Here is a 55,714-nt window from a genome sequence, read left to right on the forward strand (position 1 = left end):
TAACCGATACTAATTGCCCGTGAGGCTTGACCATATAACACCCAAACAATCTGACCGCGGTCAGAGCGTGAGGAAGACGACGCCGAAAACGGCGCGTGGGTTCGCAAGACCCAAGACGAGTTGTCTACTTCGATCACCGACCCAATTGGGCCAGCCAGGTAAGCTTCAACGCCTGGCCAGCCAACCGAATTGCTTGACGAACATAGAGCATTGGAACCACCTGATCCCTTCCCGAACTCAGAAGTGAAACGATGCATCGCCGATGGTAGTGTGGGGTTTCCCCATGTGAGAGTAGGTCATCGTCAAGCGCCTAACACCCAGCACCCCCGCTCAGTTCACTCTGGCGGGGGTGTTGTCTTTGGGGCGGGAAAAGTTTGGCCAGACGCCAAGGCGTTTGGGCCGATAGCCCTGCCAGCGGAAGCCGGGCAGTCATGCGGCTGAGGTTGCCCTCACCCTAGCCCTCTCCCGGGGGGAGAGGGGACGGGGGCGGTGCGGCTGAGGCTTGAGCTGTGCTTGCTGCATCAGGTGCGGCTTGAGGTCTGCAAGAGCACCGACAGCCCGGCTGCGCCGGGCTGTCGTGTTTGAAGTGGCAAGGGACCGGCGTAGGTTGGTGCTGAGCGCAGCGAAGCTCAACGATCAGGTCTGCTGCAGGTATCAAGCGAGCTGCGACAGGGCGTTGAGGGGGCGAGGTTGGCTTCCAGGTGTTGGGCTTCGCTGCGCTTAGCCCAACCTACAAAGACAGAGCAAGAAAAAGCCCGGCATGTGCCGGGCTTTTTGCGTTCAGGGTTTGCGGGCGATCAGGGTGGCGCGCAAGGGGGCGGGAAGCCCCTCGACGGTGCGGCTGGGGTCCTCGGGGTGGAGGAAGTCCGGTAGCGACTGGAAGCCCATCCACTCGGTGGAGCGCTGTTCGTCCACCGTCGTGGGGGTGAGGTCCACCAGGCGGATATCGCGGTAGCCGGCGCGCTGCAGCCAAAGTTGCAGGGCGGCGGCGGAGGGCAGGAACCAGACGTTGCGCATCTGGGCATAACGGTCTTCGGGGACCAGGACGGTGGTGGCATCGCCCTCAACGACCAGGGTTTCCAGGACCAGCTCGCCGCCGCTGTCGAGGCAGTTCTTCAGGTCCAGCAGGTGATCGATGGGTGAGCGGCGATGGTAGAGCACGCCCATGGAAAAGACGGTGTCGAAGCCGCCGTCCAAGGCAGGCAGTTCTTCCAGGGTCAGCGGCAGGTGCCAGGTGGGCAGGTCGGGGAGATAGCGCCGCAGGGCCTGGAACTGGCAGTGGAACAGCCAATTGGGATCGACGCCCAGGACCAGGCTGGCCCCCGCGCCGAGCATGCGCCACTGGTAGTAGCCGTTGCCGCTGCCGACATCCAGAACGCGCTTGCCCTGCAGATCCAGATGGGGTGCGACCCGATCCCATTTCCAATCGGAGCGCCATTCGGTGTCCAGATGAAGATCGAACAGCTGGAAGGGGCCTTTGCGCCAAGGTCGCAGTTGCAGCAGCGCTTCGCGCAGGGCCTGGTGCTGCTCCGCGGAAGGAAAACCGGCGAGGCGCACGGCCTCACGCAGCTCGATACCTTCCACCGCGATCTCGGGCAGGGCGTCGACGCCAGCTTGCCAGCGTTGCAGGTCACCATGGCCGCGGGCGTACTTGGCGGCCAGAACGCTTTCGAGCCCCTGGGACCAGCCGGCCAGCGAGGTGTCCGCCAGCTTTTGTTGCAGGGTTGCGAGGTAGGCAGGTGGGGTCATGGCAGGGCGATCAGGGAGGTGAAGTTGAGGCATTGGAACCAGGGCACGACGGTGGTGAAACCGGCACCCTGCAGGCGCGCTCGGTGTTCGTCCAGGGTGTCGGTCAGCATGACGTTTTCCAGCGCGGTACGTTTCTGAGCGATTTCCAATTCGCTGTAGCCGTTGGCTCTCTTGAAGTCCAGGTGCAGGCCGTTGAGCAATTCCTGAGTCTGGGCCTGCGGGAAACGGATCTTTTCCGACAGCAGCAGGGCGCCACCGGGTAGCAGGTTGGCGCGCAGCCGACTGAGCAAGTCCAGGCGCTGTTCCGGGGCGATGAATTGCAGGGTGAAGTTGAGGGCGATCACCGAGGCCGATTCGAGCGGGACGTCGAGGATATCGGCTTCCACCACTTCAACCGGCAGCAACTCCTCGTGCATGGAGTCCTGAGCGCTGAGGTATTCGCGGCAGCGGGTGACCATGGCGGTGGAGTTGTCGATAGCCACCACCCGGGTACCCTCGGCGCGGACATGACGGCGCAGGGCTTGGGTCACGGCGCCCAGGGAACAGCCGAGGTCATAGAGACGGCTATGGGGCTGGGCGAACCGTGCGGCGATGACGCCGAGATTCTCGACGATGGTGGGATAGCCCGGCACGGATCTCTTGATCATGTCGGGAAAGACGCGCACCACGTCTTCGTTGAAGGTGAAGTCGGCAGGAGGCTGCGGCGACGCGAACAGACGGTCGGCTTCGCTCATGGGCGGTACCTGGAAAATCCAAAGGGGGCATTGTACCCCCGGCAGGCGTTGCAGGACGTGGCGTCAGCGGATTTCGATGCGGCAGTCGAAGCGGGCCTGGGGTTCGGCTTCGGCATCCCAGGGCTGGCGCGCCTGGAGTTCGAGCTGGGCGCTGCCGGCGCTCTGGGCGCGGAAGCGCCAGAGGGACTGACCGGCGCTGCCGATGCCACCCTGATCCTGGCGCCTTTCGCGGAAGACTTCCGGGCCGAGTTGCTTGAGGTTGTCGCTGCGCTGGAGGATGGTCCAGCGGTAGCCACTGGTGGGATCGCTGGGCAGGGTCAGGGTCAGTTCCTGGCCGGTGTGCATGACCAGCGGGGTGCAGTCGCTGTCGTCACCCAGGATGAGGTTGCCGCTCGGCTGGGTGCTGCTGCAACCGGCCAGGAGCAGACAGCTGCAGAACAGAAGACGGGGGGACATGGAAACCTCCGGGGTATGACGGCAAAACGCAGAGCATACCCCAAGAGGTCGAGCGGTCAGACTAGAAGAGCACCTTGGCCACGTCGGCGAAGCGCTTGGCGAAGTGAACGGTCAGGCCTTCCTTGAGATAGGCCGGCAGCTCTTCGAAGTCACCGCGATTGGCTTCCGGCAGGATCAGTTCGCCGATCTTCTGGCGGCGTGCCGCGATGACCTTTTCCCGGACCCCGCCGATGGGCAGCACTTGACCGGTAAGGGTCAGCTCGCCGGTCATGGCCACGTTCTTCTTCGGCGCCTGGTTGCGCGCCAGCGACAGCAGGGCGGAGGCCATGGTGACGCCGGCGCTGGGGCCGTCCTTGGGCGTGGCGCCTTCGGGCACGTGCAGGTGGACGAAGGCCTGATCGAAGAAATTCGGATCGCCCTTGAAGTCCTTGAGGTGCGCGGTGACGTAGCTGTAGGCGATCTCGGCGGATTCCTTCATGACGTCACCCAGCTTGCCGGTGAGCTTGAAGCCCCGGTTCAGGGTATGGATGCGCGTCGCCTCAATGGGCAGGGTGGCACCGCCCATGCTGGTCCAGGCCAGGCCGGTGATGATGCCCACCCCGGACAGCACCTGCTCCTTGCGGAAGGGCGGCATGCCCAGATAGTCCTCGAGATCCGAGGCACCGATCTTGACCTTGAGCTTGGGCTCCTCGATGAGCTTGACCACCGCCTTGCGCACCAGCTTGCCCAGTTGCTTCTCCAGCTGGCGCACGCCGGCTTCGCGGGCATAGCCTTCCACCAGGGCCTTGAGGGCGCTGTCGGTGAGCGTCAGGCGATCCTTGGGCACCCCGGCCTTGTCCAGCTGCTTGGGCCAGAGGTGGCGCTTGGCGATGGCCTGCTTCTCTTCGGCGATGTAGCCGGAAAGGCGGATGACCTCCATGCGGTCCAGCAGGGGGCCGGGGATGGAGTCCAGGGTGTTGGCGGTACAGACGAACAGCACCTTGGACAGGTCCAGGCGCAGATCCAGGTAGTGGTCGAGGAAGTCGACGTTCTGTTCCGGGTCCAGGGTCTCCAGCAGCGCCGAGGCGGGATCGCCCTGGTAGCTCTGGCCCATCTTGTCGATCTCGTCGAGCATGATGACCGGATTCATCACCTTGACGTCGCGCAGCGCCTGGACGAGCTTGCCGGGCATGGCACCGATATAGGTGCGGCGATGGCCCTTGATCTCGGCTTCATCCCTCATGCCGCCGACGCTGAAGCGATAGAAGGGCCGGCCGAGGGATTCGGCGATGGATTTGCCGATGCTGGTCTTGCCCACCCCGGGCGGACCCACCAGCAGCACGATGGAGCCGGTCACTTCGCCCTTGAAGGCGCCCACGGCAAGAAATTCGAGGATGCGATTCTTGATGTCGTCGAGCCCGGCGTGGTGGCGGTCGAGCACCTTGCGCGCGTGCTTGAGGTCGAGCTTGTCCTGCCCATGAACGCCCCAGGGCAGGTCGGTGGCCCAGTCCAGGTAGTTGCGGGTGACGCCGTATTCCGGCGAGCCGGTCTCGAGGATGGACAGCTTGTTCAGCTCGTCGTCGATGCGCTTCTGCGCCGCCTCGGGCAGGATCTTGCCCTCCAGGCGCTGGCGGAAGCTTTCGATATCGCTGCTGCGATCGTCCTTGGTGATGCCCAGCTCCTGCTGGATCAGCTTGAGCTGTTCCTTGAGGAAGAATTCGCGCTGGCGTTCGTTGATCTTGCGATTGACCTCGGCGGACAGCTCCTTCTGCAGGCGCGCGACCTCGACCTCCTTACGCAGCAGCGGCAAGACCTTTTCCATGCGTTGCAGCATAGGCACGGTATCGAGCACCTGCTGCAATTCGTCGCCCGGCGCCGTAGTGAGGGCGGCGGCGAAGTCGGTCAGCGGCGAGGGATCGTTGGGGCTGAAGCGATTGAGATAGTTCTTCAGCTCTTCGCTGTAGAGCGGATTGAGCGGCAAGAGCTCCTTGATGGCGTTGATCAGCGCCATGCCGTAGGCCTTCACCTCGTCGCTGGGATCGGGGCTGGGACGCAGGTGTTCGACTTCCACCAGATAGGGTGGGCGCTGGCGGCGGAGCCAGCCGCGGATGCGTACCCGGGACAGCCCCTGGGCGACGAACTGCAGCTTGCCGTCCTGACGGGTGGCATGGTGGATGCGCACCAGGGTGCCGTGCTGCGGCAGCTGGTCGGGATCGAAGCCCTCGGCATCGCCGGGCTGCTGCTCCATGTAGAACAGCGCCAGGCAGTGGTGGTCGGTCTTGGCCACCAGCTCCAGCGTTTCCGCCCAGGGCTCTTCGTTGACGATGACGGGCAGGACCTGCGCCGGAAAGAAGGGGCGGTTGTGGATGGGAATGACGTAGAGCTTGTCGGGAAGATTCTGGCCGGGCAGCACCAGACCGGTCTGGCCGGCTTCTTCGCTGAGAATGTCCGCTTGGTTATCCTGATCGCTCATTGGCGTACCTTGGGCTTGGATGTAGGGCCAACATGGGGCGAGGGCGCTGGTTTTTCAACGCAGGCAAAGATCTGTCCTTCTTGACCGCCGGGTACCGCTCGAAGTGCGACGGTCGGCGCAACGAGTGGTCGCTGCCACGATAAAGATTCCCCCGGCACTGCCGCTAAAGCTGAGGTCACGCCGCAAAGCCGGCGAGAGATCCGAAAGGCGCGCGGTGGAGAGCAGCGGGTGAACAAGCATTGGGTGGTAGCGGGATGGCTGGCCTTGGGCCTGGGGACGGCACAGGCGGCTGAGGTCGCGGTACAGGTGGTCGACAGCCAGGGCGCTCCCCTGGCCGATGCCGTGGTGATGCTGTCGGGCCAGGGGCTGGTGCCCGAGCGGCAGCCGGCGGCCATCGACCAGCAGAATCGGCGGTTCGTCCCCCATGTCCTGGCAGTCGCCACCGGGACGGCGGTGAGCTTTCCCAATACCGATGATATCCGCCACCAGGTCTATTCCTTTTCCAGCCCGAAGCGCTTCGAGTTGCCGCTCTATCACGGGATTCCCAGCACCCCGGTAGTGTTCGACCAGCCGGGCGTGGTGGTGGTGGGCTGCAACATCCACGACTGGATGGTGGGCTACGTCTATGTGACCGCTGCCGGGCGCTCCGCCGTGACCGACAGCCAGGGCCGCGCCCGCCTGGAGGCGCCGGACGGTCATTATCAGCTGGCGCTCTGGCATCCCGACCTCAGCGACAAGCAGGAAGTCGCCCAGCCCGCACTGGACGTGGCGGGCAAGCCGGTGACCCTGAAACTCCAGCTGGCGATTCAGCCGAAGCCGCAGCCGGCGGAACCGGCGAGCTCGGCTTTCGAGGATGCCTTCCACAAGGCCACGCACGATGAAGCTCATCCATAGTTTCCAGACCCGCATCGCCGGCAGTCTCTTCCTGCTGATGCTGGTGGTCATCACCCTGGTCTATCTGACGGTCAAGGCCGCCACCGAGGCCAGTGCCGTACGCCAGTCCTATGACCAGCTCGATACCGGGGCGCGGGTGTTCCGCCAGGTACTGGACGGCCGCTGCCGGCGGCTGAACGACGCCGTGCGCGTGCTCGCCGCCGATTTCGGCTTTCGCGACGCCGTGGCCAGTGGCGATGTACCGACGCTGCGCTCGGTGCTGGCCAATCATGGCGCCCGGGTCGGCGCGGGCGATACCTATCTGTTGGATATGGACGGTCGGTTGATCGCCAGCACCGTGGCCGCGCACAGCGAAGGCGAGCGCCTCCCCGGCGCGGTGGGGGCGGTCAATGATGGCAGCTGTGTGCTGGCGGGCACCGGCCTGCCACAGTTGCGGGTCACCGTTCCGGTCCGCGCGCCCTTGCCCATCGCCCAGGTGGTGATGAGCTTTGCCATGGATCAGGCCATGGCCCAGGAGTTTCGCTCGCTGATCAACCTGGACGTGGTCTTCCTTGGCGAAGCCGCGCTCATGGCCAGTACCCTGCCGGACGAGCAGGGGCGGCAGCTGGTGCAGGAACTCGCGCGGGCACCAGGGACCGGCGATAGTTGGCAGCTGACCCTGGGTGGCCGGCTCTATCAGGTCAAGCGATTGACCCTGGGGACCCAGGACCATCCGGTGTACGTCTATCTGCTGCGCGCGCTCGACGTCGCCCTGGCGGAGTTCGAGCCCTTGCTCAGGCAGCTGGCGCTGATCGCCGGAGGGGCGCTGCTGGCGGCGCTGCTGGGGGCGTTATGGCTGGCGCGCAACCTGGCCCAGCCGCTGCGGCAGCTGTCGGTCATGTCCTGGCGGATCGGCCAGGGCGATTACGCGGTCAAGGTGGAAGTGCCGCGGCAGGACGAATTCGGTCGGCTGGCGCAGGTGCTCGAGGAGATGCGCCAGGGAATCGCCGAGCGTGAGCAGCGCCTCAATCACAATGCCCTGCACGATGCCCTGACCGGTCTGCCCAATCGCTTGCTGGCCGAGGAGCGGCTGCGGGTCTTTATCGCCACCCAATCCCAGGTGTCGCTGCTGTACCTGGGGCTGGATGGTTTCCAGGCGATCAATGAAAGCGCCGGGGTCGCCGGGGGCGATCGCATCCTCAGGATGGTGGCCGAGCGCGCCCAGGTGCTGCTGGCCGGCCGGGGCTGCGTTTCGCGCCCGGTAGGTGACGAATTTCTCGTCCAGGCCTGTCGCATGGGCCTGGAGGGCGCGGTGGGACTCGCCGAGCAGCTGCGCCTGTCGCTGGCCGAGCCGATCGAGTGGGAAGGGCAGTTGTTCCGCCTCAGTTGCCGGATCGGCGTCGTCGAGTATCCGCGCCACGGCGACGACCCTAACCAGCTGATCGAGCGGGCGCGCAGTGCCATGCTCGACGCCGGGCAGTTGCCGGATCGCCTGCGGGTCTATGATGAAGGGCGGGATGCGGCCCAGCAGCGGCGTCTGCAACTGGTCCAGGATCTGCCGCTGGCGGGCGGGCGGGGTGAATTGATGCTGGTGTTCCAACCCAAGGTGGCCCTGCAGGGCAGCGGACCGCACCAGGCCGAGGTCTTGCTGCGCTGGCGCCATGCCGAGCTGGGCATGGTCTCGCCGGGCGAATTCATTCCCCTGGCCGAACGCAGCGGCAGCATGGCCGGACTCACCCGTTGGGTGATCCAGGCGACGATCCGGCAGCTGGCGCTCTGGCAGACCCAGGGCCGCGAGGTAAAGGTGTCGCTGAACGTCTCGGCGGTGGATCTTGCCGATACCCAGCTGCCCGAGCGGGTGATGGGTTGGCTCGATGACGCCGGCGTCTCGGCGCGGCAGCTCACCTTCGAGATCACCGAGAGCGCCATCATGGCCGATCCCGAAGCCGCCATCGCGCTGCTGACGCGGCTGTCCATCCTCGGCATCCGGCTATCGGTGGACGACTACGGCACCGGCCAGGCGTCGCTGGCGCACCTCAAGCGGCTGCCGGTGGACGAATTGAAGATCGACCAGTCCTTCGTGAAGGAGCTGGCGCCGGGCAACGATGACGCCGTCATCGTGCGTTCGACCATCGAGATGGGCCACAACCTGGGCCTGGAGGTGGTCGCCGAGGGCGTCGAGGAGGCCCGGGCGCTGGCCCTGCTGCGCAGTTGGGGGTGCGATGTGATCCAGGGGTACTACATCAGCCGTCCCGTGCCGGCCGCTGAATTCGAAGCCTGGATGGAACGGCAGAGCATGCCGGTGCTGGAAGCGCTGTCATGAGCCGCGGCTGGCTACTGGCCGGGCTGCTGCTGGCGACCGGCGTCCAGGCAGATGGCGGCAAGCTGTTGGCCACTGGGGGAGCCAGCAGTCTGGAAGGCGCCGCGGGCGGTGGCATCACGCCCTGGGCGGTGATCGGTGGCTATGGCGAAAGCGGTCAGCCCGGCGCGACCGCCTTCGCCAGCCGGGTGTGGACCGGTGACTACCGGCTCGATGCGGCCGGCCTGGCGGTGGCCTACGACAATCGGGTGGAGGTTTCCTATGCGCGGCAGCGGCTGGATATGCCGACCCTGCGGCGGTTGATGAAGCTCGAAGAAGACAGCCTCAGCCAGGATATCGTTGGCGCCAAGGTGCGCCTGGCGGGCGACCTGGTCTACGACCGGCTGCCGCAGATCGCCCTGGGCGTGCAGTACAAGCATCAACGGGATTTCGGCATTCCTGCTGCCGTGGGCGCACGGCGCGACAGCGATGTCGAGGGCTACCTGGGCGCCAGTCGGCTGTTGCTGGGTGGCGCCTTCGGCTACAACCTCTTGATCAACGTCGGTCTCAGGTACAGCCGCGCCAACGAGATGGGGCTGCTGGGCTTCGGCGGCGATCGCAACGACAGCCGTCAATGGCTCAAGGAAGGCTCGGCCGCGGTGTTCTTCAATCCTCGCTGGGCGGTGGGCATGGAGTATCGCGAGAAGCCGCGGAATCTGTCTTTCACCCGTGAGAGTGATTGGGTGGATACCTTCGTCGGTTACTTCCCTAACAAGCACCTGTCGCTGGTGCTGGCCTATGCCTGGCTGGGCGAGATCGCCACCCTGGACGATCAGCAGGGTCTCTATCTGTCGCTGCAGGGGAGCTACTGATGCAGGGGAAAACGCTGGTACTGGCGGCGCTGCTGCTGATGCTGGGGTGCACGCCCCAGCCGCCGGCGAGTGATCGGCTCTATCAGGAGCTGGGTGGCCAGCCCGGCCTCACCCGGATCGTCGAGGGCATGCTGCTCAATGTGGCGCGTGACGGGCGGATCCGGCACTACTTCGCCAATGTCGATATCGCGCGCCTGCGCAGTCTGCTCATCCAGAAATTCTGCGCTGATGCGGGCGGTCCCTGTCGCTATGAAGGGGCGAGCATGGCCGAAAGTCATCGCGGTCTGAACCTGCAACCCGCCGACTTCAATGCGCTGGTAGAAGACCTGCAACTGGCCATGCAGCGTGAGGGCATCCCGGAGCGGACACAGAATGCCCTGCTGGCGCGCCTCGCGCCGCAACGCGGCCAGGTGATTCGCCAGTAGCCTGCCGGCTGTCGCTGTTTTCGAACCTCAGCCGTGCGAGATCCTCCCTAGGCAAGACGCCTACGCGAGGGATACGGCTTGAGCAAGACGACTTCAGCGGCCGATCTCGGCCTGACGCTGGCGGTGGACGACGAACCGGCGCTGTTTGGCTGGTTCCTGGCGAGCTACCTGTTCGGCAAACGCATCTCCCAGGGTATCGCCGCCCAGGCCTGGACGGTGCTCTATCGCAAGTACGGTCGCGACACGCCGCGCAAGCTGCTCGGTCTGAGCCGGCAGCAACTGGTCGGCTATCTCGGCGAAGGGCATTACCGGCGTTATGACGAGAGCACGGCCACGCGCTTGCTGGACGTCTGTCACCATCTGCAGGAGGCGTATGGCGGCAGCTTCGTGAGATTGCGTGACGCCAGTACGGACCGTGTGGATTTTGAGTCACGTCTGCAGCGGCTGAAGGGGGTAGGGCCCAAGACCTGTGAGATCTTCATGCGCGAAGCAGGGCCGCTATTATTTCCTGACTGAATGCACACCGCCGGCACGGGGCCGGCGGTGGTCAGGACGAGCGAGCTGCGATTATTTGCCCAGGTCGGCCTTGAGGCGGCTGCCGGCATAGGCCTGGGCGTCCTTGGCTTTTTGCACCACGGCAGCGGTGCCGAAGAACTCATGGGTGACGCCTGGATAGACCTTGCGCTCCACCTGGACGCCAGCCTGGCGCAGGGCGGTCTCCAGGAAGCCACCGTCGTCACGCAGGGGATCGATCTCGGCATTGACGATGGTCACCGGCGGCAGGCCGGCGAGATCGGCCTTGGTCAGATCCAGGCGTGGATCCTTGAGGTCCGCGGGCGAACGGGTCACCTGCTCGACGAACCACAGCATCATGGGGCGATTGAGCGGCTTGGCGTCGTCGTACTGCTCATAGGATGGGGTGTGGGTGTTGGTCTGGGCCACCGGATAGACCGACAGCACGTGCTTGGGTGCGGTGAGACCGGCCTTGTGCACGGCGACCGCGGTCGCTACCGCCAGGTTGCCACCCGCGCTTTCACCGGCCAGGGCCAGACGCTGTGGATCGCCATTGAGCGAGCCGGCGTGGGTGGTCACCCAACGGTAGGCGGCCAGAGCGTCGTCGTGGGCAGCGGGAAATTTGTATTCGGGCGCTTGACGATAATCCACCGAGACCACGATGGCATTGGCCTGCTTGGCCAGGCCCCGGGCACCACCGTCGTAGACATTGCGATCGGCGAACACCCAGCCGCCGCCGTGGAAGTAGAGGATGACTGGGAAAGGACCCTGGCCTTCGGGGGTGTAGATGCGCGCCGGCAGCACGCCGGCGGCACCGTCCACGGCGCGGTCGACGCTGGTCACGCCAGGCACCAGCGCCTCGGGTTGGGTGGGACGACCCTCGTCCTGCAGCACACCCTTGACCGCATCGGCGATGGTAGGCTGTTTGCGGGCCTTCTGGGCAGTGAGTTTCTCCACGGCTTTAGGATCGAAGCTGGCGTACTTGTTCAGCACCTTCTGCATGTCGGCATCGGTGCGCGCCATGCTCTTGGCATTGCTGACGGCCTCGGTGCCCAGTGAACGTTTTTCCGGATCACGGGCACAGCCGGTCAGGGCAAGGCCGGCACCCACCAGAGCCAGGGCGAGGAGGGTAGGTTTGCTACGCAAGAGGGACAGCGACATGGCAGAGATCCTGTGCGAATTCGGGAGGCTTACCCTGAAATCGACACGGTTATCGCGCGAGAGGTTCCGATGGGCCGCTGGCAGGCGTCTGGCGATCATTGTGCTGGGTCTGCTGGGCACCGAGGCCTTCGCCGAGCCAGCGGCCTATTGGCGCTGGCGGAGCAACGCGGACGGTCAGGAATTCTGTACTCAGACGCCGCCGGGGCCGGGCTGGGTCCGAGTCGCCGGCCCCTTTCGCGATCTGCAGTGCCGTGAGCCGGGTAGCCTGCCCCTGCGCCGCTGGGCCGAGCCGCCTCAGCAACGGTTCTAGTTCGAGTTCTCGGCGGCCTTGAGCAGGGAGGCGCCGAGTTCGCCTTCGTAGCGCTGCCACACCGGACGCATGGCCTCACGCCAGCGCGTGCGTTGCTCGGGGGTGAGGGTGATGATCTCGCTACCGCCCGCAGCGGCGATACGCGCGCGATCACGCTGGTTTTCCGCCTCGGATTGCTTCTTCACCTCGAAGGTCACCTGGTCGATGATCTCCTCTAGGGTGCTGCGCACGGCGAAGGGTAGGGTACGCCAACGGTCGGCCTTGACGATCAGCAGGTAGTCCAAGGCGCCATGATTGCTTTCGGTGAAATAGCGTTGCTGCTGGTCGAGGCGCTGGCTCCAGTAGTTGGACCAGGTGTTCTCGGTGGCATTGACGGTGCCGCTGGTGAGCGCCTGCAGGGCTTCTCTGAAGGGCAGCTTGACCGCCGTGGCGCCGAGGGCCTCGAACTGGCGTTGCAGGACCTCGGAATTCTGGATGCGGAACACCAGCCCCTTGGCATCGCCGGGTTCGCGCAAGGGCTTGCGCGCCGACAGTTGCTTGAGACCGTTGGGCCAGTAGGCCAGGCCGATGATGCCGGCCGGTTCCAGGCTCTGCAGCAGCTGGCGACCACTGGGGCGGGCCTGGAAGTGATCGAGGGCCGCGCGACTCTCGAAGAGGAAGGGCAGGTCGAACAGCTTGAGCTTGGGGCTGAGGTCGGTGAGCTTGCTGATCGCCGGTGCCAGGATATCGACCTTGCCGTCCTGCAGGGCTTGCAATTCGCTGGCGTCGTCGAAGACCGTGCCGCTGGGCATCACCTCCAGCTGGACCTGACCGGCGAGGCGTTGCGCCACCAGTTGCTGGAACAGCTGAGCTCCCTTGCCCTTGGGGGTCTCCGGCGCCACCACATGGGAAAACCTCAGAGTAATGACGTCAGCGTAGCTGGACGTCATGGGCAGGGCAGCGGAGAGCAGGGCGCAGAGGCCCAGGATCGACGGTTTCATGGCAGGTCCTGGTGGTTATTCTTGGAATCCTTATAGGCGTACTTTACCAGTGCGACGTCAGGTCACAGGGCCTGTGGGAAGGCGTTGGCTGCCGTTTGGCGGATGACCGGGAGAATCGGCGTCGCGCTGGCGTTCTAACGGCAACACCCATGAGAAGGATGCGTCCATGAATACCGCTCAAACCGTTCGCTTGCCCGATGGCACTACCGTTCCGGCGCTGGGACAGGGTACCTGGCGCATGGGCGAAAACGCCGACCTGCACCGCCAGGAGGTCAGTGCCCTGCGCCAGGGGCTGGACCTGGGACTCACCCTGATCGACACCGCCGAGATGTATGGCGAAGGCCGCGCCGAGGAGCTGGTGGGTGAGGCTATCGCCGGACGGCGTGACGAGGTCTTCCTGGTGAGCAAGTTCTATCCGAAGAACGCCACCGAAGCGGGCGTACCCCTGGCCTGCGAACGTAGCCTGAAGCGCCTGGGCACCGAGGTCATCGACCTCTATCTGCTGCACTGGCGCGGCCAGGTGCCGCTGATCGAGACGGTCATGGCGCTGGAGAAGCTGCGCGACGAAGGCAAGATCCGTCACTGGGGCGTGTCCAACCTCGACACCAGTGACATGCTGGAGCTGAATGACGACCGCTGCAGCGCCAATCAGGTGCTCTACAACCTGGAGCAGCGCGGCATCGAGCACGACCTGCTGCCCTGGTGCCAGCGTCAGCAGATGCCGCTGATGGCCTATTGTCCGCTGGGGCAGGGTGGCGATCTGTTGCGACACCCGACCCTGGCTACCCTGGCCGAACGGCATCAGGCTACCCCGGCGCAGATCGCCCTGGCCTGGGTACTGCGTCAGCCGGGCGTGATCGCCATTCCCAAGGCCGGCGACGCCGGACATCTGGAAGAGAATGCGCGGGCCCTGGATCTGCGTCTGGGCGATGAAGACTTCGCCCTGCTCGATGGCGCCTTCCCGCCGCCGCAAGCCAAGAGTCCGCTGGCGATCATCTAGCCGCCGCGAATCAGCCGGCGCAGGGGAAAGCGACTGGGATGGCAGGCTTCGGCCACCCGTCGTGCCACTGGCAGGGGTTCGTCTTCCAGCCAGGCCGCCAGCAGTTCGGCGGCTAATGGGGTGGTGACCAGCCCGCGTGAGCCGTGGGCCAGATTCACATAGAGCCCGGTACGCCAGGGCGCCGCCTGCTCGGGCACCTGGCGGGCATCATAGGCCAGCGCCTGGTAATGCTGGGCGAAGCGGTCCTGATCCACGACCGGGCCGACCAGGGGCAGGTAGTCGGGCGAGGTGCAGCGAAAGGCCACCCTGCCGTCCAGGGCCTCGGCCTGGTAGCCGGCGGCCAGCTCGGGTGACAGCTCGGCGAGCAGCTGCAGATTGCTCTGGTGTTCCGCCTGACTGGGCTCGGTATCGTCCCGGTCGAACACGAAGCTGGCGCCCAGGCAATGCTGACCGTTACGGGCCGGCGCGAGATAGCCTTCGCCGCAGACCACGGTTGCCAAGGCCTGACTAACCGGGGTTTCTGGCAGTGCGGACAATTGCCCACGAATGGCCTTGAGCGGCAGGTCGGGCAGCAACGTCCTGGCCTGGGCGGCGCTGGCCACCACGACCACCGTCGCTTCCAGCGTTGCCCCTCGGGTGCTGACCTGCCAGCCGTGTTCGGTTTGCTGCAGCGCCGTCACCTCGGTATGGGTGACCAGCTCGATATTTGGATGGGCCAGCCAGTGCTGGCACAGAGCGGGCGGATGCACCCAGCCCCCTTCCGGAAAGAACAGGCCGCCCGCCGTCAGATCGATTCCCGCCCTATTGCTGGCGGCTTCCCTATCCAGCGGCTGCAGCAGACCGGTGGGGAAGTGCGCCGCCAGTTGCGCCTGGCGTTGGGCATCCTTGGCCGTCAGCGCCAGTTGCAGCACTCCGCAGGGGGACCAGGCAGCGCCCGGAGGCAGGGCCTGGAGCTCGCGCAGGGTCAGGCCGAAGCCGTCGAGGATCAGTCGGCTCAGCGGGGTATCGTGAGCGGACAGCTTGAGGTAGAGCACGCCCTGGGGATTGCCCGAGGCTTCCTGGGCTGGGGCGCCATGGCGTTCGACGACCCTGACCTGCCAGCCGCGGCGGGCAAGACTGGCGGCGGTGGCGCATCCGGCGAGACCAGCGCCTATGACCAGTGCCGTGCGCGGTCCCTGGGGGCGCGGTGGCCGGGCATACCAGGGCACCTGGGATAGGGTATTGGGACGTTCCAGCACGCCGGCCAGCATCTCACGCTTGTGACCGAAACCAGGCACCTTGGCCATGGCGAAGCCGGCCTCGTTCAGCCCGCGACGGACGAAGCCGGCGCAGGTGAAGGTGGCCAGGGTGGTATCGGCATGGGACAGGCGCGCCAGCTCGGCGAACAGCGCGGGCGTCCACATCTCGGGATTCTTGGCCGGGGCGAAGCCATCCAGAAACCAGGCGTCGCAACGGGCATCCAGCTCAGGCAGGCGCTCCAGCACATCGCCGATCAGCAGGGTGAGGGTGATGCGCCCGTCGCCCAGGACCAGCCGCTGAAAGCCCGGATGGATGGCCTGGTACTGCCGTTGCAGCGCCACGCTGTAGGCGGCCAGTTCGGGCCAGAGGTTCAGTGCTTGGGCGAGATCGGCGGTGGTCAGCGGAAAGCGCTCGACGCTGACGAAATGCAGGCGCGCATCCTTGGGCGCCACGGCATCGAACAGTTGCCAGGCGCAGAGGAAGTTGAGGCCGGTGCCAAAGCCCGTTTCGCCGATGGTGAAGACCTCTCCTGCCGTCAACGCGGCGAAGCGTTCGCCCAGGCGATTCTGCTGCAGGAAGACGTAGCGCGTTTCTTCCAGGCCGCTGGCACGGGAAAAGTAGACATCGCCATAGGCGCGGGAGAGAGGTTGCCCGGAGGCGTCCCAGTCGAGCTGGGCGTGCTGGAAGTCGGTCATGAGCGGCGCGGCCTGGAGTTCAGGGCGCGCAGTCTAAAGGATCGAGGGCAGGCGGTCAGACGTTGCTGACGGATTGGCGCATCAGGCCCTGGGCGGTCTGCAGCCGCTCGACATAGCGATCGATCTGGTTGAGGGCTTCTTCGCGGCTGAAGAAGGGGCCTTCCAGGGTGCCCTCGCGGGTGGTGAAGAAGAATTGGCCGTTGACCACGCTGACGCGCTCGCTACGGAAATGGGTGCTGGCACCGGGGTCGTCATTGCGTTTGCCGAACATGAGAATCTCCTCCTCGTCTTGCCAACAGACCATGCCGAGCGCTGCGGGTTGCCCCGTTCGGCCGAATTGCGGTCCGTCGATCTTCCTTAGGTGTAGCACCCTAGCGGCCGCTGCGCTTGGGTGGAAAAAGCGCGACGAAATTGTGAGGATGATCACGCGGCACAGGGTGTGGCCGCTAGTGGATGGCCCTAGATGGGCCATCTTTCGCGTTATAACCACAGCGTGATCCGATCTTTCCCGCCCATGCTGATGGGCGGCATAGTGCCGCTATCCCTACCTGCATCAGGAGAACTGCCAATGACCATCCGTCTGGGCGATATCGCCCCCGATTTCGAACAGGATTCCAGCCTGGGTCGCATCCGCTACCACGAGTGGCTGGGCGACAGCTGGGGCGTGCTTTTCTCCCACCCGGCCGACTTCACCCCGGTCTGCACCACCGAACTGGGCCTCACCGCCAAGCTCAAGGACGAATTCGCCAAGCGCGACGTCAAGGTGATCGCCCTCTCGGTGGACGGTCTGGAATCGCACCAGGGCTGGATCAAGGACATCGAGGAAACCCAGGCCACTGCCGTGGGCTTTCCAATCCTGGCCGACGCCGATCGCAGCGTGTCGACCCTTTACGACATGATCCATCCCAATGCCAACGATACCCTCACGGTGCGCTCGCTGTTCATCATCGATCCGCAAAAGAAGGTGCGGCTGTCGATCACCTATCCGGCCAGTACCGGACGCAACTTCGACGAGATCCTGCGGGTGATCGATTCCCTGCAACTTACCGACAATCACAAGGTGGCGACCCCGGGCAACTGGAAGGATGGCGATGACGTGGTCATCGTGCCGTCGCTCAAGGACGAAGAAGAGCTCAAGCGGCGTTTCCCCAAGGGCTACACCGCGGTGAAGCCCTATCTGCGCCTGACCCCGCAGCCCAATCGCTGACACCTCTGGTGACAAGAAAACCCCGGCCCTGGCCGGGGTTTTTATTTTCTGGTTATAACCAAGTGCTTAAAGAGTATTTTTAGGGAATAAGCGCCCCTTGCTAAGGTCCGCTCAATCCTTTTCGAGCGGCGCGACACCGCTCCTTTTTATCCTGGAGGCGGCGATGCAGGTGGTGACTTTGGCGGGCAGTCCGGGAGCGCGTTCGCGCTCTACCGGTGTGCTGGATCTGGCAGCGAACTGGCTGCAGACGCGTGGCGTGGAGTTGTCGCGCTGGCGTATCCAGGACTTTCCCGCCGCCGACCTCATCGGCGCCCGTTTCGACAGCCCGCCGGTGGTGGAGCTGATCGCCCAGCTGCAGGCCGCCGATGGCCTGGTGATCGCCACCCCGGTGTACAAGGCCTCCCTGGCCGGCGCCCTCAAGACCCTGCTGGATCTGCTGCCCGAGCGGGCCCTGACCCACAAGGTGGTGCTGCCGCTGGCCACCGCCGGCTCCAGTGGTCATCTGCTGGCCATCGACTATGCGCTGAAGCCGGTGCTCTCGGCACTCAAGGCCCAGGAAATCCTCAATGGCGTCTTCGCCGACGACAGCCAGGTCAGCTACACCGAGACCGGCGTCGCCCTGACCCCGGCGCTGGAGCAGCGCCTCCACGAATCCCTCGAACAATTCCACGCGGCCCTGGTGCGGCGTCCCCAACCCCTGACTCCCGAGCTGCTGGCCGATCGTATCGGCCAGGCGCGCTGGGGTATCTGACCCGGAGCCTCAGTCATGCAGTTCTCCTTCACCCGTTCACTGCTCGCCGTTTCCCTGCTGACCCTGGCCGCCGGCCTGGCGCAGGCGGAAGAGACGGTGCGCATCGGCTACCAGAAGTACGGCACCCTGATCACCCTCAAGGCTCGCGGCACCCTGGAGCAGCGTCTGGCCAAGGACGGCGTCAAGGTGCAGTGGACCGAATTCCCCGGCGGCCCCCAGCTGCTGGAAGGCCTCAATGTCGGCAGCATCGACTTCGGCGTGACGGGGGAGACACCGCCGGTGTTCGCCCAGGCTGCCGGCGCCGATCTGGTCTATGTGGCCCATGAGCCACCGGCGCCCACCAGTGAGGCCATCCTGGTGCCCAAGGATTCGCCGATCCGCACGCTGGCCGATCTCAAGGGCAAGAAGATCGCCCTGAACAAGGGCTCCAACGTCCACTACCTGCTGGTACAGGCACTGGCCAAGGCCGGCATTCCCTACCGCGACATCCAGCCGGTGTACCTGCCGCCGGCCGATGCCCGCGCCGCCTTCGAACGCGGCGCGGTGGACGCCTGGGTGATCTGGGATCCCTACCAGGCCGCCGCCGAGACCCAGTTGCAGGCACGCACCCTGACGGATGCCACCGGGCTGGCCGACAACCACCAGTTCTATCTGGCCACCCGCAGCTTCGCCAAGGCCCATCCCGAGCAAGTCGGTGCCATCGTCGACGAGGTGCGTTCGGTGGGCGAATGGGCCAAGGCGCACCCGGACCAGGTCGCCGCCCAGGTGGCGCCCCTGCTGAACCTACCGCTGGACACCGCCGAGCGGGTGGTCAAGCGGCAGGGCTATGGCGCCCGGTTCATCAGTCCCGAGGTCGCTGCGCAACAGCAGAAGATCGCCGACGCCTTCACCGCCCTCAAGCTGATTCCCAAGCCGCTGGTCATCCGCGACGTGGTGTGGACTCCGCCCGCCAGTCTGCAGACCGCCGCCGCCCAACCCTGATTTCGCCTGCTGGAGAACGCCCCATGAGTCTCGATATCTTCTGGTTCCTGCCGACCCACGGCGATGGCCACTACCTGGGTACCGCCGAAGGCGCCCGCGCGGTCGATCACGGCTACCTGACCCAGGTCGCCCAGGCCGCCGATCGCCTGGGCTTCGGCGGGGTGCTGATCCCCACCGGCCGCAGTTGCGAGGATTCCTGGCTGGTGGCCGCCTCGCTGATTCCGGTCACCCAGAAACTTAAGTTCCTGGTGGCCCTGCGCCCCGGGATCATCTCGCCCACGGTGGCGGCGCGGCAGGCGGCCACCCTGGATCGCCTGTCCGGCGGCCGGGCGCTGTTCAACCTGGTCACCGGCGGCGATCCGGACGAACTGGCCGGTGACGGCCTGCACCTGTCCCACAGCGAAAGATACGAAGCCTCGGTGGAGTTCACCCGCATCTGGCGTCGCGTGCTGGAAGGCGAGACGGTGGACTATGAAGGCAAGCACATCCAGGTGAAGGGCGCCAAGCTGCTCTATCCGCCGCTGCAGCAACCGCGCCCACCGCTGTATTTCGGCGGCTCCTCCGATGCCGCCCAGGACCTGGCCGCCGAGCAGGTGGAGCTGTACCTGACCTGGGGCGAGCCGCTGGACGCGGTGCGCGAGAAGATCGAGGCGGTCAAGGCCAAGGCGGCCGCCCAGGGCCGCACGGTGCGCTTCGGCATCCGCCTGCACGTGATCGTCCGCGAGACCAATGAAGAGGCCTGGAAGGCCGCCGACCGGCTGATCGCTAACCTGGACGATGCCACCATCGAAAAGGCCCAGGCGGCCTTCGCCCGCTTCGACTCGGTCGGCCAGCAGCGCATGGCCGCCCTGCACGGGGGCCGTCGCGACAACCTGGAGATCGCGCCCAATCTCTGGGCCGGTGTCGGCCTGGTGCGTGGCGGTGCCGGGACGGCCCTGGTCGGCGACGGTCCCACCGTGGCCGCGCGGGTCAAGGAATACGCCGCCCTGGGCATCGATACCTTCATCTTCTCCGGCTATCCGCATCTGGAGGAATCCTACCGGGTGGCCGAGCTGCTGTTCCCGCACCTGCCGGTCAAGCGCCCGACCCAGGTGGAAGGCGCCAACTACGTGAGTCCCTTCGGCGAGATGGTGGCCAACGACATCCTGCCGCAAAAAGCGGCGCAGAGTTGAGGAAGGCGGCATGAGCAGCACGACCGAACGTCAATTGCAGCGCCTGGCGCCCTGGCTGGTGCCCGTGGCCCTGCTCGCCGCCTGGCAGCTGTCGGTGAGCAGCGGCCTGCTGTCCAGTCGCATCCTGCCGTCGCCAGCGGCGGTACTGGAGGCGGGCTGGAGCCTGGTCAAGAGCGGCGAGCTCTGGCAACACCTGGCCATCAGCGGCTGGCGCGCCGGCATCGGCTTCGCTATCGGCGGCAGCATCGGCCTGGCGCTGGGCTTCATCACCGGGCTGTCGAAGTGGGGCGAGCGCCTGCTCGACAGCACCTTGCAGATGGTGCGCAACGTGCCGCACCTGGCGCTGATCCCGCTGGTGATCCTCTGGTTCGGCATCGACGAGTCGGCCAAGTTGTTCCTGGTGGCCCTGGGGGTGTTCTTCCCCATCTACCTCAACACCTACCACGGCATCCGCAACGTCGATCCGGCGCTGGTGGAGATGGCCCGCAGCTACGGCCTCTCCGGGGCGCGGCTGTTCTGGCACGTGGTGCTGCCGGGCGCCTTGCCGGCCATCCTGGTGGGGGTGCGCTTCGCCCTCGGCCTGATGTGGCTGACGCTGATCGTCGCCGAGACCATTTCCGCCAGCTCCGGCATTGGCTACCTGGCGATGAACGCCCGGGAATTCCTGCAAACCGACATCGTGGTGCTGGCCATCCTGCTCTATGCCGTACTGGGCAAGCTGGCGGATCTGGCCGCCCGCGGCCTGGAACGTGCCTGGCTGCGCTGGCACCCGGCCTATCAGAAAGGAGCCCACGCATGACCAGTCTGCAAGCCGTTCCGCCGCTGGCGCGGGGCATCGCCCTGAAGCTGCAACAGGTGGTGAAGACCTTTGGCGAGCGCACCGTGCTCCATGGGATCGATCTGGAAATCCCGGCCGGCCAGTTCGTTGCCGTGGTGGGTCGCAGTGGCTGCGGTAAGAGCACCCTGCTGCGCCTGGTGGCGGGACTCGACCGCGCCAGTGGCGGCACCCTGTTGGGGCAGGACGAACCCCTGGCGGAGCATCGCGAAGACACCCGGCTGATGTTCCAGGACGCACGCCTGCTGCCGTGGAAACGCATCATCGACAACGTTGGCCTGGGCCTCAAGGGCGACTGGAAGCCGCGCGCCCTGGAAGCCCTGGCGGCGGTCGGCCTGGCCGATCGTGCCCAGGAGTGGCCCTCGGCGCTGTCCGGCGGCCAGAAGCAGCGCGTGGCCCTGGCCCGCGCCCTGATCCACCAGCCGCGCCTGCTCCTCCTGGACGAGCCGCTCGGCGCCCTGGATGCCCTGACCCGCATCGAGATGCAGCAGCTCATCGAAGGTCTCTGGCAACGCCACGGCTTCACCGTGTTGCTGGTGACCCACGACGTGGGCGAGGCGGTAGCCCTGGCCGACCGCGTGGTGCTCATCGAAGACGGCCATGTCGGCCTGGATCTCGACGTCACCCTGGCGCGCCCCCGGGCCGCCGGCGATGCCCAGCTGGCCCGCCTGGAAGCCGAGGTGCTGGCCCGGGTGCTGCAGCAACCGCTCAATCCCGATCTACCGGAAATCGTGCAACCCCTGCCCACGCAACTGCGCTGGGCCTACTGATCGCTCATCCGAGGAGTTTTGCCATGACCATCAAGGCCATCAACGTTCGCAACCAGTTCAAGGGCACCATCAAGGAAATCATCGAAGGCTCGGTGCTCTCCGAGATCGACGTCCAGACCGCCGCCGGCATCGTCACCTCCGTCATCACCACCCGCTCGGTCAAGGAGCTGGAACTGGTGGTGGGCAGCGAGGTGATCGCCTTCGTCAAATCCACCGAGGTGTCCATCGCCAAGCTGTGATGAGGCCTTAGTGGTGAGGAACCCGCCCTGGTGGCGGGTTTTTTGTTGTGTACCTTTTGCCTTCGCCAAGCGATAAGGGATGAGCGAGGATAGGAGTTGACGGGTAAGTACCTTCCCACCCGGAATGGATCCGCAAGACCGGCTTTAGGCATTGCCAATGGAATGGATACTGAATTTTCTCTGGAGTTATCTATGCGCCAGCCTCGGCCTATGGTTGCTCCGTAAATTGACTCGCGGCCGTTTTCCAGAGAAGAACGCCTGGCTATCGGATGTACCCGAGGGGGTGGGATGCCTGGCGATACTCCTGGTGTTTGCGCTTCTGATTGGCGTCCTGCTGCTTTGGGTAACCACACGCGCCTCCACATGACGGCAGCATTTATAGGTTGAGTTGAGCGTAGCGAAGCCCAACGGGGAAGCTGATCCACGCATTGCCACGATTCTGCAACCTGCGTCGGTTCCAATGCCGCTTTTGCCTGGAGGAACAGGGGTGCGGCGACAAAGGGGCGTGGCCCTGCTGATGGCGCTCTGGGCGCTGGCGCTGGTGGCGGCCTTGTTGCCGGTGCTGCTGGCCGAGGGGCGGGCCGAGCTGCAGCGGGCGAGGTTGCTGGAGCACGAGACCCTGGCGCGGGCGCTGGCGACTGGCGCCGAGCAGGTGGTCACGCAGGGGCTGGTGCAAGCTGGCGCGCGGCAGCGCCCCGAGTTCTGGCGGAGCCTGAGCGGCGAGGTGCTGGTCTATGAGGTGGAAGGCGCCCAGGTCCGTGCCCAGCTGCGCGATCTGCATGGCTGCTTCAACGTCAACGCCCTGGTCGGTCCGGAGCGGGACCTGGCCTTGCGCCAGCTGAAGCGGCTGCTGGCGCAGCGTCCTGGTGGGCTGGGTGAGCCGGGACTGACGGCCGAGGGCTTCGCCGAACGCCTCGCCGACTGGGTCGATGCCGATGGCGAGACCCGTGAATTCGGTCTGGAGACTCCCGATGCCCTGCGCCTGACGCCACCGGTGCTGGTGCCCAATCTGCCCTTGGCCGAGATAGGTGAGCTGGATCTGATCGTGCCGGCGCGACCCGGTCGGCATCTGCACTTGCGCGAACTCTGCGCGCTGCCGGAAACCTCAGGCTGGCGCCTCAATGCCAATGCCCTGGGGATGAGCCACCTGCCGCTGCTGGAGGCACTGTTTCTCGGTGAGGTGCCGCGGGAGACGCTGCAACTGCTGATCACCGCGCGGCCGGCCCAGGGCTACGCCACTGTCGAGGCCCTGCGCCAGGCCTTGCCCGGGGTAGGGGAGGAGACCTTCAGCCTGTTGACTCAAAGACTGATCCTCAACAGCGGCGACTTCCTGCTCGGGGTCGAGGTGCGTCGCGATGGCCAGGTCTTTCGCCAGGTGCGGCAGCTGGCGGCCCAGGGCGTGAGTCGCTGGCACGCGGCGGTGCCGGCGCAACGGGTGCGCTGGCTGGCGACGCGGGACACCACCCTGTGGGTGCCGGGGCCCGGAGGGGCTGAGGTGTTGCAGTAGCTGATCGCGGCCAGCGCGCGCCGAAGCGGCCGTTGTCACCGCTCGTCGTAGGTTGGGTTGAGCGTAGCGAAGCCCAACGTAGCGGGGCTTGGGTGCCGGCAATGTTGGGCTTCGACGATGGAGCAGTCTCAGCCCTACCTACGGTCAATCTTGGTGCCAGGAGGTGAAAACGTCACAGGACGAATATCGAGTCCGCCGCAAAACAAAAGGCTCCCGCGGTCGTCGCCGACCGGGGAGCCTGGCTATCGCCGAGGCGATCAGACGCCGATGGGGCCGCCGTCGAGCTTCTGGATCACCACGGTGGAGGCGCGGGGGCGTACCTTGGTGCCGGCCGGGGTGGCCTCAGTGGCGACTTCGCTGAAGGGCCAGTTGTCCGGATGCTGGACGTTGATGAACATGGTCGTGAGATCCGGCGTCCAGGTGATGCCGGTGATCTCGCAGCCGTTGGGCCCGACCAGGAAGCGGCGCAGCGCGGTCTGGTTGGTGGCCGAAATGGCGACCTGCTTGCCGCTGCCGTCCACCACCTGGGCCGGGATGACCGCCAGCAGCTGGTCATTGGTGTACTCGGCCACGGCGTTGTCGCTGTTGTCGGTCTCGATCCAGAGGATGCCGCGGCTGTCGAAGGCCAGGCCGTCGGGGCTGGCGAACTGGTTGAGTTCGGTCAGGCCCGAGCGGTTGATGTCGGGCGCCGCACCGGCGTCCGAGCCGAAGACGAAGATGTCCCAGGTGAAGTCGGTCTGGTTGCTGTTGTCCTTCCAGCGCACGATGTGACCGTTGACGTTAGGCACCCGCGGGTTGGCGGCGTTGGCGGCGGTGCGCGCCGAGTTGTTGGTGAGGGTGACGTAGACCTCGCCGGTGAAGGGGTTGACGGTGGTCCACTCCGGGCGGTCCATGGGGGTCGCGCCCACCGCATCAGCGGCGCCGCGGGTGTTGAGGATGATGCCGGCCAGGTCGCCATAGAGGGCGCCCAGGGTACGGCCGTCCTTGGTCGGCGCATTGACCGTCAGCGGCAGCCACTTGCCGTTGCCGCCGTCGTCGAAGCGGGCGACGTAGAGGGTGCCGTTGTCCAGGTACTTGGCGCCGATGGCCAGGCGGTTGGCCGAGTTGGCGTCGGCCGGATCCCAGGCGGCGGCGGAGACGAACTTGTAGATGTATTCGTTGCGCGAGTCGTCGCCCATGTAGAAGGCCAGCGGCTGGCCGGCGACCGGAATGCCGTAGGCCGAGCCCTCGTGGCGGAAGCGGCCCATGGCGGTGCGCTTGGTGGCGGGCGCGGCGCTGTTGTAGGGATCGATCTCGACGATGTAGCCGTAGCCGCTGGCTTCGTTGCGGAAGTCCTGGGTCGCGCTGGCGCCGGTGGGGGTCAGGTCGAAGCGGCGGAATTCGTTGTCCACCTCGCTGGCGTCACCCGCCGGCGTCTCCCAGCCGTAGTTGCTCTTGTTGGTGATGCCGATGCGCTTCTGGTCTACCGGCAGGGTGCCCTTGTTGACGAAGATGCCCGGCCAGTTCTCCTCGCAGGTGAGGTAGGTGCCCCAGGGGGTGAAGCCGTTGCCGCAGTTGTTGTTGGTACCGCGGGTACGGGTGCCATCGGGCGAGTAGGGGGTGATCAGGTTGGCGTTGCCGCGCAGCGGACCGGCGATTTCCATCGGCGTGGCACTGGTGAAGCGACGGTTCAGGGCGTCGTTGGTGACCACCTGCCAGATGCCGTCGACCTTGCGGATGCGGATCACCGCCGCGCCATGAGCGTTGATTTCCTTGCGCACTTCCTCGGCGGGGCGCTTGCCGTTGGTGGTGGTCGGGCCGTTGGGGTGCAGCACCTTCTGGTCGATGTATTCGTAGTTGATGGCCAGCAGGCCGTCGCTGCTGGAGTTGTTCAGCGGGAAGAAGTGCATGCCGTCGTGGTGCATGCCGGCCGCGTTGGCCTGGTCGGTGGAGGTATTGCTGCCATCGCTGCGCCAGGCGTTGGCCAGGTTGTTCAGCGGGGTACCCCAGGGCGCCAGGGTGCGGGCGCTGTAGCCGGCGGCCAGGACGATGGCGTCGAGGCGCGCGCCGCGGATGGATTCGAAGCCAAGCTTGAGCTGCGGCGCCGGGGTCGGCTGGCTGGGAGCCGGATCGTCGTTCGAGCCGCCACCGCCGTCGAAGCAGGCGGTCAGCCCGCCGCCGGCGATCATGGCGACCGCAGCGCCCAGGCCGCCCTTCATGACGCTGCGGCGCGACAGGTAACGGTCGACGACGGCGTCCAGCGGTTCGTTGCCGCTTTCATTACGGTTACGGTCGTCGCTCGTGAAAGTGCTCATGCGCAAAGCTTCCTTGATTAATCACGGGAGCGGCGACTGTAGGAAGCCTCTGTGATGGTCTGGTGACTGAAAGGTTACAGCCGGCATTTCCCGGCAGGCCATCTGTAACAGTTTGTAACTTGCTGTTTTGTCATGAATTTGTAGCTTTTCGCCGCCTAGGATGCCGCCCTCTCTAGCGCGCAGGGCAGACATCGGATGAGCAACTGGGCACGACGCCAGGTCTTGGGTTGGCTCGCGGCGGGCGCCACGGTGCCGCTGCTGGGCGGCTGTGCCCAGGGCCTCTCGACTCGCTCGGGGGATGCCGATCTGCAACTGCTCTATGTGGCCGACACCCTGGACGCCCGCGAACCCGGCTGGCCGGTGGTGCCGCGGGTACGCCTCGGCCCGGCCGGGCGCATCGGCGCCGCGCCCTGGCGCACCGGTGCCGATGCCGCGCGCCTGGCCCCGACGCTGGCGCCTCTGCTGGATGCCGGGCGTGGCGATGGCCAGCGCTACGGTGGCTATGCCGCCCTGGCCTGTCAGCTCTCCCAGCTGCGCACCCGTCAGGGCGCGACCCGCAGCCTGACCCTGGAAAATGGCCAGTGCTGGAACGGCAGCGGCCTGACCCAGCTCACCCGCGGCGAAGCCGGGGTGGATGGCAGCCAGTTGCTGGGCAGCGAGATCCGGGTCAGCAGTGACGAACGCCTGCTCTGGCCCGAGCGCAGCGCCGCCCTCTATCGCCGTTATGGTCGTCCAGTACTGGGCGCCACCCTCACCGAGGAACAGCGCAGCGCCCTGGGCGTCGCCCCCTTCACCCTGATCGAGCGCGACGGGGTGCGCATCGCCCTGGTCGGCGTGACCGATCCCTATGCCAGCGATCAGCAGGCGCCCCTGGCCGACTGGTATGCCCGGCTGCGCCCGGTGCTGGCCGAGGCACGGGGCAAGGCCGATCTGCTGGTGGTGCTGGCCGATGTCGGCAGCGGACCGGGCCTGTGGCTGGCCGAGCGGTTGGAGGAAGCGGACCTGCTGCTCTGCGCTCGCGGGCAGGATCTCTGGCCGGAGCTGATCCCGGTGATGCGCGGTAGCGGTCGGCCGCTGCCGGTGTGCCTGCCGGGTTGCCGCGGCGTCGGTATCTTCGAGATCCGCTGCCGGGGTGGTCGCGACGGCTGGCGCCTGGACGCCGTCTTCCATCCGGTGCAGGCCGAGCGGGTGCTCGACCGGGCCCTGCTGGAAAGCCACCAGCGTCAGTTGGCCGTCGCCCGCGCGCCCCATGCCGGATGGCTCGACCAGCGTCTGGCACGGGCGCCGGTGGACCTCTGGCGCCGTGACCTGCTCGGCGGCAGCTGGGACGCCCTGATCGCCGCGGCCCTGGGCGGTGGCGATGCGCAGCCGGTGCTCCTGCCCGGCCTGAGATACGACCAGCCGCTGCGCCGGGGCGACTGGATCACCCGCGAGCACCTGATCGCCCTCTGTGGCGGCCACGAGGCCACGGTGCTGGACCTGCCCACCTCGGCCGACGGCCTGCGCACGCTGCTGGAGGAAGCCGCGGACAATCGCTTCGGCGAACCGCTGCTGCTGGACAACAGCCAGGATCTGCCGCGGCTGACGGGCGTCCAGTGGACCTGCCGCTACGGCGCGCCGCGTGGCCAGCGCATCGGACCGGTGCAGGCGCCCCTGGGCACCTCCTTTACCTGTCGCACCTTCGCCCTAGGGCGCGAGCTCGGCGCCGGTGAGGCGCTGTGGCAACGCCTCGAAGCCTTTCTGCGCGCCCGGCCCGCCGACTGGGGCCTGGCGCCGCTACCCGTGCCACGCCTGGAGTTCGTCGAAGGCCATCCGGGCTGGCATCCGCTGGCCGCCTTACGCCGCCGTCTGGAGTCTCTGGCCTGATGGCGCGCCTGCTCATCCATCCCCTGGCGTTGCGGCTGCTGACCCTGCTGTGGCTGGGCATCGCCGCCTGGCTGGCGGCGCGGGTGGTCTGCGATCTGCGCCTGCTGTGGCTGCCGACGCCCGTACCCAGTGTCCAGGTCGAGGCGTCTCCCGCCACCGATCTGCTCGCCGGCCATTGGCGCGCCGCCAGCCAGGCGGCGCCCAGCACCCTGCCGATCCAGTGGGTCGGGGCGATCAAGGCAGTGCCCATCGACGGCTCCGTGGTGGTCCTGCGCCACGGCGATCGCCAGCGGTCGCTGGTCCTGGGCGACAGCCTGGCGCCTGGGCTGGTGCTGACCGCCATCGACGCCCAGGGCCTGGTCTTCAGCCGCGCCGGCCGCGAAGAGCGGCTGCCCTGGCCGGCGCCGCGAGCGCTGGTGGGCCTGGCCGCCAGCGATACGGCCAAGCCGGCCACAGTCAAGGCGCCGTCTACGCCAGCGGCGGAGGAGGGTGACCTCGCCAATCTGCTCAGACGCATTCGCGCCACCCCCGTGCGCGAACACGGCGAGTTGACCGGCTACCGCCTGCAACCCGGCGCCGAGCCGGCCTTTTTCAGTGGCCTCGGACTTGAGCCCGGCGACGTGCTGCGCCGGGTGGACGCCGTCCCCGTGGCCGATACCCGGACGCTGCTGCAACGCCTGCCGCATTGGCGCGCCACCGGCGCCCTGACCCTGGAACTGGAACGTCGGGGCCGCGCCCTGGCCCTACCCGTGAGACTGTCCCTGTGAAGAAACGCAGCTATTGCGGCCTGCTCCTCGCCTTCTGGCTGCTCGGCGCCCAGGCCGAACAACGCTTCGAGGTCAATTTCGAGAACACCGAGATCGATCTGTTCATCGAAAGCGTAGGGCGCATCACCGGCACCAACTTCGTCATCGATCCCCGGGTGCGCGGCACCCTGACGGTACGCAGCGCCCAGCCCCTGGCCGCCGATGACGTCTATGCCCTGGCCCTGGCCCAGCTGCGCGCCAATGGCTACGCCGCGGTGGAGCTGGACGACGGCAGCGTGAAGATCCTGCCGGACCAGGCTGCGCGCACCGAGCCGCTGCCGGTGGAGGTGGACGACGGCGCCCCGGCCAAGCCCGGCGCCGGGGATACCGTGGCGACCCGGGTATTCGCCGTGCGCGGCGGCAATCTCGAACAGCTGCTGGGCATCGTCCGCCCGCTGATGGACGCCCGGGTCGGAGTGGCCACGCCCTATCCGGCCAGCAACCTGCTGGTGGTGACCGACTGGCGCAGCAACCTTAGCCGCATCGGCCAGCTGCTGACGCGGCTGGATCGCGGGCGCGACGAACCGGTGGAGATGATCAGCCTGCGCCATGCCCAGGCGCGTGACACCGCGCCCCTGGTGGAGCGCCTGCTGGCCAGCCGCGGCCAAGCCGGTGGCGGCGTCCAGGTGCTGGCCGACGCCCGCAGCAATGCTCTCATGGTGCGTGGCGACGAAAGCGTGCGGCGTCAGGTACGCCGGCTGGTGGCCGAACTGGACGTCTCTCGCGATGCCGCCAGCGACACCGAGGTGGTCTATCTGCACCATGCCAAGGCCGGCGAGGTGGTCAAGGTACTGCGCGGCCTGAGCGGCGAGGTCACCCAGGAGGCGCGGGTGGAGATCCCTGTGGCCGCCCCTGTCGGTAATACCACCCCTGTTGAAAGAGGTGGAGAGGGGGAAGCTCCTCTGCCCAAGGGCAGCAGCGGGGCGTTGGCGCCGGGAGCGCCCGGTATTCGCCTGGAAGCGGACATGGGCACCAATTCCATCGTGCTGATCGGCCCGCCGCGGGAGCTGGCCGGCTACAAACGCATCATCAGCCAGCTGGATATCCGCCGCGCCCAGGTGGTGGTGGAAGCCATCATCGCCGAGATCACCGACACCAAGGCCAACCAGCTGGGCGTCCAGTGGCTGTTCCTCGACCGCAACGGCAACCTGCCGGCGGGCGGCGTCAACTTCACCAACGGCACGCCCATCAATGGCATCGCCGCCGCCGCGGCCAACCAGGACACCAGTGCCCTGGGCAGTCTGCTGTCGGGCATGCAAGGCATCTCCGCCGGGGTCGGGCGCATCGGCGGCAGCGGATTGAATTTCGTCACCTTGTTGCAGGCCATGCGCAGCGAGAGCGGTTTCAACCTGCTGTCGACACCGACCCTGCTGACCCTGGACAACGCCGAGGCCTCCATCATGGTCGGCCAGGAGGTGCCCTTCGTCACCGGTTCGGTCACCAGCAACAACGCCAATCCCTACCAGACCATCGAGCGTCGCGAAGTGGGGGTGAAGCTCCGTCTCAAGCCGCAGATCAACGAGGGCGACACGGTGCGCATGGAGATCGTCCAGGAGGTCTCGTCGCTGGCCGACAACGTGCGTGCCAGCGACGTGGTCACCAACAAGCGCGAGATCAAGACCACGGTGATGGTGGAGGACAATGGCCTCATCGTCCTGGGCGGCCTGATCAGCAACGAGGGTAACGACAGCGACCAGCGGGTGCCGCTGCTGGGCGACGTGCCGGTGCTGGGCAATCTCTTCAAGTCGCGTACCCGCTCCAGCACCAAGCAGAATCTGGTGGTGTTCATCCGCCCGCGCATCCTACGCGATCCGGCGCTGGTGCAGCAGATCAGCGAGGACAAGTACCGCGGCATGCGCGCCGCCGCCCCGGCCGCGGCCTTGCCGGCCACGCCACCGGGCACGCGCGGTGCGCCCACCCTGCAGAGTCTCTATCCCTCGGCGCGGGCGCGCCTGGACGGCCTCTGATGACGCCGACGCTGCCCTATCGTCTGGCGCGCCAGGCCGGCATCGCCCTGGCCGCCGCACCCGAGGGCTATCGGCTGCTGTGCCGTACGGATGCGGACCTGGCGCTGCTGCAGGAGGTGCAGCGCCGCCACGGACCGCCGCAGGGCTGTGAATGGCTCGCCCGCGAGGTCTTCGAACAGCGCCTGGGGCCGCTCTACGAAGCCGGGCAGGCCAGCACCGAGGCCTTGGTGGAAGGCCTTGGCGAGACCGTCGATCTGGCCGGGCTAATGGAGGAGCTGCCACGAGTGGAGGACCTGCTCGACAGCGCTGGCGAGGCGCCGGTGATCCGCCTGATCAACGCCCTGTTCGCCGAGGCGCTGCGCCTGGACGCTTCCGACCTGCACGTGGAAACCTTCGAGCAGGCGCTGGTGGTGCGGGTACGGGTGGACGGGGTGCTGCGCGAGCTGCTGCGCCCGCCGCGGGCCTTGTCGGCCATGCTGGTGTCGCGGATCAAGGTCATGGCGCGGCTGGACATCGCCGAGAAGCGCCAGCCCCAGGACGGCCGCATCACCCTGAGGGCCAGCGGGCGCGACGTCGACATCCGCGTCTCGACCCTGCCCGGCGTCCATGGCGAGCGGGTGGTCATGCGCATCCTCGACAAGCAGGCCAGCCTGCTGGAGCTCTCACGCCTCGGCCTGCCGCCGGCCATCGATGCCGGCCTGCGCGGCGCCCTGGCGCAGCCCAACGGTATCCTGCTGGTCACCGGCCCCACCGGGTCGGGCAAGACCACCACACTCTATGCCAGCCTGGGGTTGCTCAACGAAGGCAGCCGCAGCATCCTCACTGTGGAAGACCCGGTGGAGTACGCCTTGCCGGGCATCGGCCAGACGCCGGTCAACCCCCGTGCCGGCCTGACCTTCGCCAGCGGCCTGAGGGCCATCCTGCGCCAGGATCCGGACGTCATCATGATCGGCGAGATCCGCGACGTGGAGACCGCCGGCATCGCCGTGCAGGCCAGTCTCACCGGCCACCTGGTGCTCTCCACCCTGCATACCAACAGCGCCCTGGGCGCTATCACCCGGCTGCGCGACATGGGCGTGGAGCCCTTCTTGCTGGCGTCGAGCCTCAAGGGCGTGCTGGCCCAACGGCTGGTACGACGGTTGTGCAGCTGCGCGGCCTGGCGTCCACTGCGGGCGGCCGAACAGACGCTGCTGCCAGGGCTGGCCGGACTCGAACGGCTGCGTGAGCCCCAGGGTTGCCCAAGCTGCAATGGCAGTGGCTATCGCGGTCGCCTGGGTCTCTACGAATTCGTCGCTCTGGACGCCGAACTGGCCGAGCTCATCTATCGCGGTGCCGGGGAGGGCGAGATGACGCGGCTGCTGGAGGGCCGCCGCGCCAGCCTGGCCGAGAGCGCCCTGGAGCGCCTGGCGGCAGGCGAGACCAGCCTGGCGGAGGTGCTGCGTGCGGTGCACCAGTAACGCCCTCAGCGGAGCGCTACGCTGATGCCGGCCTACCGCTACCTGGCGCTGGACGGCGATGGGCGTCGCCAGCGCGATGTCATCCAGGCCGAGAGCGAGCGCCATGCCCGCCAGTTGCTGCGCGAGCGCGGCCTCTTTCCCCGCGAGGTGCAGGCGACCGGTCCGGCACGGGGGACCCGCAACCGTGCCGGGCGGCTGGATGCCAACAGCCGCACCGATTTCACCCGTCAGCTGGCGACCCTGGTGGGCGCCGCCATTCCCCTGGCCGACGCCCTGCAGATGCTGGAGCGTCAGAGTCGCCAGGCGGCGCTCAAGGCGCTGCTGCTGGATCTGCTGGGCCAGGTGCGCGAGGGCTATACCCTGGCCGACAGCCTGGGGCACCATCCGGGCACCTTCGATCCGCTGTACCTGACCCTGGTTGCCGCTGGCGAACGGGCCGGACGCCTGGGCCCGGTGCTGGAACGCCTGGCCGACTATCTCGAACGGGTGCAGCGCCAGCGCCACAAGGCGCGCACCGCGCTCATCTATCCGCTGGCGCTGGCCCTGGTGTCGGTCGCCGTGGTGGCGGGGCTGATGACCTTCGTGGTGCCCAAGCTCACCGAGCAATTCATCCACAGCGGCCTGCAACTGCCCTGGATCACCCGCGCCCTGGTGGCCGTCAGTGACGGCCTGCTGGTCTTCGGGCCCTGGTTGCTGGGCCTGGTACTGCTGGTCGGCTTAGGTCTGCAGCGCCTGTTGCGCCAGGTCGAGTGGCGGCGTCGCTGGCACCGGCAGCTGCTGCGCCTGCCGCGCCTGGGCGAGTTGCTGCGCACCCTCGACAGCGCCCGCCTGACCCGCAGCCTGGCGATTCTGGTTGGCAGCGGCATCCCGGTGCTCGAAGGCCTGCAGGTCAGTCGCGCCACCCTGGGCAACCAGGTGCTGCGCGATGCCCTGGAAGCCGCCATCGAGCAGGTCACCGCCGGCACCGGCCTTGGCCGGGCGCTGGATCGCAGCGGCGTCTTTCCCCCCTTGCTGGTGAACATGGTCGCCAGCGGCGAGGCCAGCGGCACCCTGGACGCCATGCTGGAACGGGTCGCCGATGCCCAGGAGCGCGACTTCAACCAGCAGGTGGACCTGGCCCTGGCGCTGTTCGAGCCGGTGCTGATCCTCGTGCTCGGTGGGGTGGTGCTGGCCATCGTGCTCGCCATCCTGCTGCCCATCATGCAGCTCAACCAGGCGCTCAACCTATGATGCACTCCAAGGAGACTTTCGCGATGCCTTCCCATGCCGTACCCGCCCGCCAGGCCGGTTTCACCCTCATCGAGATCATGGTGGTGATCTTCATCATCGGCCTGCTGGTGGCCATCGTCGCGCCCAATGTGCTGGACAACCAGGACAAGGCCATGCAGCAGAAGGCCCGCGCCGATCTCGCCAGCCTGGAGCAGGCGCTGGACATGTACCGCCTGGACAACCTGCGCTATCCCACCGCCGAGCAGGGCCTCGCCGCCCTGGTGAGCAAGCCGACCCAGGCCCCCGAGCCGCGCAACTATCGCGCCGACGGCTATATCCGCCGCCTGCCGGAGGACCCCTGGGGCGCCGCCTATCGCTATCGCATCCCCGGCGAACATGGACGGGTGGATCTCTACAGCCTCGGCGCCGACGGCCGCGAAGGCGGCGAGGGCAGCGATGCCGACATCGGCAACTGGACCCTCTGAGCTGCCATGCCAGGGCGCCAGGGCGGTTTCACCCTGCTGGAGCTGATGGTCGTGCTCTTGATCGTCGGGCTGCTGACCACCGTGGGCGTGGCGCGCCTGGGCGGCGGCAGTCCGGCCGGGCAGTGGCGGCTGGAAAGCCTCGCGGGCGACTTCCAGCTGGCGCGGGACACCGCCCGCCACAGCGGGCGCATCCTCGGCTGGCAGGCCGACGCCAGCGGCTTTCGCTATCTGCAGCTGGTGGCCGATGCCCAGGGCCCGCGCTGGCAACCCCTGGCCAGCGCCGATCTGCCCGACGGGCGCTGGCCCAGCGGTTTGCAATTGGCCGAGCCGGTGAGTGCGCAGCCGCGGCTGGTCTGGTGGCCGAACGGCGATACCCGAGGCCAGCGCCTGGCCTTCGCCGAAGAAGAGCGGCAGTGGCTGCTGGTGGTCGATGCGCGGGGTCGTGCCGCGGTGGAGCGTCCATGAACCAGCGCGGTTTCACCCTGCTGGAGGTGCTGGTGGCCCTGGCCATCGTCGCCTTCATGGCGGTGGGCGTCAGCCAGGTGATCGGCCAGCGGCTGGACATCGCCGGCGTCGCCCAGGCCCGCGAACGGGCCCAGCTCTGCGCCCGCGAACTCCAGGCCCGCTGGCAGGTGGAAGGCCTGACCGCCAGTCAGGGCGAACTGAGCCAGGGCGGCGAGCGCTGCTACTGGCGTCTGGAGGGCGCGGGCGGGCCCCTGGGCGGGCAACGGCTGGCGCTCTATGCCGATGCCGCCCTCGGTCGAGCCTTGGGCGACTGGCCGATCCATGCCGGAGCCCAACCATGAGGGGCCAGGCGGGCATGACCCTGATCGAGGTGCTGCTGGCCATCGCCCTCACGGCGCTGCTCGCCGTGCTGCTGGGTGGGCTGGTCAATCTCTGGCTCGACGCCCGCGGCCGCCTGGCTGCGCGGGAGTCGACCGATGCGCGGGTACTGGACCTCTGCGGCCTGCTGGATCGCCGCCTGGGTGGCCTGGTCCTGCGCCCGCTGCAGGAGCACCGTCTGCCGCTGCACAACGCCCTGCTGGACTGGCACCCCGACGAGCACCGGCTGGACTGGGTCGCCCTGGATGCCCTGCCGCTGAGTGCGGGACAGGGCGCCGGTCGCCTGCGCCGCCAGCGCCTGGAATGGGATGCCGACCAGGAGCGACTGCGACTGTGGCGCAGCGCCGAGTTGGATGCGGTTGAGGCCCCGGTCTGGCAACCGGTGCTCGACCAACCGGGCATCGAGCGCCTGCAACTGGAATTCCACGGCGGCGGGCGCTGGCTCGCCTATCCGCCCCAGGCCGAACCCGCCAATGGGGTACGGCTGACCTTTACCGTGCAGGGTGCCGGCTATGTCTGCACCTTCGCCCTGCCTCAGATAGGTTGACCCCATGCTCGCCTCCCTCCCGTTCGGGCGCCTGCTGCCCCAGTTGCGCCGCGACCTTAGCCCGGCCCAGAGTTCCGCGCGCCTGCTCCTGCGCACGCGGCGACCCGGTCCGCCGGGCCCGGACAATCCGCTGGTGGCCGCGCGCCTCCAGGGCGACCGGCTGCAAGCCGCGGCGGCGCTGCCAGAGGCCGCCCAGCCGGTGACCCTGCTGCTGCACGGTGAGGACTGCAGCCTGTTCGACGTCGCCGCGCCCAAGGGACTGCGTCCCCACGAGTGGGGCCTGCTGCTGGAAGACCAGTTGCTGGCGGACGCCAGCGGCCAGCACCTGGTCTGCCTGGGTCGCGCTCCTGGCCGGTTGCGCCTGCTGGCCCTCGACCGGGCGCTGCTGGAGGCCTGGCGTGAGCACTGCGCCGCCTGCGGCTGGACGGTGGCCGCCTGCTGGGTCGACTTCCAGTTCTTGCCCGAGCCCACCGCCGAGGGTGGGATCGGCGTGCGCCTGGGCGACAGCCTGAGATTCAAGACCCGCGTGGCGGATCGCGACGTCTGGCTGACCTGGCCCAGCGCGCTCCAGGCGAGTCTGCCGCCAGCCTTGGCCACTCTGCTCGACGCCGATCCCGAGGCCACCGTCGCACCCCTCTGGCCCCAGCCCGCCGCCGGCGTGGCGCCCCAGGATTTCTGGCCACGGCAAGGCCAGCGCCGCCGTCGAGCGTCCTTGGGGCTGCCACGGCCCCTGGTACTGGGCATGGCCGCCGCTGCGGTGCTGGCTGCGATGCACCTGGGGCTGCAACAGGTGCAGCATTGGCGCCAGGCCCAGACGGACCGGGCCTATGTCGCCCAGCGTCTGGGCCTGCCTAGCGACCGGCTCGATGCCGGCCGCGCCGCGCGCGAACTCCAGCTGGCCAGCCGGACCCAACGGCAGCTGGAGGGTCAGTGGCGCCTCTGGCAGCGGCTCGATGGTCCGCTCGGCGCCGCCTTGAATACTCAGCCCGGCCTGCACCTGGTGGAGTGGTCGCTGGACGAGCAGGGCATCCAGGTGGTGCTGGACGGGCCGGCCAGCCTGGACAAGGCCTTGCGCACCCGACTCGACGAGGAATTCGCTACCCTGCAGTGGCAACGGCAGGCCGGGCGCCTGACCCTGCGCCTGGCGGCCTCGACGGAGAAGCGACCATGAGCATCCTTTTGCAGCGCTGGCAGCGGCTGCCTGCCGAACGCCGGCGACTGGCCCTCGGCGGCCTGGTCATCCTGTTGCTGGCCGCCATCCTGTTGCTGCGCCCTGCGCCAGGCAGTCGATCCGTTTCGGTGGACTGGGTCCGCCTCGCCGAAGAGGCTCGGGCGCTGCCCGTCGCCCAGCCGTTGCAGGAGGCGGACTGGCGCGGTGCGGTTGACGGGGTGACCTTCAGCGCCCTGACCCTGGGCGAGCCGGTCTGGCACCTGCACGGAGACGCGGCGGATGTGGCCGCCGTGGAGCGGCTGCAGGCCTGGGCGCGTGCGCGTGGCTGGTTGCCCCGGACCCTTAGGATCCGCAGCCAGCCGACGGGCGTGGCTTTTGAACTGGAAGTCCTGGCGGTGCTGGTGGAGCGCGCGCCATGACTCGCTGGCTCGTGCGCCTGGCGTTCACCCTGTTCGCCTGCCTGATCTTCGCCCTGGGCTGCCTGCTCTACTGGCCGGCCGCGGACTGGCTGCCACGCCTGCTGCCGCCCCAGGTCACCCCGGTCGGCTTGCAGGGCTCCTTGCTCGGCGGCGGCATGCAGCGCCTCGCCTGGCCCGGTGGTGGCGCCGGGCCCTGGCAGTGGCACCTGCGCTGGCCGGGCAGGCTGCAGGTCACGGTAGGCGAGCCCGAAGGTGCGCCCTGGGGGCTGACCTTGAGCGGCTGGCCCTGGCAGTGGCGGGCCGATCTCGCCGGTGGCGATCTGCGCTGGGTGCAAACACCGGGGAGCGCACTGCTCGCCGGTCGGCTGGTCGGCGACGTCCGCCTCGGGGGCAGCTGGCGCCGTTGCCTGGCGGCCGGTGGCGCCTGGCAGGGCGATGGCCTGCAGATCCTGGTGCCCCGGCGACTCAGCCTGGGCGACGTTCGGCTGCAGGTGGATTGCCAGACCGCACCCTGGCTGCAGGGCCTCTTCGAGCGCCCCGGCCAGCATCGTCTGGACTTGCGCCTGAGCCTGGCCAATTGGCGGGGGCAGGTGCAGGGTACGGCGCAGCCCGGCAGCGACATCGCCCCGGTGCTGCAGAGCATCGGCTGGCTCAGGGCCGGCCAGAGCCAGGTCATGGGGCGTTTCTGAGCGCTGAACGCGGCTCAGGCGACCCGCAGGCCCTGGGCCGATCCGAGCTTCGCCAGCTGCAGCAGACCCTCTTCCCACTGCCGATGCCCCGAGCGGGTATTGATATGGCCGGCGCCGGGCAGGATGTCCAGCTCGCTGCCCCAGGCCTGCGCCAGGGCATCGGCCCGCGCCAGGCTGATGGCATGGTCGTTGTCCGAGGTCACCACCCGCGAGGGAAAGGGCAGCGCCTGGCGGGGCAAGGGCGCGAAACCCACCAGCTCCGCCGGGCAACCCGGGCGCTCGACGTCGGCCGGCGCCACCAGCAAGGCGGCCAGCACCCGCTGCCGACGCGCTACCGGAGCGCTGGCGGCCCAGCGCGCGACGGTGACGCAACCCAGGCTATGGGCGATCAGCACCACGGGTAAGGGCGAGCTGGCGATGGCCTGGTCAAGGGCATCCACCCACCGTTGCGGATCGGGGCGTTGCCAGTCGTCTTGTTCGACACGACGGGCGTCCGGCAGCAGGCGTTGCCAGTGGGTCTGCCAATGTTCAGGGCCAGAGCCCTGCCAACCGGGAAGGATGAGATAGCGGGTCATGACGGAGCTCCGCAGACGAAAGAGGAGAGCCGATAGTGCCGATGGATGATCCGCAGGAGAAAGAATAAAAGGCGCTTTGGTTATGCCAGGCTTCGGTTTGCAGCGACGAAATCGCGGCCATGCCGGTCCGCCGATGCGGCCGCTCCTACGGAACTCGGGCGTCTTGCTGATCGCGGCCATGGGCCGCTCCTACGGATTGTCCAAGGTGTAGGAGCGGCCCATGGCCGCGATAGAAAACGTGCAACTACTCGTTCCGCCCCAACCGCTCCACTTCCTGCAACCAACGCAACCGCTGCTCCTCGTCGGCTGCCCGCACTGGCGAATACTCATGGACCTGCAGCACCTGGATACCGCAGGCCTCGAGGCCCTCCTGGATGCCCTGGCGATGGGGCGCCTGGTTGCGCAGGCGCTGCCAGGGGGAGGGCGGGGTGTCGGAGGTCACCAGCAACTCGGCGCTGCGGCCGGTCAGCAGGGGTTCGCCGCCCCAGGTCTGGTCGCGCTGGGCAAAGGCGAAGCCCGGTTGCAGCACCCGTTCAAGAAAGCCCGCCAATACCGCCGGCAAGCCGTTCCACCACACCGGGTAGATGAACACCAGGTGCTCGGCCCAGTGGATCTGCCGCTGGGCTTCCAGCAGATCCGGCTCCAGGGTCTGGGAGAGGTCATAGCCTTCGCGCAGCACCGGATCGAACTGGGCATCGGCCAACTTGAGCTGGCGCACCACCTGGCCGCTGGCCTGGGCGCCCTGGACATAGGCGTCGGCCAGCGACTGGCAGAAACTGGTGCGCTTGGGATTGCCCTGGATGACCAGCAGACGCCGGCCATCCCCCTCCAGCGGCGTGGCGCCGCGGGCCTCAGCCACGGCCACCGGCTTCCAGCATGGTCTCCGGGCGTACCCACTGATCGAACTGCTCGTCGGTCAGGTAGCCAAGCTCCAGCGCGGCGGCACGCAGGGTCTTGTTCTCGGCATAGGCCTTCTTGGCGATCTCGGCGGCCTTGTCGTAGCCGATGTGCGGATTGAGCGCCGTCACCAGCATCAATCCCTGTTCCAGGTGCTCGGCCATCTTGTGCTCGTCCGGCTCCATGCCGGTGACGCAATGGGTGTTGAAGTTGCGACTGCCATCGGCCAGCAGGCGGATGGATTCCAGCACATTGTGGGCGATCACCGGCTTGTAGACGTTGAGCTGCAGATGGCCTTGGCTCGCGGCGAAACCCACGGTGACGTCGTTGCCGATCACCTGGCAGGCCAGCATCGACAGCGCCTCGCACTGGGTCGGGTTGACCTTGCCCGGCATGATGGAACTGCCCGGCTCGTTGGCCGGCAGCTTCACCTCGGCGAAACCGGCGCGCGGACCGGAGCCCAGCAGGCGCAGGTCGTTGGCGATCTTCATCAGCGCCACGGCCAGGGTCTTGAGGCCGCCGTGCAGGGCCACCAGCGGCTCATGGCCGGCGAGGGCGGCGAACTTGTTCGGCGCGGTGACGAAGGGCAGGCCGGTGAGTTCGGCGATTTCCTTGGCGATGGCTTCGTCGAAGCCCTTGGGCGCATTTAGGCCGGTGCCGACCGCGGTACCCCCCTGGGCCAGTTCCAGGACCGCCGGCAGGGCGTTGCGGATGGCGCGCTCGGCCAGATCCAGCTGGGCGACGAAGGCCGACAGCTCCTGGCCGAAGGTCACTGGCGTCGCATCCATCATGTGGGTGCGGCCGGTCTTGACCAGGTTCTGGTAGCGCGCCGATTGCAGCGCCAGGCCGCCGGACAGCTCGGCGATGGCCGGCAGCAGGTCGTTCTGCACCGCCAGGGCGGTGGCGATGTGCATGGCGGTGGGGAAGCAGTCGTTGGAGCTCTGGCCGCGATTGACGTGGTCATTGGGATGGACCGGCTTCTTGCCGCCCATGCCGTTGCCGGCCAGTTCGTTGCTGCGCCCGGCGATGACCTCGTTGACGTTCATGTTGCTCTGGGTGCCGCTACCGGTCTGCCAGACCACCAGGGGGAACTGGTCATCGTGGAAGCCGTCGAGGATCTCGCTGCTGGCCTTTTCGATCAGGGTGGCGACATCTTCCGGCAGTTCGCCAAGGCGCAGATTGACCCGCGCGGCCGCCTTCTTCACCGTCGCCAGGGCATGCACTACCGCCAGCGGCATCTGCTGGTTGCCGATGGCGAAGTTCTCCAGCGATCGCTGGGTCTGGGCGCCCCAGTAGACGTCGTCGGCTACTTCGATGGGGCCGATGCTATCGGTTTCAGTACGGCTCATGGCGCTCTCCGCTTATAGAGTGTGGGTCCAGCTAGTTTGGGCAGCAGCTTAGCGCCAGGGTTCCCAAATGGGAAGTATTCTCAATTGTGAGGGTGCCGTGGGCAGTTCAGCTGGCATTCAGCCCATCTCTGCCAGACTTCCCGTCCATTTTTCGCATCCCCAAGGACGTCCATGAAAAAGACTCTCCGTACGCTTGGCGCCGTAGTGCTGCTCGCCAGCGCCAGCAGCTTCGCCCTGGCCGACGCCAAGAGCCACGCGGCCGACGCGGAGCGCTTTCTCAAGCTGGCCAACGCCGACAAGCTGACCACCCCGGTCTATGCCCAGGTCCAGCAACTGTTCGCCCAGCACTTCGAGCAGGCCAAGGCGCCGGCCAAGAAAGCCGTGCTGGAAAGCTACACCGCCCGTGCCAACCAGGCGCTGGACAGCACCATCGGCTGGGAAAAGATCAAGCCCGAGATGGTCAAGCTGTACACCGACAACTTCACCGAAGACGAGCTGGAAGGCCTGATCAAGTTCTACCAGTCCGATCTGGGCAAGAAGATGATCGCCACCCTGCCGCGGCTGTCAGCCCAGTCCGCGCAGCTGACCCAGGCCAAGCTGGAGCAGGCGGTACCCAAGGTCAACGGCATCCTCGCCGAGATGGACAAGGAGCTGGGCGTGAAGCCGCCGGCCGGTGCCGAGAACGCGCCGCCGCCCGCCAAGCGCTGAGTCGAGCCTTTGCCACGAAGCCCGGACCCGTTCCGGGCTTCGTCGTTTCCGGGCGGGGCCCAGGCTCGCTAGAATGACGTTTCTCACAGTCGAGGTATCCCCATGAGCATGCGCGAACGTATCCAGTCCAGCCTGGGCCTGTTGCAACCCGAGCACCTGGAGGTGCTCGACGAAAGCCACATGCACAGCCGCGGCCAGGAGACCCATTACAAGGCGGTGGTGGTGAGCGAACACTTCGCCGGGCTCAACGCGGTGAAACGCCACCAGAAGGTCTACGGCACCCTGGGCGAACTCATGGGCCAGTTCCACGCCCTGGCGCTGCACACCTATACCCCGGCGGAGTGGGCGGCCCAGGGGCAGGCACCGGATTCGCCCACCTGCCGCGGCGGCAGCAAGCACGACCTGGCGGGTTGATCTCAAGGCGCCATTGTTCGGCGCCCTACTAATTGGTTAAAATTTGACCGGCGCCGGCATTCTTGCCGGCGTTTTCGTCAAAGAACCTGTTTCACGACCTAGCGAGCTAGAGACAAACGAGGCGAAAAGGGCTGAGGAAGCGGAGTTTACGAGTGGTAAATGAGCATTCCGAAGACCTTTTCAACGCAGTTTGGCCGACGCGCAGCAGGTCATGAACAGGTTCTAACCGGTCCGCCCTTTGCGAGGGCGACCCCTGGGAACCCGAAGATGACCGACAAGATTGTCGTGGCGGCCTTGTACAAGTTCGTCACCCTGGACGACTACGTCCAATTGCGTGAACCCCTGCTGCAGACCCTACTGACCCATGATGTCAAGGGCACCCTGCTGCTGGCCGAGGAAGGCATCAACGGCACCGTTTCCGGCAGCCGCGAAGGCATCGATGCGGTACTGGCCTGGCTGCGCGCCGATCCGCGCCTGGTCGACATCGACCACAAGGAATCCTACTGCGCCGAGCAGCCCTTCTATCGCACCAAGGTCAAGCTGAAGAAGGAGATCGTCACCCTGGGCGTGCCCGGCGTCGATCCCAACCGCCGCGTGGGCACCTATGTCGAACCCCGGGACTGGAACGCCCTGGTCGACGACCCCGAGGTGCTGGTGATCGACACCCGCAACGACTACGAGGTGGGCATCGGCAGCTTCAAGGGGGCGATCGATCCCAAGACCAAGAGCTTCCGCGATTTCCCGGCCTATATCCGCGAGCACTTCGATCCGGCCCGGCACAGGAAGGTCGCCATGTTCTGCACCGGTGGCATCCGCTGCGAGAAGGCGTCGAGCTTCATGCTGCAGGAAGGCTTCCCCGAGGTCTTCCACCTCAAGGGTGGCATCCTCAAGTACCTCGAAGAGGTGCCGGCGGAGGAATCCCGCTGGGAGGGCGAGTGCTTCGTCTTCGACAACCGCGTCACCGTGACCCATGACCTCGCTGAAGGGGTCTACGACCAGTGCCATGCCTGTCGTACGCCGGTCTCGCCGGAAGACATGCAGTCGCCGCACTACAGCCCTGGCATCAGCTGCCCGCACTGCTGGGATTCGCTGTCGGAGAAGACCCGCGCCGGTGCTCGCGAGCGGCAGAAGCAGATCGAGCTGGCGCGCCTGCGCAACGAACCCCATCCCATCGGCCGCGATCCGCGGCTGAACGCCACCCCCAGCCCCGAGGAAGTCTAGGATGCCCGGTCGCCTGCTCTATGTGATGGACCCCATGTGCTCCTGGTGCTGGGGCTTCGCCCCAGTGGTCGAGCGCCTGGCCGAGCGAGCGGCGGCCCAGGGCATTCCCCTGCACCTGGTGGTGGGCGGCCTGCGCCGCGAGCGGGTAGCCCAGGACACCGCCAGCCGGGTACGCACCCTGGCCTACTGGCAGGCGGTGCAGGAGACCACGGGCCAGCCTTTCGCCCTGGACCAGGGTCCGCCGGAAGGCCTGGTGTACGACACCGAGCCGGCCTGCCGCGCCCTGGTCGCCGCCCGCCAGCTCGACGAAGAGGCCGTCTGGCCACTGGCCAAGCGTATCCAGCGGGCCTTCTATGTCGAAGCCCGCGACGTCACCCAGCCGGCGCTGCTGGTGGAGCTGGCCGAAGCCTGTGGCCTGCCGCGTATCGAATTCGCCCCGCTGTTCGATGGCGAGCCGGCGCACCAGGCCACCCAGGCCGACTTCGACTGGGCGTTGAATCTGGGTATCGCCGGCTTCCCCACGCTGTTGGCCGAGTGTGATGGTCAGCTGGCGCTGGTCACCAACGGCTACCAGCCGCTGGAGGAACTGGAACCGCTGCTGGACGCCTGGCTCAGCCGCGGCGCGCACCTGGCGTGAGTCTGGTCATCGACGAGCGTCTGACGCTGCCCGAGCAGGAAATACAGCTCACCGCGGTTCGCGCCCAGGGTGCGGGTGGGCAGAACGTCAACAAGGTTTCCAGCGCCGTCCACCTGAGATTCGACATCCAGGCGTCTTCGCTGCCGGAAGCGCTCAAGGAGCGGCTGCTGGCGCTGCGCGACGGGCGCATCAGCCGCGACGGCGTGGTGGTGATCAAGGCCCAGCAATACCGCACCCAGGAACAGAATCGCGCCGACGCCCTGGAACGCCTGGCCACGTTGATCGCGGCGGCCAACGTCCAGGAAAAGCCGCGGCGCCCGACCAAGCCCACCTACGGTTCCAAGCAGCGCCGCCTGGAAGGCAAGTCGCGCCGCAGCGGCCTCAAGGCCAGTCGCGGGCGGGTGGATTTCTAGGCTGAGCAGAGGCCCCTTTAGCGCACCACGATCAGCGCACTGCCGGCCGCTTCCAGCATGTTGCGGGTGTTGCTGCCCATGAAGAAGTGGCGCAGGCGGGAGTGTCCGAAGGCGCCCATGACCACCAGCTCCAGGCCGTGTTGCTTGCGATAGCGCTCCAGGCCCAGTTCCACGTCGCCGTCGGTGATGGCGGTGGTGACCGTGCGGCCCTGCGCCCTGAGTTCGGTGGCGGCGCGGGTGAGGGCGGCGCGGCGTTCTTCGCGGTCGCGGCCGACGGTCACCAGGTGGCAGGCGAGGCCGTCGAACAGCCGGCAGTTGGCCACCCAGGTCACCGCCTTGCGCGCGCTACTGCTGTCGTCATAGGCCAGCAGCACGCCGCTGGGTTTGACGAACAGGTGGCCGGCCACCAGCAGCGGGCGGTGCAGGAGGCGGATGGCGCTTTCCAGGTGGCGACCGATCAGCCGCTTGGGCGGGCTGTCCTCACCCTGGCGCCCCAGCACGATGAGGTCGAAATCCTCCTGCAGACTCTCCAGCGAGCTCATCAGATCTCCGTGTTGCAGCACGGCGCCGGCGCAGCGCGCCTGCTGCTCTTCCACCCGTAGCTGGGCCGCATCGAGCAGTAGCCGGCCCTGGTCTTCGGCGAGCGTGCCGCGCTGGGCATCCAGGGCGGCCAGCTCGGTGAGCAGCTGTTCCCGATTGACCAGCAGCGGCGAGGTGGCCTGGCCTGGTCGAGGGAAGCGTCGTTGATCCAGCACATGCAGCAGGGTGAGCGGGGCGTCCAGGGCGGTGCCGGCCCAGGCGGCGAAGTCACAGACGGCGGCGCTCACGGCCGAGCCGTCGAGGCAGGCGAGGATCTTGGACATGGCCGCGGGTCTCCGGGAACAGGACATTGCTGGGAGAGACCCGGCGGCGCCGTTTCGGGTTCAATCGCCGAGGGCGAGGTCATCCGTCACTCCGCCACGCCGCAGCAGCTGCTTGCAGCGGGCGGACAGGTGCAGCACCCGCACCCGCTTGCCGGCCTTGGCATAGCGCTCGTGCAGGGTGCGCAGTGCCGCCACGGCGGAGTAGTCGACGAAACTCAGGTGGCGGCAGTCCACCACCACCTTCGGCGGATCACCGGCCGGATCGAACTGGTTGAGAAAGGTGGCGGTGGAGGCGAAGAAAAGGGTGCCGTGCACCTGGTATCTCTTGCTGCCGTCGGCTTCCAAGTGGCTGTCGGCATAGAGGCGGCGGGCGTGCTGCCAGGCGAAGTTGAGTGCCGCCAGGACGATGCCGCAGAGCACCGCGGTGGCGAGGTCGGCGAAGACGGTGATCACGGTGACGGCAATGATCATCAGCATGTCGCTACGCGGCACCCGGTGCAGCACCCGCAGCGAGGCCCAGGCGAAGGTCTGCTGGGCGACCACGAACATGGTGCCGACCAGTGCCGCCAGCGGAATGCGCTCGATCAGCGGCGACAGGAACAGCACGAAGAGCAGCATCAGGATCCCGGCGACTATCCCCGATAGCCGGCCGCGGCCGCCCGAACTCAGGTTGATCATGGTCTGGCCGATCATGGCGCAACCGCCCATGCCGCCGAACAGGCCGGACGCCATATTGGCCGCGCCGAGGGCCACGCACTCGCGATTGGGCCGGCCGCGGCTCTCGGTGATCTCGTCGGTGAGATTCAGCGTCAGCAGGGTCTCCAGCAGGCCGACCAAGGCCATCAGCACCGCATAGGGCAGGATGATCTGCAGCGTTTCGAGCGTCCAGGGGATGTGGGGCAGGGCCAGCTGCGGCAATCCGCCGGCGATGTGAGCCATGTCGCCCAGGGTGCGGGTCGGCAGGTCAAGGAAATACACCGCCAGCCCCACGCCAAGGATGGCCGCCAGCGCTGGCGGTACGGCACGCGTCAGGCGGGGCAGGAGCCAGATGATGGCCATGGTCACCAGGGTCAAGCCGATCATCAGATACAGCGGGGCGCCGCTGAGCCAGGTGTCGCCCTGCTTGAAGTGTTCCAGCTGGGCCAGGGCGATGACGATGGCCAGGCCGTTGACGAAGCCCAGCATGACCGGGTGCGGCACCATGCGGATCAGCTTGCCCAGGCGCAGGAGGCCGAAGGCGATCATCAGCAGGCCGCCCAGCACCACCGTGGCCAGCAGGTACTGCACGCCGTGCTGCACCACCAGGGCGACGATCACCACCGCCATGGAGCCGGCCGCGCCGGAGATCATGCCGGGCCGACCGCCGAAGAGGGCGGTGAGGGTACAGATGAAGAAGGCGCCATAGAGTCCCATCAGCGGATTGAGATGGGCGACCAGGGCAAAGGCGATGCACTCGGGCACCAGGGCGAAGGACGTGGTGAGACCGGCCAGGATGTCGGCACGGGGAGAGACACTTTTCATGGCGTATCCAGAACGGGCGATGGTACGGCGGGGCACGATCGCGGATAGACGACGGGGCAGGACGATGCGGGCACACGCCGCAGGGGCGGTTACCGGAGGAGGGGTGGTGCTATGGCGGCGTCGGCAGGTGCTTGGACATGGTGGAAGGGTCCGAAGGCGTCGCGAGGAAAGTTAGCGAGCTTAGCATGACTTTCCGGCGCTGCCGAATCGCCGGGATCGGTGGCAGATGCCCGCGCTAGAGTGATCCACTTCTCGTTTGGGTGTTTCGGTTGCGCCTAGTGCTGAACCTCTGGAGCGACCACCGGTCGCAGGCGGGTTGCGCAAAGGGATGCGCAGCGTCCTTGCAGCGATGGCGTCTCCGGGGTCGGCATGATTCCTGGCTGAGGCCCTCGCTGGATCGTCGAGGCCTAGCAGGAGTCTGTACCATGGAGCTTAACTATCGTCGGGACATCGATGGCCTGCGCGCCATCGCCGTGTTGCTGGTCGTTCTCAATCACGTCCGCTTCAGCGCCTTTGGTGGCGGCTATATCGGCGTCGATGTCTTCTTTGTCATCTCCGGCTATCTGATCACCCGCAAGACCGCACCGGACCTCGCGCTGGGGCACTTCAGCTTCGCCGACTTCTATCTGCGCCGCGTGCGGCGGCTGCTACCGGCCTTCGTGGCCATGGCCGTGGTCACCAGTGTGGCGGCTGCCTGCATCCTGCTGCCGCGGGATCTCGCCAGCTACAGCAAGAGCTTGATGGCCGCGCTGCTGTCCATCGCCAACGTCTTCTTCTGGCGCGCCAGCAATGGCTATTTCTCGCCCACGGCGGATGAGCTGCCGCTGCTGCATACCTGGTCGCTGGCGGTAGAGGAGCAGTACTACCTGTTCTGGCCGGTGCTGCTCCTGCTGGGCTATCGCCTGCTGGGCGTGCGCCGTTGCGGCCAGGTCGCGGTGTTGCTAGCGCTCGCGGGCCTGGCGCTGTCGGAGTGGGCCGCACGGGCGCAACCCAATGCCGCCTACTACCTGCTGCATGCCCGCGCCTTCGAACTGCTGGTGGGCAGCCTGCTGGCGCTGTATTGGGAGCGCCTGCCGCGCGCCAGCGCCGGGCAGGCCAGGGTGCTTGGGCTGGTGGCCTTGGCGTTGATCCTGGTACCGGCCTTCACCCTCGATCACTACAGTCGCTTCCCTGGGGTGAATGCTCTCTGGCCCTGCCTGGGCGCTGCCCTGCTGATCTGGACCGGAGAAAACGGTCGTGGCCCCGCGCGCTGGCTGCTGGCCCAACGGCCCCTGGTGTTCATTGGCCTGATCTCCTATTCGCTGTATCTCTGGCACTGGCCGCTGATGGCCTTCACGAACTACATGGAGGTGCCCAAGGAGCTGGGGCTGCAACTGGCCCTGGTGGCGGCCTCGGTGGCGCTAGGCGCGCTGTCGTGGCGCTTCGTCGAGCAACCCTTCCGCGGTCGGCCGCGCCATTCGCCACGACTGATCTTCGCTGGCCTCTATGCCGCGCCGCTGCTGGTGGGTGCGCTGGCGGTCGGGCTGACGCTCAAGTTCCAGGGTTTTCCGCAGCGTTACGACGCCAACACCGCCGCCATGGTCGAGGCACTGGACAGCACCTTCGCCAAGGCACGGGGCAGCTGCTTCATCGAGGAGTTCGGCACCATGGCGACCCAGTGGTCGCCGGACCGCTGCCGCCTGGGCGCCGTCGACCGGCCACGGGCGGAGGTGCTGCTGGTAGGCGATAGCCACGCCGCCGCCAGCACCGGCATGCTCGATGTCCTGCTCAAGGACGCCGGCCTGCGCGGCTATGACATGACCCGCAGTGGCACCCTCTACCTGCCCGGTCTCGACGACGTCCACATCACCCGCCCGGGCAATCGCCTGGATCCGTCGATCCAGCTCACCGCACCGGTGGTGACCCAGGCCATCCGTACCGGCGGCTATCGCTATGTGGTGCTGGGCGGACGCTGGCCGATGTACCTGGAAGGCATGAGCGAAGCGGGCCTTTCGGCCTACAACGTGCTGCAGCGCCCGGGGGGCGGCGCGACGCCCGCCGAGCTGTTGCGGGAGGGCCTGGACAACGCCCTGCGCATCATCGTCCAGAGCGGCGCCACCCCGGTGATCCTGGCCGGCATCCCCGAGATCGGTGCCGGGCGCGACACCTGTCAGGTCAAGAACCGGCTGTTCCACACCGCCAACGACTGTTCCGTCGAATTGGGCGACGTGGCGCGGCGCCAGGAACCCTTCACCTTGATCCTCGACGACCTCAAGCAGCGCTACCCGCAGCTGCTGACCCTGGATCCCAAGGCCGTCACCTGCGATGCCCAGCGTTGCCATTCGGCACTCGACGGCACGCCGCTGTACCAGGATGGCAACCACCTCAACGTCAGGGGTTCACGGCTGATCGGCGAACGACTGGTGGCGCGGGGTGACAATCCGCTGCAGGTGGAAGGGGCGACGACCGAGCTGGATGCTCAGGCCATTCGTCAGGTCGCATCGGACTAGAGGAGGGAAGGCCGACTTCCATTGATCGGCGACAAGGGCGAAGCGCTCGATAAGCCAAACGATTGGGTTACTCTTGCCTCAGGGCCTGGCTATGCACCAGGCCCAGCCTGAACGAGGACAAGAAAACGTGGATATGAACCGTCGGCAATTCTTCAAGGTCGCTGGAGTCGGCCTTGCGGGATCCAGCCTGGCGGCGTTAGGCATGGCTCCCACAGCCGCCTTTGCCGACCAGGTGCGCCATTTCAAATTGGCGCACACCGTGGAAACCCGCAACACCTGTCCCTACTGCTCGGTCGGCTGCGGCCTGATCATGTACAGCATGGGTGACCGGGCCAAGAACGTGGCCCAGAACATCATTCACATCGAGGGCGACGCCGACCACCCGGTCAACCGTGGCACCCTCTGCCCGAAAGGCGCCGGGCTGCTGGATTTCATCCACAGCCCCAATCGCCTCAAGTATCCCGAAATGCGCAAGCCTGGCAGCAACGAGTGGACCCGCATCAGCTGGGACGAGGCGCTTGACCGCATCGCCACCCTGATGAAGGAAGACCGCGATGCCAACTTCATCGCCACCAACGACAAGGGCCAGACGGTCAATCGCTGGCTGACCACGGGCTTCCTGGCCGCCTCGGCGTCCTCCAATGAAACCGGTTATTTGACGCACAAGATCGCGCGGAATCTGGGCCTGTTGGCCTTCGATAACCAAGCGCGCGTCTGACACGGCCCGACGGTGGCAGGTCTTGCCCCGACGTTTGGCCGTGGCGCCATGACAAATCACTGGAGCGACATCAAGAACGCTAACCTCGTCTTGATCATGGGCGGCAATGCCGCTGAAGCGCACCCGTGTGGTTTCAAGTGGGTCACCGAGGCCAAGGCGCACAACAACGCCCGGCTGATCGTGGTCGATCCGCGCTATACCCGTTCTGCCTCGGTTGCGGACTACTACGCCCCCATCCGGACCGGCAGCGACATTGCCTTCCTGGGCGGGTTGATCAATTACCTGATCACCCACGACAAGATCCAGCACGAATACGTCCGTAACTACACCGACGTAGGCTTTATCGTGAAGGAAGGCTTCTCCTTCGAAGACGGCCTGTATACCGGCTACGACGCTGAAAAACGTACCTATACTGACAAGACTCAATGGGGCTACGAGATCGGCGACGACGGCTTCGTCAAGATCGATGCAACGCTAGAGCACCCGCGTTGCGTCTTCCAGTTGATGAAGCAGCACTACAGCCGCTACACCCTGGAAGTGGCCAGTCAGGTATGTGGGACGCCCGTTGAGGCGATCGAGAAGGTCTGGGCCGAGATTGCCGAGACGTCGGCGCCCGGTCGCACGATGACCATCCTCTATGCCCTAGGTTGGACTCAGCACTCCATTGGCGCCCAGATCATTCGTGCCGGCGCCATGGTGCAGCTGCTGCTTGGCAACATCGGTATGCCCGGTGGCGGGATGAACGCCCTGCGCGGTCACTCCAACATCCAAGGTCTTACCGACCTGGGTCTCTTGTCGATCCAGCTGCCGGGCTACCTGACCATCGGCGCCGACGGCGAGCAGGACTACCACGCCTTCATCGACCGACGCGCCAGCAAGCCGCTGCGCCCGGGACAGATGAGCTACTGGCAGAACTACGGCAAGTTTCACGTCAGCCTGATGAAGGCCTGGTACGGCGACAATGCCACCAAGGACAACGACTGGTGCTACCACTGGTTGCCCAAGGTCGACGTCACGGGTGCTGGCTACGATGTGCTGCGCTACTTCGACATGATGGGCAAGGGTCAGGTCAACGGCTATTTCTGCCAGGGTTTCAACCCCATCGCCGCCTTCCCCAACAAGGCCAAGGTGATGCGCGGGCTGTCCAAGCTCAAGTGGCTGGTGATCATGGATCCGCTGGCCACTGAGACCTCCGAGTTCTGGCGCAACCACGGCGATCACAATGATGTGAATACCGCGGAAATCCAGACCGAGGTGTTCCGCCTGCCCACCACCTGCTTCGCCGAGGAAGACGGCTCCCTGGTGAACTCCAGTCGCTGGCTGCAGTGGCACTTCAAGGGTGCCGAAGCGCCTGCCGAGGGCCGAAGCGACATCGTCATCATGTCCGAACTGTTCCTCAGATTGCGCGAGGCCTATCGCCAGGACGGTGGTGCCTTTCCTGATCCGATCCTGGGCCTTTCCTGGCCCTATGCCAAACCAGGAGAGCCTTCGGCGGAGGAGTTGGCCAAGGAGTTCAACGGCTACGCTGTGACCGACGTGCTCGATGCCAAGGGCGCCGTTTCGGCCAAGGCCGGCCAGCAACTTGCCGGTTTCGGCCAGTTGATGGACGACGGCAGTACCGCCTCGGGATGCTGGATCTATTGCGGCGCCTGGACCGAGCAGGGCAACCAGATGGCGCGGCGCGACAACAGCGATCCGTTCCATATGGGGCAGACCCTGGGCTGGGCCTGGTCGTGGCCGAACAACCGCCGCATCCTCTACAACCGTGCCTCCTCGGATCTTAGCGGCAAGCCGTGGGACCCGAGCAAGAAGCTGGTCTGGTGGAACGACAAGGCGCAGAAGTGGGGCGGTACCGACGTGCCGGACTTCAAGATCGACGGCAAGCCTGGCGACGGGATGAGTCCGTTCATCATGAACCCGGAAGGGGTAGCGCGCTTCTTCTCGCTGGACAAGATGGCCGAGGGGCCCTTCCCGGAGCACTACGAGCCGTTCGAAACGCCCATCGGCGTCAACCCGCTGCACCCCAATAACCGTAAGGCGCTGAACAGCCCGGCGGCGCGGGTGCTCAAGGACGACTGGGCGGACTTCGGCGATCGCAAGGACTTCCCCTATGCGGCCACCACCTACCGCCTGACCGAGCACTTCCACTACTGGAGCAAGCACTGCCGCCTCAACGCCATCATCCAGCCCGAGCAGTTCGTCGAGATCGGCGAGGTGCTGGCCAAGCAGAAGGGCATCGCCGCGGGTGATCTCGTACGCGTCAGCTCCAAGCGCGGCCACATCGTCTGCAAGGCGGTGGTGACCAAGCGGATCCGTCCGCTGCAGGTCAATGGCGAAACGGTGCACCATGTCGGCATCCCCATCCACTGGGGCTTCTCCGGCGTGGCGCGGATGGGTTACCTGGCCAATACCCTGACTCCCTTCGTGGGTGACGGGAACACCCAGACGCCCGAGTTCAAGTCGTTCCTGGTCAACGTGGAGAAAGCGTGATGGCAAGCCAAGATATCTACGCCCGCTCCGCGACGACTACGGCTTATCCGTCCGTGCGCAATCAGGCGGAAGTGGCCAAGCTGATCGATGTGTCCAAGTGCATCGGCTGCAAGGCCTGCCAGGTCGCCTGTTCGGAATGGAACGAGCTGCGCGACGAGGTGGGCCATACCCACGGCACCTACGACAACCCGGCGGACCTCACCGCGGACTCCTGGACGCTGATGCGTTTCACCGAGCACGAGGACGAGGCCGGCAAGCTGGAGTGGCTGATCCGCAAGGACGGCTGCATGCACTGCGCCGAGCCGGGCTGCCTGAAGGCCTGTCCGAGTCCGGGGGCCATCGTCAAGTACGCCAACGGTATCGTCGACTTCAACCAGGACCACTGCATCGGGTGCGGCTACTGCATCGCCGGTTGCCCCTTCGACATCCCGCGGATCTCGAAGAAGGACAACAAGGCCTACAAGTGCTCCCTGTGTTCGGACCGGGTCGGGGTCGGCCTGGAGCCCGCCTGCGTCAAGACCTGCCCGACCGGCGCCATCGTGTTCGGCACCAAGGACGCCATGAAGGAGCACGCCGCCGAGCGAATCGTCGATCTCAAGAGCCGCGGCTACGAGAACGCCGGTCTGTACGACCCGGTGGGGGTAGGGGGCACCCACGTCATGTACGTGCTGCACCATGCCGACCAGCCGCAGCTGTACAACCACCTGCCCAAGGATCCGACCATCAGCCCCACCGTGGGCCTGTGGAAGGGCTTCACCAAACCCCTGGCACTGTTCGCCATGGGCGCGGCGGTGCTGGCTGGTTTCTTCCACTACGTGCGCGTCGGTCCCAACCGGACCGATGACGACGACGAAGTGGTCGAGGCGCCGCCCCGTCACGAGGGCGATGCGCCCAAGGGCGAGGTCAAGCAGCTGAGTCCGTCCGTGCAGATCTTCGATCCGCACGACAAGCAGCCCTAGCAGGGGTACGCCCCCGGTTAGCCGGGGGCGTCCTGGGAGATCGAGATGAAACCTGAAATCCAGCGTTACAACGCCAACGAGCGGACCAACCACTGGATCGTGGCGATCCTGTTCTTCATGGCCGGGCTGTCGGGACTGGCGCTATTCCACCCGGCGCTGTTTCCGTTGTCGAGCCTGTTCGGCGGCGGCACCTGGACGCGCATCCTGCATCCCTTCATGGGTGTGGCGATGTTCCTGTTCTTCGCCTTTCTGGTGATCCGCTTCTGGCGGCACAACAAGATCGGCCGTGAAGACGCCCAGTGGCTCAAGCAGATCAACGATGTACTGAACAACCGCGAGGAGAAGCTGCCGCCGATCGACAAGTACAACCCTGGGCAGAAGATCCTGTTCTGGGTGCTCTTAGCCTGCATGCTGATCCTGCTGGTCAGCGGCGTGGTCATCTGGCGGCAGTACTTCGCCCACCTGTTCCCTATCCCGGTGATCCGCCTGGGCGCCCTGGCCCACGCCGTCGCCGCCTTTGTGCTGGTGCTGTCGATTATCGTGCACATCTATGCGGGGATCTGGATCAAGGGCTCGGTGACCGCGATGATGACCGGTTGGGTCAGTCGCGCCTGGGCCAAGAAGCACCATTCGCTGTGGTACGAGAAGGTCACCCGCGAGAAGAAGTAAGGCTGTTGTTGGGCTTCGCTGCGCTCAACCCAACCTACGGATCGGGTGCGCGGGATTTCTCCTGCGCACCGATCTGACTCCCTCTCCCTCCGGGAGAGGGTTGGGGTGAGGGCAGCGGAGTCCGACATCCAAATCCGCCCGCTATCCTGAATCCTCTATCTTCCACCGTTTTCCTAAGGAGCCCTGCCATGGCGGGCCAGATCCTCGAGCCCGGCGAAATCGAAGCCGCGGCCGTCAATCCCGATTTCATCCTGCTGCCCGGTGGCGAGCTGTTCGGCTATCGCGCCGACCGCCTGCGCCTGCTGGCCACCGACAATGCGCTGAGTGACTACCTGCTGCTGATGGCCGACCTGTGCGAAGCCCAGCAAGGGGTCTTCGACCAGCTCGCGCCCCTGCCACTGGACGAGGCCCGCAGCGCCCAGAGTCTGCAGCACGGCCTACCGCCGCTGGGCTACGACACCCTGGTCCGCGAAGGCGACTGGTTGCCGGCACTGGATGCCCTACTGGAGAACCTCAAGCTCGCGCAGGCGCCAGTGCAGGCCGCCCTGGACGAACTGCGCCAGGCCGATGCCGGCCAGCGCAAGGCCTGGGCCATCGCCCTGCTGGCCGGCAGCTATGAGCTGGTGCCCGCCGGCGTGGTGCCCTTTTTGGGCGGCGCCCTGCAGGTAGCCTGGACCCACTGGCTGCAGCGCAGTGACTTCAGCGCCCTGCGCGAACAGGGCAGCCAGACACTCTGCCCCTGCTGCGGCGCACCGCCCATGGCCGGCATCATCCATCACCTGGGCAAGGCCAATGGCCTGAGGTATCTCACCTGCTCGCTGTGCGCCTGCGAGTGGCACTTCGTGCGGGTCAAGTGCAGCCACTGCGAGACGGGCAAGGGCCTGGGCTACTACTCCCTGAGCACCGACGACGCCAACGCCCAGAAGGCGCCGCTACGCGCTGAGACCTGCGCCCACTGCAAGACCTACCTCAAGCACCTCTATCGCGACCATGACACCCGCAGCGAACCCCTGTCCGCCGATCTCGCCAGCCTGGCGCTGGACGTGCGCCTGGCGGAAGAGGGCTACGAACGCCACGCGCCCAACCTGCTGTTCGCCCCGGGCTAGACCGGGCTGGGCGACCGCCCGGGGCAGGGTGGTCGCCGTTCCTTCTGTTTCCGCATATGGCGGGCTGCCTCGCCTGGCCAGTGCCCAAACGCGCCTTCGATTTCACTTTCTGAAGCCAAGCCGCGCGAACCTCGGCGAAGCGGTCGCCAACGTTGCTTATCGCGACAAGAGTCGGCTGGCAGCACCCTGTCACTCCGGGGTCATCTTGCAGAGCCAGTCTATCGAGGGACACAAAACCTTCTATCACGCCAGGCGGCGAAGCCATCTAGTATGGATCTTACGCCGCTTCGTCGGTGTGCCCATCTGATGAGGGGATAACAATGGAGCAACGTCCGTTTTGCCCAGGGTGGGGCTTCCCCCTGCGCCGGCTCGACGCCGGCAGCTGTGTCTGTCGAGCCCCTAGGGCCGACACGACCGGAACCCTGCCTTCTGAAGGCCGTGCTGCCGTCACGGCTGACAACCGGATGAACAAGACCCTGAGGTGCCAAGAAGATGTCGACCGAATCCAAGTGCCCGTTCAATCACGCCGCCGGCGGCGGTACCACCAACAAGGATTGGTGGCCGAATCAGCTCAATCTCAACTTCCTGCACCAGCATTCCTCGCTGTCCGACCCCATGGGCGAGGACTTCGACTACGCCGCCGAATTCAAGAGCCTCGATCTGGAGGCGGTGAAGGCTGACCTGCGCGCCGTGATGACCGATTCCCAGGACTGGTGGCCGGCCGACTTCGGGCACTACGGTCCGCTGTTCGTGCGCATGGCCTGGCACAGCGCCGGTACCTATCGGGTCGGTGACGGCCGCGGCGGCGCCGGTCAGGGCCAGCAGCGCTTCGCGCCCCTGAACAGCTGGCCGGACAACGTCAGCCTGGACAAGGCACGCCGGCTGATCTGGCCGGTCAAGCAGAAGTACGGGCGCAAGATCTCCTGGGCCGACCTCATCGTCCTCACCGGCAACGTCGCCCTGGAATCCATGGGCTTCAAGACCTTCGGCTTCTCCGGCGGTCGCCAGGACGTCTGGGAACCGGACGATGCGGTGTTCTGGGGTTCGGAAACCGTCTGGCTGGGTGGTGACGTCCGCTATGGCGCCCACAAGAAGATGGAACAGCCCGGTGACGGTGTGCTGACCGCCCAGCCCGAGCAGCATCCGGTGGAGCACAGTCGCAACGATAATCCGCAGCGCACCCTGGAAAATCCCCTGGGCGCGGTGCAGATGGGCCTGATCTACGTGAACCCGGAAGGCCCGGAGGGCAACCCCGATCCGGTGGCTTCGGCCCACGACATCCGCGAGACCTTTGGCCGCATGGCCATGAACGACGAGGAGACCGTCGCCCTCATCGCCGGTGGCCACGCCTTCGGCAAGACCCACGGCGCAGGTCCCGCCACCAGCGTCGGTGCCGAGCCGGAAGCGGCCGACCTCGAACAGCAGGGCCTTGGCTGGAAGAACAGCTATGGCACCGGCAAGGGCGCCGACACCATCACCAGCGGCCTCGAAGTGACCTGGACCTCCACGCCCACCCGCTGGAGCAACGAATACTTCGAGAACATGTTCAAGTTCGAGTGGGAGCTGTTCAAGAGTCCCGCCGGCGCCCACCAGTGGCGACCGAAAGACGGCGCCGGTGCCAATGCCGTGCCCGATGCCCATGATCCCAACAAACGTCACCAGCCGACCATGCTCACCTCGGACCTGGCGCTGCGCTTCGATCCGGCCTACGA

The 55,714-nt window shown here is 66.8% G+C and carries 52 protein-coding genes and 1 rRNA gene (1 of these 53 cut by a window edge); 39 read left to right on the plus strand and 14 right to left on the minus strand.

The window, feature by feature from the left end; all coding sequences use genetic code 11:
• The first annotated feature begins 192 nt into the window (after positions 1-192).
• Positions 193-308, plus strand: a 5S ribosomal RNA gene (gene rrf / locus BMZ43_RS19455).
• A gap of 472 nt (positions 309-780) precedes the next feature.
• Here rrf and cmoB read toward each other — a convergent pair.
• The 4 genes from cmoB to lon form a co-directional block, all read right to left on the minus strand.
• Entirely contained in the window at positions 781-1,749 is a 969-nt protein-coding gene (cmoB, locus tag BMZ43_RS19460; protein WP_064309476.1) for a tRNA 5-methoxyuridine(34)/uridine 5-oxyacetic acid(34) synthase CmoB, read from the minus strand.
• Positions 1,746-2,483 carry a carboxy-S-adenosyl-L-methionine synthase CmoA gene (gene cmoA / locus BMZ43_RS19465; protein WP_017639845.1) on the minus strand — a complete coding sequence of 246 codons (738 nt, stop codon included), beginning with the start codon at positions 2,481-2,483 and terminating at the stop codon, positions 1,746-1,748. The genes cmoB and cmoA overlap by 4 nt, the downstream gene beginning before the upstream one ends.
• 63 nt (positions 2,484-2,546) lie before the next feature.
• Positions 2,547-2,939 (minus strand): protease inhibitor I42 family protein, encoded by a 393-nt coding sequence (locus BMZ43_RS19470; RefSeq protein ID WP_017639844.1) that lies wholly within the window; start codon positions 2,937-2,939, stop codon positions 2,547-2,549.
• A 61-nt stretch (positions 2,940-3,000) separates the two neighbouring features.
• A complete protein-coding gene (gene lon / locus BMZ43_RS19475; RefSeq protein WP_093255899.1) occupies positions 3,001-5,391 on the minus strand; it encodes an endopeptidase La in 2,391 nt (796 codons plus the stop codon).
• 228 nt (positions 5,392-5,619) lie between these two features.
• Between lon and BMZ43_RS19480 the strand changes: the two genes are divergently transcribed.
• From BMZ43_RS19480 to BMZ43_RS19500, 5 genes are all read left to right on the plus strand, one after another.
• Positions 5,620-6,285: a methylamine utilization protein gene (locus BMZ43_RS19480; RefSeq protein WP_082900488.1), complete on the plus strand. Its 666-nt coding sequence runs from the start codon at positions 5,620-5,622 to the stop codon at positions 6,283-6,285.
• Entirely contained in the window at positions 6,269-8,587 is a 2,319-nt protein-coding gene (locus tag BMZ43_RS19485; protein WP_093255901.1) for a putative bifunctional diguanylate cyclase/phosphodiesterase, read from the plus strand. Before BMZ43_RS19480 ends, BMZ43_RS19485 begins: the two co-directional genes overlap by 17 nt.
• Positions 8,584-9,435: a DUF3034 family protein gene (locus BMZ43_RS19490; protein WP_093255903.1), complete on the plus strand. Its 852-nt coding sequence runs from the start codon at positions 8,584-8,586 to the stop codon at positions 9,433-9,435. Before BMZ43_RS19485 ends, BMZ43_RS19490 begins: the two co-directional genes overlap by 4 nt.
• Positions 9,435-9,860, plus strand: coding sequence for a group I truncated hemoglobin (locus BMZ43_RS19495; protein WP_093255905.1), 426 nt, complete (start codon positions 9,435-9,437; stop codon positions 9,858-9,860). The genes BMZ43_RS19490 and BMZ43_RS19495 overlap by 1 nt, the downstream gene beginning before the upstream one ends.
• Positions 9,861-9,938: 78 nt before the next feature.
• Positions 9,939-10,376, plus strand: a complete 438-nt coding sequence (locus tag BMZ43_RS19500; RefSeq protein ID WP_093255907.1) for an HhH-GDP family DNA glycosylase — start codon at positions 9,939-9,941, stop codon at positions 10,374-10,376.
• A 51-nt stretch (positions 10,377-10,427) separates the two neighbouring features.
• On the opposite strand, the gene BMZ43_RS19505 is transcribed toward BMZ43_RS19500, so the two are convergent.
• On the minus strand, positions 10,428-11,534 hold the full coding sequence (locus tag BMZ43_RS19505) for an alpha/beta hydrolase (RefSeq protein WP_093255909.1): 1,107 nt from the start codon (positions 11,532-11,534) through the stop codon (positions 10,428-10,430).
• On the opposite strand from BMZ43_RS19505, the gene BMZ43_RS19510 reads away from it, so the two are divergent.
• Positions 11,533-11,844 (plus strand): hypothetical protein, encoded by a 312-nt coding sequence (locus BMZ43_RS19510; RefSeq protein WP_371913894.1) that lies wholly within the window; start codon positions 11,533-11,535, stop codon positions 11,842-11,844. The genes BMZ43_RS19505 and BMZ43_RS19510 overlap by 2 nt on opposite strands.
• Here BMZ43_RS19510 and BMZ43_RS19515 read toward each other — a convergent pair.
• Positions 11,841-12,824 carry a DctP family TRAP transporter solute-binding subunit gene (locus BMZ43_RS19515; RefSeq protein ID WP_093255911.1) on the minus strand — a complete coding sequence of 328 codons (984 nt, stop codon included), beginning with the start codon at positions 12,822-12,824 and terminating at the stop codon, positions 11,841-11,843. The genes BMZ43_RS19510 and BMZ43_RS19515 overlap by 4 nt on opposite strands.
• A 166-nt stretch (positions 12,825-12,990) precedes the next feature.
• Between BMZ43_RS19515 and BMZ43_RS19520 the strand changes: the two genes are divergently transcribed.
• Positions 12,991-13,824, plus strand: a complete 834-nt coding sequence (locus BMZ43_RS19520) for an aldo/keto reductase (protein ID WP_093255913.1) — start codon at positions 12,991-12,993, stop codon at positions 13,822-13,824.
• Here BMZ43_RS19520 and mnmC read toward each other — a convergent pair.
• Together mnmC and BMZ43_RS19530 are read right to left on the minus strand one after the other, a co-directional pair.
• Positions 13,821-15,758 (minus strand): bifunctional tRNA (5-methylaminomethyl-2-thiouridine)(34)-methyltransferase MnmC2/FAD-dependent 5-carboxymethylaminomethyl-2-thiouridine(34) oxidoreductase MnmC1, encoded by a 1,938-nt coding sequence (gene mnmC / locus BMZ43_RS19525; protein WP_093255916.1) that lies wholly within the window; start codon positions 15,756-15,758, stop codon positions 13,821-13,823. The genes BMZ43_RS19520 and mnmC overlap by 4 nt on opposite strands.
• Positions 15,759-15,813: 55 nt before the next feature.
• Complete coding sequence (locus BMZ43_RS19530) at positions 15,814-16,029, minus strand: DUF6316 family protein (protein WP_059315913.1); 216 nt, start codon at positions 16,027-16,029, stop codon at positions 15,814-15,816.
• Positions 16,030-16,326: 297 nt separating this feature from the next.
• Here BMZ43_RS19530 and BMZ43_RS19535 point away from each other — a divergent pair, with 297 nt between their 5' ends.
• The 8 genes from BMZ43_RS19535 (at position 16,327) to gspK (ending at position 23,220) form a co-directional block, all read left to right on the plus strand.
• Positions 16,327-16,965: a peroxiredoxin gene (locus BMZ43_RS19535; RefSeq protein ID WP_093255918.1), complete on the plus strand. Its 639-nt coding sequence runs from the start codon at positions 16,327-16,329 to the stop codon at positions 16,963-16,965.
• A 163-nt stretch (positions 16,966-17,128) separates the two neighbouring features.
• On the plus strand, positions 17,129-17,716 hold the full coding sequence (gene ssuE / locus BMZ43_RS19540) for an NADPH-dependent FMN reductase (protein ID WP_064309467.1): 588 nt from the start codon (positions 17,129-17,131) through the stop codon (positions 17,714-17,716).
• Positions 17,717-17,731: 15 nt separating this feature from the next.
• A complete protein-coding gene (locus BMZ43_RS19545) occupies positions 17,732-18,697 on the plus strand; it encodes a sulfonate ABC transporter substrate-binding protein (RefSeq protein WP_093255920.1) in 966 nt (321 codons plus the stop codon).
• A gap of 23 nt (positions 18,698-18,720) precedes the next feature.
• Positions 18,721-19,869, plus strand: coding sequence for an FMNH2-dependent alkanesulfonate monooxygenase (gene ssuD / locus BMZ43_RS19550; RefSeq protein WP_093255922.1), 1,149 nt, complete (start codon positions 18,721-18,723; stop codon positions 19,867-19,869).
• A gap of 10 nt (positions 19,870-19,879) precedes the next feature.
• Positions 19,880-20,668: an aliphatic sulfonate ABC transporter permease SsuC gene (ssuC, locus tag BMZ43_RS19555; RefSeq protein ID WP_093255924.1), complete on the plus strand. Its 789-nt coding sequence runs from the start codon at positions 19,880-19,882 to the stop codon at positions 20,666-20,668.
• On the plus strand, positions 20,665-21,474 hold the full coding sequence (ssuB, locus tag BMZ43_RS19560; RefSeq protein WP_093255926.1) for an aliphatic sulfonates ABC transporter ATP-binding protein: 810 nt from the start codon (positions 20,665-20,667) through the stop codon (positions 21,472-21,474). The genes ssuC and ssuB overlap by 4 nt, the downstream gene beginning before the upstream one ends.
• Positions 21,475-21,497: 23 nt before the next feature.
• Positions 21,498-21,713 carry a TOBE domain-containing protein gene (locus BMZ43_RS19565; protein WP_010795839.1) on the plus strand — a complete coding sequence of 72 codons (216 nt, stop codon included), beginning with the start codon at positions 21,498-21,500 and terminating at the stop codon, positions 21,711-21,713.
• Positions 21,714-22,200: 487 nt separating this feature from the next.
• Positions 22,201-23,220, plus strand: coding sequence for a type II secretion system minor pseudopilin GspK (gene gspK / locus BMZ43_RS19570; RefSeq protein ID WP_256563055.1), 1,020 nt, complete (start codon positions 22,201-22,203; stop codon positions 23,218-23,220).
• Positions 23,221-23,477: 257 nt separating this feature from the next.
• Here gspK and BMZ43_RS19575 read toward each other — a convergent pair whose 3' ends face one another.
• Positions 23,478-25,514, minus strand: a complete 2,037-nt coding sequence (locus tag BMZ43_RS19575; protein ID WP_093255931.1) for a PhoX family protein — start codon at positions 25,512-25,514, stop codon at positions 23,478-23,480.
• A 195-nt stretch (positions 25,515-25,709) separates the two neighbouring features.
• On the opposite strand from BMZ43_RS19575, the gene BMZ43_RS19580 reads away from it, so the two are divergent.
• The 12 genes from BMZ43_RS19580 to BMZ43_RS19635 are packed head-to-tail and all read left to right on the plus strand — an operon-like array spanning position 25,710 to position 36,973.
• The gene (locus tag BMZ43_RS19580; RefSeq protein WP_093255933.1) at positions 25,710-27,380 is read left to right on the plus strand and encodes a bifunctional UDP-sugar hydrolase/5'-nucleotidase; all 1,671 of its coding nucleotides are present in this window, start codon (positions 25,710-25,712) and stop codon (positions 27,378-27,380) included.
• Positions 27,380-28,147: a hypothetical protein gene (locus BMZ43_RS26575; RefSeq protein WP_177344833.1), complete on the plus strand. Its 768-nt coding sequence runs from the start codon at positions 27,380-27,382 to the stop codon at positions 28,145-28,147. Before BMZ43_RS19580 ends, BMZ43_RS26575 begins: the two co-directional genes overlap by 1 nt.
• A complete protein-coding gene (gene gspD, locus BMZ43_RS19590; protein ID WP_093255935.1) occupies positions 28,144-30,153 on the plus strand; it encodes a type II secretion system secretin GspD in 2,010 nt (669 codons plus the stop codon). The genes BMZ43_RS26575 and gspD overlap by 4 nt, the downstream gene beginning before the upstream one ends.
• Positions 30,153-31,610, plus strand: coding sequence for a GspE/PulE family protein (locus tag BMZ43_RS19595; RefSeq protein ID WP_064309458.1), 1,458 nt, complete (start codon positions 30,153-30,155; stop codon positions 31,608-31,610). The genes gspD and BMZ43_RS19595 overlap by 1 nt, the downstream gene beginning before the upstream one ends.
• Positions 31,611-31,634: 24 nt before the next feature.
• Entirely contained in the window at positions 31,635-32,840 is a 1,206-nt protein-coding gene (gspF, locus tag BMZ43_RS19600; RefSeq protein WP_093255937.1) for a type II secretion system inner membrane protein GspF, read from the plus strand.
• A gap of 23 nt (positions 32,841-32,863) precedes the next feature.
• Positions 32,864-33,304 carry a type II secretion system major pseudopilin GspG gene (gene gspG / locus BMZ43_RS19605; protein ID WP_017639819.1) on the plus strand — a complete coding sequence of 147 codons (441 nt, stop codon included), beginning with the start codon at positions 32,864-32,866 and terminating at the stop codon, positions 33,302-33,304.
• 6 nt (positions 33,305-33,310) lie between these two features.
• The gene (locus tag BMZ43_RS19610; protein ID WP_017639818.1) at positions 33,311-33,769 is read left to right on the plus strand and encodes a GspH/FimT family pseudopilin; all 459 of its coding nucleotides are present in this window, start codon (positions 33,311-33,313) and stop codon (positions 33,767-33,769) included.
• A complete protein-coding gene (locus BMZ43_RS19615) occupies positions 33,766-34,110 on the plus strand; it encodes a type II secretion system protein (RefSeq protein ID WP_064309455.1) in 345 nt (114 codons plus the stop codon). The genes BMZ43_RS19610 and BMZ43_RS19615 overlap by 4 nt, the downstream gene beginning before the upstream one ends.
• The gene (locus BMZ43_RS19620; RefSeq protein WP_093255939.1) at positions 34,107-34,694 is read left to right on the plus strand and encodes a prepilin-type N-terminal cleavage/methylation domain-containing protein; all 588 of its coding nucleotides are present in this window, start codon (positions 34,107-34,109) and stop codon (positions 34,692-34,694) included. The genes BMZ43_RS19615 and BMZ43_RS19620 overlap by 4 nt, the downstream gene beginning before the upstream one ends.
• A 4-nt stretch (positions 34,695-34,698) precedes the next feature.
• Entirely contained in the window at positions 34,699-35,865 is a 1,167-nt protein-coding gene (locus BMZ43_RS19625; protein ID WP_093255941.1) for a type II secretion system protein GspL, read from the plus strand.
• Entirely contained in the window at positions 35,862-36,284 is a 423-nt protein-coding gene (locus BMZ43_RS19630) for a hypothetical protein (protein ID WP_093255943.1), read from the plus strand. Before BMZ43_RS19625 ends, BMZ43_RS19630 begins: the two co-directional genes overlap by 4 nt.
• Positions 36,281-36,973: a hypothetical protein gene (locus tag BMZ43_RS19635; protein ID WP_093255945.1), complete on the plus strand. Its 693-nt coding sequence runs from the start codon at positions 36,281-36,283 to the stop codon at positions 36,971-36,973. The genes BMZ43_RS19630 and BMZ43_RS19635 overlap by 4 nt, the downstream gene beginning before the upstream one ends.
• 14 nt (positions 36,974-36,987) lie before the next feature.
• Here the strand turns inward: BMZ43_RS19635 and BMZ43_RS19640 are convergent, their stop codons facing one another.
• From BMZ43_RS19640 to BMZ43_RS19650, 3 genes are all read right to left on the minus strand, one after another.
• Positions 36,988-37,548: an RBBP9/YdeN family alpha/beta hydrolase gene (locus BMZ43_RS19640; RefSeq protein ID WP_017639812.1), complete on the minus strand. Its 561-nt coding sequence runs from the start codon at positions 37,546-37,548 to the stop codon at positions 36,988-36,990.
• 244 nt (positions 37,549-37,792) lie between these two features.
• Positions 37,793-38,413 carry an NAD(P)H-dependent oxidoreductase gene (locus tag BMZ43_RS19645; protein ID WP_007162355.1) on the minus strand — a complete coding sequence of 207 codons (621 nt, stop codon included), beginning with the start codon at positions 38,411-38,413 and terminating at the stop codon, positions 37,793-37,795.
• Positions 38,400-39,794 (minus strand): class II fumarate hydratase, encoded by a 1,395-nt coding sequence (locus BMZ43_RS19650; protein ID WP_017639811.1) that lies wholly within the window; start codon positions 39,792-39,794, stop codon positions 38,400-38,402. Before BMZ43_RS19650 ends, BMZ43_RS19645 begins: the two co-directional genes overlap by 14 nt.
• A 171-nt stretch (positions 39,795-39,965) precedes the next feature.
• Between BMZ43_RS19650 and BMZ43_RS19655 the strand changes: the two genes are divergently transcribed.
• From BMZ43_RS19655 to arfB, 5 genes are all read left to right on the plus strand, one after another.
• Complete coding sequence (locus BMZ43_RS19655; RefSeq protein ID WP_017639810.1) at positions 39,966-40,502, plus strand: DUF2059 domain-containing protein; 537 nt, start codon at positions 39,966-39,968, stop codon at positions 40,500-40,502.
• A gap of 102 nt (positions 40,503-40,604) precedes the next feature.
• Positions 40,605-40,916 (plus strand): BolA family protein, encoded by a 312-nt coding sequence (locus tag BMZ43_RS19660; RefSeq protein WP_064309449.1) that lies wholly within the window; start codon positions 40,605-40,607, stop codon positions 40,914-40,916.
• A gap of 267 nt (positions 40,917-41,183) precedes the next feature.
• On the plus strand, positions 41,184-42,137 hold the full coding sequence (locus BMZ43_RS19665) for an oxygen-dependent tRNA uridine(34) hydroxylase TrhO (protein WP_064309448.1): 954 nt from the start codon (positions 41,184-41,186) through the stop codon (positions 42,135-42,137).
• A gap of 1 nt (position 42,138) precedes the next feature.
• On the plus strand, positions 42,139-42,774 hold the full coding sequence (locus tag BMZ43_RS19670; protein ID WP_064309447.1) for a DsbA family protein: 636 nt from the start codon (positions 42,139-42,141) through the stop codon (positions 42,772-42,774).
• Positions 42,775-42,776: 2 nt separating this feature from the next.
• Positions 42,777-43,187, plus strand: coding sequence for an alternative ribosome rescue aminoacyl-tRNA hydrolase ArfB (gene arfB / locus BMZ43_RS19675; protein ID WP_037063345.1), 411 nt, complete (start codon positions 42,777-42,779; stop codon positions 43,185-43,187).
• Positions 43,188-43,204: 17 nt separating this feature from the next.
• On the opposite strand, the gene BMZ43_RS19680 is transcribed toward arfB, so the two are convergent.
• Positions 43,205-44,050 (minus strand): universal stress protein, encoded by an 846-nt coding sequence (locus BMZ43_RS19680; RefSeq protein WP_093255947.1) that lies wholly within the window; start codon positions 44,048-44,050, stop codon positions 43,205-43,207.
• A gap of 60 nt (positions 44,051-44,110) precedes the next feature.
• A complete protein-coding gene (locus tag BMZ43_RS19685; protein ID WP_093255949.1) occupies positions 44,111-45,571 on the minus strand; it encodes a SulP family inorganic anion transporter in 1,461 nt (486 codons plus the stop codon).
• A 425-nt stretch (positions 45,572-45,996) separates the two neighbouring features.
• Between BMZ43_RS19685 and BMZ43_RS19690 the strand changes: the two genes are divergently transcribed.
• The 6 genes from BMZ43_RS19690 to katG form a co-directional block, all read left to right on the plus strand.
• The gene (locus BMZ43_RS19690) at positions 45,997-48,060 is read left to right on the plus strand and encodes an acyltransferase family protein (protein WP_093255951.1); all 2,064 of its coding nucleotides are present in this window, start codon (positions 45,997-45,999) and stop codon (positions 48,058-48,060) included.
• A gap of 127 nt (positions 48,061-48,187) precedes the next feature.
• Entirely contained in the window at positions 48,188-51,268 is a 3,081-nt protein-coding gene (fdnG, locus tag BMZ43_RS19700) for a formate dehydrogenase-N subunit alpha (protein ID WP_143075285.1), read from the plus strand.
• Positions 51,268-52,227 carry a formate dehydrogenase subunit beta gene (gene fdxH, locus BMZ43_RS19705; RefSeq protein ID WP_064309443.1) on the plus strand — a complete coding sequence of 320 codons (960 nt, stop codon included), beginning with the start codon at positions 51,268-51,270 and terminating at the stop codon, positions 52,225-52,227. Before fdnG ends, fdxH begins: the two co-directional genes overlap by 1 nt.
• A gap of 45 nt (positions 52,228-52,272) precedes the next feature.
• On the plus strand, positions 52,273-52,896 hold the full coding sequence (locus BMZ43_RS19710; protein WP_059315878.1) for a formate dehydrogenase subunit gamma: 624 nt from the start codon (positions 52,273-52,275) through the stop codon (positions 52,894-52,896).
• Positions 52,897-53,084: 188 nt separating this feature from the next.
• Positions 53,085-54,002, plus strand: coding sequence for a formate dehydrogenase accessory protein FdhE (fdhE, locus tag BMZ43_RS19715; protein ID WP_093255956.1), 918 nt, complete (start codon positions 53,085-53,087; stop codon positions 54,000-54,002).
• Between the two features lie 492 nt (positions 54,003-54,494).
• Positions 54,495-55,714: the 5' portion of a catalase/peroxidase HPI gene (gene katG, locus BMZ43_RS19720; RefSeq protein ID WP_064309441.1), read on the plus strand. It continues 1,042 nt past the right edge of the window; the window shows 1,220 of its 2,262 coding nt (coding positions 1-1,220); it begins with the start codon at positions 54,495-54,497; its stop codon lies off the right edge, out of view.

The organism is Pseudomonas sp. Snoq117.2 (assembly GCF_900110545.1).
In the GTDB taxonomy this organism is placed as follows: Bacteria; Pseudomonadota; Gammaproteobacteria; order Pseudomonadales; family Pseudomonadaceae; genus Chryseomonas; species Chryseomonas benzopyrenica.

Coding starts and splice junctions, on each gene's coding strand:
- BMZ43_RS19640 (WP_017639812.1), bottom strand. CDS start 37,548: ATGACCCGCTATCTCATCCTTCCCGGTTGGCAGGGCTCTGGCCCTGAA.
- BMZ43_RS19660 (WP_064309449.1), top strand. CDS start 40,605: ATGAGCATGCGCGAACGTATCCAGTCCAGCCTGGGCCTGTTGCAACCC.
- fdhE (WP_093255956.1), top strand. CDS start 53,085: ATGGCGGGCCAGATCCTCGAGCCCGGCGAAATCGAAGCCGCGGCCGTC.
- BMZ43_RS19535 (WP_093255918.1), top strand. CDS start 16,327: ATGACCATCCGTCTGGGCGATATCGCCCCCGATTTCGAACAGGATTCC.
- ssuC (WP_093255924.1), top strand. CDS start 19,880: ATGAGCAGCACGACCGAACGTCAATTGCAGCGCCTGGCGCCCTGGCTG.
- ssuD (WP_093255922.1), top strand. CDS start 18,721: ATGAGTCTCGATATCTTCTGGTTCCTGCCGACCCACGGCGATGGCCAC.
- BMZ43_RS19710 (WP_059315878.1), top strand. CDS start 52,273: ATGAAACCTGAAATCCAGCGTTACAACGCCAACGAGCGGACCAACCAC.
- BMZ43_RS19510 (WP_371913894.1), top strand. CDS start 11,533: ATGGCAGAGATCCTGTGCGAATTCGGGAGGCTTACCCTGAAATCGACA.
- BMZ43_RS19490 (WP_093255903.1), top strand. CDS start 8,584: ATGAGCCGCGGCTGGCTACTGGCCGGGCTGCTGCTGGCGACCGGCGTC.
- BMZ43_RS19505 (WP_093255909.1), bottom strand. CDS start 11,534: ATGTCGCTGTCCCTCTTGCGTAGCAAACCTACCCTCCTCGCCCTGGCT.
- BMZ43_RS19690 (WP_093255951.1), top strand. CDS start 45,997: ATGGAGCTTAACTATCGTCGGGACATCGATGGCCTGCGCGCCATCGCC.
- BMZ43_RS19575 (WP_093255931.1), bottom strand. CDS start 25,514: ATGAGCACTTTCACGAGCGACGACCGTAACCGTAATGAAAGCGGCAAC.
- BMZ43_RS19485 (WP_093255901.1), top strand. CDS start 6,269: ATGAAGCTCATCCATAGTTTCCAGACCCGCATCGCCGGCAGTCTCTTC.
- BMZ43_RS19685 (WP_093255949.1), bottom strand. CDS start 45,571: ATGAAAAGTGTCTCTCCCCGTGCCGACATCCTGGCCGGTCTCACCACG.
- ssuE (WP_064309467.1), top strand. CDS start 17,129: ATGCAGGTGGTGACTTTGGCGGGCAGTCCGGGAGCGCGTTCGCGCTCT.
- BMZ43_RS19665 (WP_064309448.1), top strand. CDS start 41,184: ATGACCGACAAGATTGTCGTGGCGGCCTTGTACAAGTTCGTCACCCTG.
- lon (WP_093255899.1), bottom strand. CDS start 5,391: ATGAGCGATCAGGATAACCAAGCGGACATTCTCAGCGAAGAAGCCGGC.
- BMZ43_RS19635 (WP_093255945.1), top strand. CDS start 36,281: ATGACTCGCTGGCTCGTGCGCCTGGCGTTCACCCTGTTCGCCTGCCTG.
- BMZ43_RS19620 (WP_093255939.1), top strand. CDS start 34,107: ATGAGGGGCCAGGCGGGCATGACCCTGATCGAGGTGCTGCTGGCCATC.
- BMZ43_RS19495 (WP_093255905.1), top strand. CDS start 9,435: ATGCAGGGGAAAACGCTGGTACTGGCGGCGCTGCTGCTGATGCTGGGG.
- fdxH (WP_064309443.1), top strand. CDS start 51,268: ATGGCAAGCCAAGATATCTACGCCCGCTCCGCGACGACTACGGCTTAT.
- BMZ43_RS19610 (WP_017639818.1), top strand. CDS start 33,311: ATGCCAGGGCGCCAGGGCGGTTTCACCCTGCTGGAGCTGATGGTCGTG.
- BMZ43_RS19515 (WP_093255911.1), bottom strand. CDS start 12,824: ATGAAACCGTCGATCCTGGGCCTCTGCGCCCTGCTCTCCGCTGCCCTG.
- BMZ43_RS19520 (WP_093255913.1), top strand. CDS start 12,991: ATGAATACCGCTCAAACCGTTCGCTTGCCCGATGGCACTACCGTTCCG.
- gspF (WP_093255937.1), top strand. CDS start 31,635: ATGCCGGCCTACCGCTACCTGGCGCTGGACGGCGATGGGCGTCGCCAG.
- BMZ43_RS19670 (WP_064309447.1), top strand. CDS start 42,139: ATGCCCGGTCGCCTGCTCTATGTGATGGACCCCATGTGCTCCTGGTGC.
- BMZ43_RS19630 (WP_093255943.1), top strand. CDS start 35,862: ATGAGCATCCTTTTGCAGCGCTGGCAGCGGCTGCCTGCCGAACGCCGG.
- BMZ43_RS19680 (WP_093255947.1), bottom strand. CDS start 44,050: ATGTCCAAGATCCTCGCCTGCCTCGACGGCTCGGCCGTGAGCGCCGCC.
- BMZ43_RS26575 (WP_177344833.1), top strand. CDS start 27,380: ATGGCGCGCCTGCTCATCCATCCCCTGGCGTTGCGGCTGCTGACCCTG.
- BMZ43_RS19565 (WP_010795839.1), top strand. CDS start 21,498: ATGACCATCAAGGCCATCAACGTTCGCAACCAGTTCAAGGGCACCATC.
- BMZ43_RS19650 (WP_017639811.1), bottom strand. CDS start 39,794: ATGAGCCGTACTGAAACCGATAGCATCGGCCCCATCGAAGTAGCCGAC.
- ssuB (WP_093255926.1), top strand. CDS start 20,665: ATGACCAGTCTGCAAGCCGTTCCGCCGCTGGCGCGGGGCATCGCCCTG.
- BMZ43_RS19580 (WP_093255933.1), top strand. CDS start 25,710: ATGAGCAACTGGGCACGACGCCAGGTCTTGGGTTGGCTCGCGGCGGGC.
- mnmC (WP_093255916.1), bottom strand. CDS start 15,758: ATGACCGACTTCCAGCACGCCCAGCTCGACTGGGACGCCTCCGGGCAA.
- cmoB (WP_064309476.1), bottom strand. CDS start 1,749: ATGACCCCACCTGCCTACCTCGCAACCCTGCAACAAAAGCTGGCGGAC.
- BMZ43_RS19545 (WP_093255920.1), top strand. CDS start 17,732: ATGCAGTTCTCCTTCACCCGTTCACTGCTCGCCGTTTCCCTGCTGACC.
- BMZ43_RS19470 (WP_017639844.1), bottom strand. CDS start 2,939: ATGTCCCCCCGTCTTCTGTTCTGCAGCTGTCTGCTCCTGGCCGGTTGC.
- BMZ43_RS19595 (WP_064309458.1), top strand. CDS start 30,153: ATGACGCCGACGCTGCCCTATCGTCTGGCGCGCCAGGCCGGCATCGCC.
- BMZ43_RS19530 (WP_059315913.1), bottom strand. CDS start 16,029: ATGTTCGGCAAACGCAATGACGACCCCGGTGCCAGCACCCATTTCCGT.
- gspG (WP_017639819.1), top strand. CDS start 32,864: ATGCCTTCCCATGCCGTACCCGCCCGCCAGGCCGGTTTCACCCTCATC.
- BMZ43_RS19625 (WP_093255941.1), top strand. CDS start 34,699: ATGCTCGCCTCCCTCCCGTTCGGGCGCCTGCTGCCCCAGTTGCGCCGC.
- BMZ43_RS19655 (WP_017639810.1), top strand. CDS start 39,966: ATGAAAAAGACTCTCCGTACGCTTGGCGCCGTAGTGCTGCTCGCCAGC.
- BMZ43_RS19615 (WP_064309455.1), top strand. CDS start 33,766: ATGAACCAGCGCGGTTTCACCCTGCTGGAGGTGCTGGTGGCCCTGGCC.
- cmoA (WP_017639845.1), bottom strand. CDS start 2,483: ATGAGCGAAGCCGACCGTCTGTTCGCGTCGCCGCAGCCTCCTGCCGAC.